Annotated in this window: 50 protein-coding genes, 1 tRNA gene and 1 other RNA gene (1 of these 52 cut by a window edge); 28 read left to right on the top strand and 24 right to left on the bottom strand. The window is 56.9% G+C overall.

The genetic code is table 11. From position 1 onward, the window contains the following. On the top strand, positions 1 to 201 hold the 3' portion of the coding sequence (locus U2949_RS03645; protein WP_321286228.1) for a UdgX family uracil-DNA binding protein. The gene continues 1320 nt to the left of window position 1, outside the view; 201 of the gene's 1521 nt are visible here — the last part of the coding sequence; the start codon falls outside the window, past its left edge; its stop codon occupies positions 199 to 201. On the opposite strand, the gene folK is transcribed toward U2949_RS03645, so the two are convergent. From folK to hda, 4 genes are read right to left on the bottom strand one after another with little or no spacing between them, the layout of a single operon-like run. Next, positions 185 to 637 carry a 2-amino-4-hydroxy-6-hydroxymethyldihydropteridine diphosphokinase gene (folK, locus tag U2949_RS03640; RefSeq protein ID WP_035275597.1) on the bottom strand — a complete coding sequence of 151 codons (453 nt, stop codon included), beginning with the start codon at positions 635 to 637 and terminating at the stop codon, positions 185 to 187. The genes U2949_RS03645 and folK overlap by 17 nt on opposite strands. 29 nt (positions 638 to 666) lie before the next feature. Continuing rightward, positions 667 to 2046 carry a polynucleotide adenylyltransferase PcnB gene (gene pcnB / locus U2949_RS03635; RefSeq protein WP_321286226.1) on the bottom strand — a complete coding sequence of 460 codons (1380 nt, stop codon included), beginning with the start codon at positions 2044 to 2046 and terminating at the stop codon, positions 667 to 669. 10 nt (positions 2047 to 2056) lie between these two features. Continuing rightward, complete coding sequence (locus U2949_RS03630; protein WP_009461280.1) at positions 2057 to 2758, bottom strand: HAD family hydrolase; 702 nt, start codon at positions 2756 to 2758, stop codon at positions 2057 to 2059. Between the two features lie 3 nt (positions 2759 to 2761). Next, positions 2762 to 3460 (bottom strand): DnaA regulatory inactivator Hda, encoded by a 699-nt coding sequence (gene hda, locus U2949_RS03625; protein ID WP_022983475.1) that lies wholly within the window; start codon positions 3458 to 3460, stop codon positions 2762 to 2764. A gap of 54 nt (positions 3461 to 3514) precedes the next feature. Here hda and purM point away from each other — a divergent pair, with 54 nt between their 5' ends. Both purM and U2949_RS03615 read left to right on the top strand, forming a co-directional pair. Next, entirely contained in the window at positions 3515 to 4564 is a 1050-nt protein-coding gene (gene purM, locus U2949_RS03620; RefSeq protein ID WP_022983476.1) for a phosphoribosylformylglycinamidine cyclo-ligase, read from the top strand. Positions 4565 to 4848: 284 nt separating this feature from the next. Continuing rightward, positions 4849 to 6309 carry an NCS1 family nucleobase:cation symporter-1 gene (locus U2949_RS03615; RefSeq protein ID WP_321286222.1) on the top strand — a complete coding sequence of 487 codons (1461 nt, stop codon included), beginning with the start codon at positions 4849 to 4851 and terminating at the stop codon, positions 6307 to 6309. 110 nt (positions 6310 to 6419) lie between these two features. Here the strand turns inward: U2949_RS03615 and miaA are convergent, their stop codons facing one another. Next, a complete protein-coding gene (gene miaA / locus U2949_RS03610) occupies positions 6420 to 7358 on the bottom strand; it encodes a tRNA (adenosine(37)-N6)-dimethylallyltransferase MiaA (RefSeq protein ID WP_321286220.1) in 939 nt (312 codons plus the stop codon). Next, on the bottom strand, positions 7355 to 9226 hold the full coding sequence (gene mutL / locus U2949_RS03605) for a DNA mismatch repair endonuclease MutL (protein WP_257723765.1): 1872 nt from the start codon (positions 9224 to 9226) through the stop codon (positions 7355 to 7357). The genes miaA and mutL overlap by 4 nt, the downstream gene beginning before the upstream one ends. Before the next feature lie 145 nt (positions 9227 to 9371). Here mutL and U2949_RS03600 point away from each other — a divergent pair, with 145 nt between their 5' ends. Continuing rightward, the gene (locus U2949_RS03600; RefSeq protein ID WP_042483676.1) at positions 9372 to 10022 is read left to right on the top strand and encodes a VTT domain-containing protein; all 651 of its coding nucleotides are present in this window, start codon (positions 9372 to 9374) and stop codon (positions 10020 to 10022) included. Positions 10023 to 10658: 636 nt separating this feature from the next. Here the strand turns inward: U2949_RS03600 and U2949_RS03595 are convergent. Genes U2949_RS03595 through U2949_RS03585 form a run of 3 tightly spaced genes read right to left on the bottom strand, consistent with a single transcriptional unit; the run spans position 10659 to position 13396 of the window. Further along, positions 10659 to 12026, bottom strand: a complete 1368-nt coding sequence (locus U2949_RS03595) for an N-acetylmuramoyl-L-alanine amidase (protein ID WP_009461284.1) — start codon at positions 12024 to 12026, stop codon at positions 10659 to 10661. Beyond that, complete coding sequence (locus U2949_RS03590) at positions 11990 to 12490, bottom strand: bifunctional alanine racemase/tRNA (adenosine(37)-N6)-threonylcarbamoyltransferase complex ATPase subunit type 1 TsaE (RefSeq protein WP_009461285.1); 501 nt, start codon at positions 12488 to 12490, stop codon at positions 11990 to 11992. Before U2949_RS03590 ends, U2949_RS03595 begins: the two co-directional genes overlap by 37 nt. Before the next feature lie 9 nt (positions 12491 to 12499). Next, positions 12500 to 13396: an AEC family transporter gene (locus U2949_RS03585; protein ID WP_321286216.1), complete on the bottom strand. Its 897-nt coding sequence runs from the start codon at positions 13394 to 13396 to the stop codon at positions 12500 to 12502. Positions 13397 to 13604: 208 nt separating this feature from the next. Here U2949_RS03585 and U2949_RS03580 point away from each other — a divergent pair, with 208 nt between their 5' ends. Beyond that, the gene (locus tag U2949_RS03580; RefSeq protein ID WP_022983479.1) at positions 13605 to 14543 is read left to right on the top strand and encodes a tripartite tricarboxylate transporter substrate binding protein BugE; all 939 of its coding nucleotides are present in this window, start codon (positions 13605 to 13607) and stop codon (positions 14541 to 14543) included. Positions 14544 to 14615: 72 nt separating this feature from the next. On the opposite strand, the gene U2949_RS03575 is transcribed toward U2949_RS03580, so the two are convergent. Beyond that, positions 14616 to 16904: an NADP-dependent malic enzyme gene (locus U2949_RS03575; RefSeq protein WP_257723762.1), complete on the bottom strand. Its 2289-nt coding sequence runs from the start codon at positions 16902 to 16904 to the stop codon at positions 14616 to 14618. A 148-nt stretch (positions 16905 to 17052) separates the two neighbouring features. On the opposite strand from U2949_RS03575, the gene U2949_RS03570 reads away from it, so the two are divergent. Beyond that, the gene (locus tag U2949_RS03570) at positions 17053 to 18048 is read left to right on the top strand and encodes a LysR substrate-binding domain-containing protein (protein ID WP_321286213.1); all 996 of its coding nucleotides are present in this window, start codon (positions 17053 to 17055) and stop codon (positions 18046 to 18048) included. A 221-nt stretch (positions 18049 to 18269) separates the two neighbouring features. Here the strand turns inward: U2949_RS03570 and U2949_RS03565 are convergent, their stop codons facing one another. The 6 genes from U2949_RS03565 to dctP are packed head-to-tail and all read right to left on the bottom strand — an operon-like array spanning position 18270 to position 24275. Continuing rightward, a complete protein-coding gene (locus U2949_RS03565; protein WP_321286211.1) occupies positions 18270 to 19754 on the bottom strand; it encodes an aldehyde dehydrogenase in 1485 nt (494 codons plus the stop codon). Then, complete coding sequence (gene dapA, locus U2949_RS03560; protein WP_035271009.1) at positions 19755 to 20642, bottom strand: 4-hydroxy-tetrahydrodipicolinate synthase; 888 nt, start codon at positions 20640 to 20642, stop codon at positions 19755 to 19757. A gap of 35 nt (positions 20643 to 20677) precedes the next feature. After that, positions 20678 to 21328, bottom strand: coding sequence for a GntR family transcriptional regulator (locus tag U2949_RS03555; protein ID WP_321286209.1), 651 nt, complete (start codon positions 21326 to 21328; stop codon positions 20678 to 20680). Between the two features lie 24 nt (positions 21329 to 21352). Further along, on the bottom strand, positions 21353 to 22672 hold the full coding sequence (locus tag U2949_RS03550) for a TRAP transporter large permease (RefSeq protein ID WP_026485219.1): 1320 nt from the start codon (positions 22670 to 22672) through the stop codon (positions 21353 to 21355). Further along, entirely contained in the window at positions 22669 to 23190 is a 522-nt protein-coding gene (locus U2949_RS03545) for a TRAP transporter small permease subunit (protein ID WP_321286206.1), read from the bottom strand. The genes U2949_RS03550 and U2949_RS03545 overlap by 4 nt, the downstream gene beginning before the upstream one ends. Positions 23191 to 23216: 26 nt before the next feature. After that, positions 23217 to 24275, bottom strand: coding sequence for a TRAP transporter substrate-binding protein DctP (gene dctP / locus U2949_RS03540; protein WP_257723757.1), 1059 nt, complete (start codon positions 24273 to 24275; stop codon positions 23217 to 23219). 553 nt (positions 24276 to 24828) lie between these two features. On the opposite strand from dctP, the gene U2949_RS03535 reads away from it, so the two are divergent. Both U2949_RS03535 and U2949_RS03530 read left to right on the top strand, forming a co-directional pair. Further along, positions 24829 to 24903: transfer RNA gene (locus tag U2949_RS03535), tRNA-Arg, on the top strand. 967 nt (positions 24904 to 25870) lie between these two features. Further along, positions 25871 to 26350 carry a low affinity iron permease family protein gene (locus U2949_RS03530; protein WP_321286204.1) on the top strand — a complete coding sequence of 160 codons (480 nt, stop codon included), beginning with the start codon at positions 25871 to 25873 and terminating at the stop codon, positions 26348 to 26350. A gap of 27 nt (positions 26351 to 26377) precedes the next feature. On the opposite strand, the gene U2949_RS03525 is transcribed toward U2949_RS03530, so the two are convergent. Together U2949_RS03525 and U2949_RS03520 are read right to left on the bottom strand one after the other, a co-directional pair. Then, positions 26378 to 26989, bottom strand: coding sequence for a hypothetical protein (locus U2949_RS03525; protein WP_321286202.1), 612 nt, complete (start codon positions 26987 to 26989; stop codon positions 26378 to 26380). A 201-nt stretch (positions 26990 to 27190) separates the two neighbouring features. Next, a complete protein-coding gene (locus U2949_RS03520; protein WP_257723517.1) occupies positions 27191 to 27316 on the bottom strand; it encodes a hypothetical protein in 126 nt (41 codons plus the stop codon). Between U2949_RS03520 and U2949_RS03515 the strand changes: the two genes are divergently transcribed. Continuing rightward, positions 27315 to 27740, top strand: coding sequence for a PACE efflux transporter (locus U2949_RS03515; RefSeq protein WP_009461311.1), 426 nt, complete (start codon positions 27315 to 27317; stop codon positions 27738 to 27740). The two genes, U2949_RS03520 and U2949_RS03515, sit on opposite strands and share 2 nt — an antisense overlap. A gap of 64 nt (positions 27741 to 27804) precedes the next feature. Here U2949_RS03515 and U2949_RS03510 read toward each other — a convergent pair whose 3' ends face one another. Then, positions 27805 to 28194 carry a winged helix-turn-helix transcriptional regulator gene (locus U2949_RS03510; protein WP_321286200.1) on the bottom strand — a complete coding sequence of 130 codons (390 nt, stop codon included), beginning with the start codon at positions 28192 to 28194 and terminating at the stop codon, positions 27805 to 27807. 151 nt (positions 28195 to 28345) lie between these two features. Here U2949_RS03510 and U2949_RS03505 point away from each other — a divergent pair, with 151 nt between their 5' ends. After that, positions 28346 to 28957, top strand: coding sequence for an NAD(P)-dependent oxidoreductase (locus U2949_RS03505; protein ID WP_321275224.1), 612 nt, complete (start codon positions 28346 to 28348; stop codon positions 28955 to 28957). A gap of 16 nt (positions 28958 to 28973) precedes the next feature. Beyond that, the gene (locus U2949_RS03500; protein WP_321286198.1) at positions 28974 to 29453 is read left to right on the top strand and encodes a nuclear transport factor 2 family protein; all 480 of its coding nucleotides are present in this window, start codon (positions 28974 to 28976) and stop codon (positions 29451 to 29453) included. Between the two features lie 173 nt (positions 29454 to 29626). Here U2949_RS03500 and U2949_RS03495 read toward each other — a convergent pair whose 3' ends face one another. The 3 genes from U2949_RS03495 to xerD all read right to left on the bottom strand — a co-directional run bounded on the left by U2949_RS03495 (position 29627) and on the right by xerD (position 32602). Next, on the bottom strand, positions 29627 to 30856 hold the full coding sequence (locus U2949_RS03495; protein WP_162089866.1) for an MFS transporter: 1230 nt from the start codon (positions 30854 to 30856) through the stop codon (positions 29627 to 29629). A 339-nt stretch (positions 30857 to 31195) separates the two neighbouring features. After that, entirely contained in the window at positions 31196 to 31690 is a 495-nt protein-coding gene (gene ybaK, locus U2949_RS03490) for a Cys-tRNA(Pro) deacylase (protein WP_009461319.1), read from the bottom strand. Between the two features lie 15 nt (positions 31691 to 31705). After that, entirely contained in the window at positions 31706 to 32602 is an 897-nt protein-coding gene (xerD, locus tag U2949_RS03485) for a site-specific tyrosine recombinase XerD (protein WP_026485227.1), read from the bottom strand. Positions 32603 to 32789: 187 nt separating this feature from the next. On the opposite strand from xerD, the gene modA reads away from it, so the two are divergent. From modA to U2949_RS03470, 3 genes are read left to right on the top strand one after another with little or no spacing between them, the layout of a single operon-like run. Then, positions 32790 to 33539, top strand: coding sequence for a molybdate ABC transporter substrate-binding protein (gene modA / locus U2949_RS03480; RefSeq protein ID WP_026485228.1), 750 nt, complete (start codon positions 32790 to 32792; stop codon positions 33537 to 33539). A gap of 18 nt (positions 33540 to 33557) precedes the next feature. Continuing rightward, positions 33558 to 34238: a molybdate ABC transporter permease subunit gene (gene modB, locus U2949_RS03475; RefSeq protein ID WP_042483729.1), complete on the top strand. Its 681-nt coding sequence runs from the start codon at positions 33558 to 33560 to the stop codon at positions 34236 to 34238. After that, positions 34235 to 34936, top strand: a complete 702-nt coding sequence (locus U2949_RS03470; protein ID WP_026485230.1) for a sulfate/molybdate ABC transporter ATP-binding protein — start codon at positions 34235 to 34237, stop codon at positions 34934 to 34936. Before modB ends, U2949_RS03470 begins: the two co-directional genes overlap by 4 nt. Here the strand turns inward: U2949_RS03470 and U2949_RS03465 are convergent. Next, the gene (locus U2949_RS03465; protein ID WP_026485231.1) at positions 34926 to 35738 is read right to left on the bottom strand and encodes a TOBE domain-containing protein; all 813 of its coding nucleotides are present in this window, start codon (positions 35736 to 35738) and stop codon (positions 34926 to 34928) included. The two genes, U2949_RS03470 and U2949_RS03465, sit on opposite strands and share 11 nt — an antisense overlap. A gap of 108 nt (positions 35739 to 35846) precedes the next feature. Here U2949_RS03465 and U2949_RS03460 point away from each other — a divergent pair, with 108 nt between their 5' ends. The 10 genes from U2949_RS03460 to U2949_RS03415 all read left to right on the top strand — a co-directional run bounded on the left by U2949_RS03460 (position 35847) and on the right by U2949_RS03415 (position 49213). Continuing rightward, entirely contained in the window at positions 35847 to 38495 is a 2649-nt protein-coding gene (locus tag U2949_RS03460; protein WP_026485232.1) for a PD-(D/E)XK nuclease family protein, read from the top strand. Next, on the top strand, positions 38495 to 41797 hold the full coding sequence (locus U2949_RS03455; RefSeq protein WP_321286193.1) for a UvrD-helicase domain-containing protein: 3303 nt from the start codon (positions 38495 to 38497) through the stop codon (positions 41795 to 41797). Before U2949_RS03460 ends, U2949_RS03455 begins: the two co-directional genes overlap by 1 nt. 16 nt (positions 41798 to 41813) lie before the next feature. Continuing rightward, an RNA gene (gene ffs, locus U2949_RS03450) (signal recognition particle sRNA small type) lies at positions 41814 to 41911 on the top strand. 115 nt (positions 41912 to 42026) lie between these two features. Next, on the top strand, positions 42027 to 44483 hold the full coding sequence (gene dnaX / locus U2949_RS03445) for a DNA polymerase III subunit gamma/tau (RefSeq protein ID WP_321286191.1): 2457 nt from the start codon (positions 42027 to 42029) through the stop codon (positions 44481 to 44483). Positions 44484 to 44524: 41 nt separating this feature from the next. Beyond that, positions 44525 to 44851, top strand: coding sequence for a YbaB/EbfC family nucleoid-associated protein (locus U2949_RS03440; protein ID WP_009463063.1), 327 nt, complete (start codon positions 44525 to 44527; stop codon positions 44849 to 44851). Then, positions 44851 to 45462 carry a recombination mediator RecR gene (gene recR / locus U2949_RS03435; RefSeq protein ID WP_003803396.1) on the top strand — a complete coding sequence of 204 codons (612 nt, stop codon included), beginning with the start codon at positions 44851 to 44853 and terminating at the stop codon, positions 45460 to 45462. Before U2949_RS03440 ends, recR begins: the two co-directional genes overlap by 1 nt. 105 nt (positions 45463 to 45567) lie before the next feature. Then, entirely contained in the window at positions 45568 to 46608 is a 1041-nt protein-coding gene (locus tag U2949_RS03430; protein ID WP_321286189.1) for an ABC transporter substrate-binding protein, read from the top strand. After that, positions 46601 to 47407, top strand: a complete 807-nt coding sequence (locus U2949_RS03425) for an ABC transporter ATP-binding protein (RefSeq protein WP_009463065.1) — start codon at positions 46601 to 46603, stop codon at positions 47405 to 47407. The genes U2949_RS03430 and U2949_RS03425 overlap by 8 nt, the downstream gene beginning before the upstream one ends. A 1-nt stretch (position 47408) precedes the next feature. Beyond that, the gene (locus U2949_RS03420; protein ID WP_026485237.1) at positions 47409 to 48203 is read left to right on the top strand and encodes an ABC transporter permease; all 795 of its coding nucleotides are present in this window, start codon (positions 47409 to 47411) and stop codon (positions 48201 to 48203) included. A gap of 272 nt (positions 48204 to 48475) precedes the next feature. Next, complete coding sequence (locus U2949_RS03415; protein ID WP_257723507.1) at positions 48476 to 49213, top strand: class I SAM-dependent methyltransferase; 738 nt, start codon at positions 48476 to 48478, stop codon at positions 49211 to 49213. 188 nt (positions 49214 to 49401) lie between these two features. On the opposite strand, the gene tal is transcribed toward U2949_RS03415, so the two are convergent. Beyond that, complete coding sequence (gene tal / locus U2949_RS03410; protein WP_321286187.1) at positions 49402 to 50364, bottom strand: transaldolase; 963 nt, start codon at positions 50362 to 50364, stop codon at positions 49402 to 49404. 169 nt (positions 50365 to 50533) lie between these two features. Between tal and carA the strand changes: the two genes are divergently transcribed. The 4 genes from carA to U2949_RS03390 all read left to right on the top strand — a co-directional run bounded on the left by carA (position 50534) and on the right by U2949_RS03390 (position 56770). Beyond that, positions 50534 to 51697, top strand: coding sequence for a glutamine-hydrolyzing carbamoyl-phosphate synthase small subunit (gene carA / locus U2949_RS03405; RefSeq protein WP_035275547.1), 1164 nt, complete (start codon positions 50534 to 50536; stop codon positions 51695 to 51697). Between the two features lie 8 nt (positions 51698 to 51705). Then, positions 51706 to 54948 carry a carbamoyl-phosphate synthase large subunit gene (gene carB, locus U2949_RS03400; protein WP_026485241.1) on the top strand — a complete coding sequence of 1081 codons (3243 nt, stop codon included), beginning with the start codon at positions 51706 to 51708 and terminating at the stop codon, positions 54946 to 54948. Between the two features lie 141 nt (positions 54949 to 55089). Next, a complete protein-coding gene (gene lpxO / locus U2949_RS03395; RefSeq protein ID WP_026485242.1) occupies positions 55090 to 55986 on the top strand; it encodes a lipid A hydroxylase LpxO in 897 nt (298 codons plus the stop codon). Positions 55987 to 55999: 13 nt separating this feature from the next. Then, the gene (locus tag U2949_RS03390; RefSeq protein WP_321286182.1) at positions 56000 to 56770 is read left to right on the top strand and encodes an SDR family oxidoreductase; all 771 of its coding nucleotides are present in this window, start codon (positions 56000 to 56002) and stop codon (positions 56768 to 56770) included. Positions 56771 to 56896: the final 126 nt, after the last annotated feature.

Raw genomic sequence — 56896 nt, 5'->3', positions numbered from 1 at the left:
TATTTGGCCAAGCCGTTTCTTTTAGGGCAGACGTGGGTAATTGCAGCTTGGCACCCTTCGTATGCGCTGCGTGTGGACTCTGCGGCCCGCCGCGAGGAAATTGTCAGCAGTATTACCCAGGTCTTGCAAATAGGATGGCGGCTGGCGACAGGCCCCGCCACGGACGAGGGCCTGGCAGCGGATATCAACTCAGCTGCTTGATTTCCTGATCTTGCACGTTGACCAGTAATTCACTGATGTGGCCTTGAGCCAGTTCAAGTTCAGGAGCCAGATCAGCCAGCGGTACCAGTACAAAAGCACGTTCGTGCATGCGGGGGTGGGGTACGATCAGCCGCTCCGTATTGATCTGCTCTTGCCCGTAAAGCAACAAGTCCAGATCCAGGGTACGGGGTGCGTTGCGGTACAGGCGTGTGCGACCGTGCTCTTGTTCGATAGCTTGCAGACGGTCCAGCAAAATCTCGGGAGGCAGGGTGCAGGTGAAGCGAACGACTGTATTGACGTAATCCGGGCCACTGGAATCGACGGGAGCCGTGCTGTAGAAATGGGCCAGCGTCAGATCCTGGATGCCAGCAGTAGCGGCCAGTTCAGCCGCTGCTGTTTCCAGGGTCTGTCGTGCTTCGCCCAGATTCGCGCCCATGGCGACGAAAACGGTGGTGCTGCCTGGAATCACGATTCGCTTCCACCTGTTGCGTTGCTGCGCTTGGCGTTGGAGCGACGGCGGCGGGTACGGCGCTGACCGCTGCGCGAGCCGGTAGAGGCGGTGCCAGCAGGTTTGCGCACGGCAATCATATTGCTGCGTTCTTCATCGCCAGCATCGGCCAGATCCATCCACCACTGTGCCTGCACGCTATCCACCTCTTTGGCTTCGGCGCGTAGTTGTAAAAAGTCCACAGCGGCACGGAAACGAGGTTGTTCCGTCATGCGCCAGATGGCGCGATTGGCGATGCGCTCAAAACGGGGCTGCATGAACCAGATTTCGCGCATATCCGACTGGAATCGCTTTTGAATCGGCATGATGCGGCTTTGTTTTTCCAGGATCAGGTCGGCGGCTTCCAGCAAGGCTTGCTGGGGATGCATGTCCTGAGCGCTGCGTCGGTCCCACTCCTGCTTGACCAGCTTCCAGAGCAGGCAGGCATAGATAAAGCTGGGGCTGACCGATTTGCCTGCGCGAACGCGGGTGTCGGTGCGGGCCAGGGCCATGTCCAGAAATTCAGAGCCACCAGGCAGACGTTGAACTGGCTCGACCATGGGCAAGAGCTTGCTGTGCAGACCCAGAGCCTGCAGGCGCTGGATGCAGTCCATGGCGTGGCCGCAGTTCAGCAGCTTGAGTGTTTCGTCAGCCAGACGGGATTCGGGCACGTTCTCGATCAGACGCGACAAGGAACGGATCGGCGCGTCCGTCGTGGGCTCGATGGTGGCGTCCAGCTTGGAGGCAAAGCGCACGGCACGCAGCATGCGCACCGGGTCTTCGCGATAGCGGGTTTCCGCATCACCAATAATGCGCACCTGACGGTCTTTCAGATCGGCTACGCCATTGTGGTAGTCGATAACGGTTTCGGTCAGAGGATCGTAGTACAGCGCATTTAGCGTGAAGTCGCGGCGTGCGGCATCGTCTTCGATGGTGCCGTACTCGTTGTCGCGCAGGATACGGCCATGTTCGTCGGTTTGCTTGCCGCTATCATCGGCCCGGAAGGTCGAGGTTTCGATGATTTCCTGACCAAACACCACGTGAACCAGGCGGAAGCGGCGACCAATGATGCGGGCACGACGGAACAGGGGGCGGATTTGCTCGGGCGTGGCGTTGGTCGCCACGTCAAAGTCCTTGGGCTCCAGGCCCACCAGCAAATCGCGCACTGCGCCGCCCACGACATAGGCTTGATAGCCTTCGTGGTTCAGGACCTCGCACACTTTGATGGCATGACGCGAGACCAGACGTCGGTCTATGACATGTTCTTCTCGTGTGTAGCGGCGCGGCCCTTTGGGACGCGCGCTTTTGGCTGGTTTGAGCAGCCGGTCGACAAATGTTTTTATTGTTCGCTTGAGCATGCGTCTGATTTTACGATTTGCTGTCCATCATGTCAGCGAACAAATCGATGACGACCCAATTGCGTTCGGTGGCCACGGCACGCAGCTTGTCGCTGGGGTTGGTTGCCACGGGGTCGGTCACCACTTCCATCAGGGGCAGATCGTTGGGCGAATCGCTGTAGAACCAGCTGCGCTCGAAGTCAGCCAAAGTTTTGCCCATGGTTTGCAGCCACTGCTCCACACGGGTGATCTTGCCAGCCTGGAAGCTGGGTACGCCGCTGATCTTGCCGGTGTAGCGGCCGTCTTTCATTTCAGGGGTGGTGGCGATCAGGTGGTCAACGCCCAATGCAGCAGCTATGGGGCGCGTCACGAATTCGTTGGTAGCGGTCACGATTGCCACCAGATGGCCCTGGTCCTGATGCTGGGCCAGCAATTCGCGTGCAGCGGGGCTGATCGAGGGCAGGATCACGGCCTGCATGAACTCGTCCTGCCAGGCCAGCAACTCTTCCTGGCTGGCATTGGTGAGCAGGCCCAACATGAATTCGGCCGATTCCTCGGCCGTCAGCAATCCCTGGTTATAGCGTTCCATCAGGTCTTCATTCAGACGAATGGCTTCAGCGGGGTCACCGACGCGGCCGGTACGGGCCAGGAAGTCAGCCCACTGGTAATCGCTATCTAAAGGAAGCAGGGTGTGGTCCAGATCAAACAGGGCAATAAAAGAAGAAGCAGTCATGACTCAACTAGAAGATTGGGTCTGGCTGTTGGCCAGAAGTTCTTTGAGCAGGGGTAAAGTGATGGGGCGTTTCTTTACCAGTGAATAATTGTCCAGCGCATCGATCAGTGCGCTCAAGCGGTTCATATCGCGATCGTAGTGAGTCAGTATCCAGCTGAGCACTTCTGCTTGCAGTTGCAGACCGCGGGCAGCGGCTCGCTGTTGCATGGCTTCGGCCCTATGGGCGTCCGACAGGTATTCCAGCCTGAATACCAGGTCCCAGCCCAGGCGTGTGCGCAAGTCCTCGCGCACGGACATGGTTTTGGGAGCCCGGTCGCCGGAGACCAGCAGCGTGAAGGCGTCTGGCCGGGTGGCCGACTCGCGCCAGCGATTGTACAGTGCAAATACGGCAGCCTGACCGTGCTCGTCAAAACGTTCGATATCGTCGATGGCCAAGAGGCTTGGAGGGGCTTTGTCATCGGTGGCGATGTCAAAGATGGGCTGGGAGGGTGTATCTGAACTAAAATAGCGGCTGTCGTCTTGACTGGCCATCGCCCGCAGCAGATGTGTTCGACCTGCGCCGGGCGGTCCCCACAGGTAAACCGCGCGTCCTGGACTGCACTGACGCAGAGCCTGCAACGCAGCCTGATTCGCTCCGGCAACAAAGTTGTCCAAAGAGGCAGGCGGTGCTGGAGATATATCCAGAATCAGTTGCTCGGTCATGTGTCGTACAATTTCGTCCAACTCGCAATTTTCACATATCCCACGGCTTTTCCCATGAAAAACACTACTTCTGTTTCCTTGACCTACCGCGATGCAGGCGTGGATATCGACGCGGGCGATGCCCTGGTCGATCGTATTAAACCACTGGCTGCCAAAACCATGCGTGCAGGCGTCATGGCTGGAATCGGAGGCTTTGGCGCTTTGTTTGAAGTGCCTACCCACCTTAAAGAGCCCGTTCTGGTGTCCGGCACCGACGGTGTTGGTACCAAACTACGCCTGGCATTTGATTGGCAGCGCCACGACACTGTGGGTATAGACCTGGTGGCCATGAGTGTCAACGACATTCTAGTCCAGGGCGCAGAACCCTTGTACTTTCTGGATTACTTTGCCTGCGGCAAGCTGTCGGTCGACACCGCTGCTCAAGTAGTTGGCGGCATTGCCAAGGGTTGTGAACTGTCCGCTTGTGCCCTGATCGGTGGTGAAACGGCAGAGATGCCCGGCATGTACCCCGAAGGCGAGTACGACCTGGCCGGTTTTGCAGTGGGTGCAGTAGAAAAATCGCGCATTATCGATGGCAAGTCCATTGTTCCCGGTGACGTGGTTCTGGGTCTGGCTTCCAGCGGTGCCCACTCCAACGGTTACTCCCTGATTCGCAAGATTCTCAAGCACGCCAACGCCAAGCCTACCGACGAGCTGGATGGCCGTCCTTTGGCTGACGTGGTCATGGAACCCACCCGCATCTACGTGAAATCCGTGCTGGCTGCCTTGGCTGCCCACGGTGCGGACATCAAGGGCCTGGCTCACATCACGGGCGGCGGCTTGCTGGAAAACGTGCCACGCATTCTGCAAAAGCACCTGACTGCCCGTCTGAAGCGTGATTCCTGGACCATGCCTGCCTTGTTCCAGTGGTTGCAAAGCAACGGTAACGTGGCCGACGAAGAAATGTACCGTGTGTTCAACTGCGGTATCGGCATGATCATCATTGTTCCTGCAGACAAGGCAGACGCCATTAGCGCCACCTTGTCCGAGCAAGGTGAGACCGTTTACCAATTGGGTGAAATCCTGGAGCGTCAGGAAGGTCAGGCGCAGACCGAAGTGGTTTAAAAACCTCTGATCTTTCCGTCAGTAAAAAAGCCAGCTCATCGAGCTGGCTTTTTTTATTCCTGCATCTTGCTTTGAATTGCCTTGTATTACCGCATCGAATCTGATGTATTTGATTTTCAAATAAATATTATATGGATTTGATTATGTCGTTTTTCGAGCTAATCCGAATTTAGGTATTACTCGTACATTCCATAATATTCCCCGATAAGCAAGGCTCCTACAGTAGCGGCAAGCACATAGAAATTTCAGCTGACATGTTAGAAGCAATTTCTTAGGGGGAGAAAATGGAGCACAGCGATTTATCTTTGAAAGATCCGCATCCTGCTTTGCACAACGAAGACTTGGCGCCTTTGCCACGACAAAAACGCTTGTGGGGCTGGTTCGAGATTTTCAACGTCTGGTCTAACGATATTCAAAGTCTATTTGGCTACACCTTGGCCGCCACCTTGTTTATTTCTTATGGTCTGAATGGTTGGGCCGTATTTGCTGGCATCTTGCTGGCCGGTTTTATTGTGATGGGGCTGGTGAATCTGAGCGGTAAACCCAGCGTGCTGTATGGCGTTCCCTATCCTGTGATTGCCCGTATCAGCATGGGGGTGAAGGGCGCCAAGTTCCCTGCCCTGGTGCGTGGGATTGTGGCTATCTTCTGGTACGGCGTGCAGACTTACTTTGCCTCCACGGCCTTGGCTCTGTTGTTCAATGCCTTGCTGGATCACCCCGGCGGAGCCTTGTTCCTGGGGCTGGATTGGGTGGGCTGGGTGTCTTATGTGGTGGTCTGCATTCTGCAGCTGGGCATTTTCCTGATGGGCATGAAGTGGATTACGCGCTTCCTGAACTGGGCGGGTCCGTTGGTGTATCTGGTGATGTTCGCCTTGCTGGCCGTGATCTGGTACAAGGCCGGCGGTGGTTTGCTCGATAAAGTGGGCGAGATCTTTGCCGGTAAAGGTTCTTACGAAGGCGGACCCTTGATGGCCTTTGGCGCGGTGGTGGGCACTATGGTGGCGTACTTTGCTGCCGTTGTGATCAACTACGGCGACTTCTCGCGCTTTGTGAAAGACGAGCGCAGCATGCGTATCGGTAACTTCATGGGCTTGCCTGTCAGCCTGGCCGTGTTCTCCTTCCTGGCCTTGTTCATTACCGCCGGTACGGCTGTGTTGTTTGGCGAAACCTTGACCAACCCCACTGATATTGTGGATCGCGTCGATAGCCTGGCTTTGACGGTGATCGCGGCTTTGACCTTCTTTGCCGCGACCGTGGGTATCAACCTGGTGGCGAACTTCATTCCACCGGCCTTTGACTTGGCCAACCTCAAGCCCGAGCTGATCTCTGCCAAGATGGGTGGCATTCTGACCGCTGTAATCGCGTTCTTTATCGGTGGCTTGTGGCTGCCCTTGATCAGCGCCATCGGGATTACCGGCTTCGTGGATACCTTGGGCGCCTTGCTGGCTCCCTTGTACGGCATCATGATTGTGGACTTTTACTTGATCCGCAAACAGCGTGTCGTGGTGTCGGATCTGTTCAGCCTTGCAGAAAGCGGTACCTACTACTTCCAGAACGGCTGGAACAAGCGTGCAATGGCCGCTTTCTTCCTGGCGGCGGTATTCTCGGTAGCGACCGTCTGGGTGCCTGCCCTGGCGAATATGGCCGGTTACGGCTGGCTGATTGGTGCCTTGCTGGGTGGTGTGTTCCAATACGTGGCCATGCGCACTCAAGTCTTGCTCAAGCTGAACGGGGCTTCGGTGTAAAAACCGTCTCGGGTAAAAAACGATCTTTTTGAACCGCCCCCCCGGCAGTTGGATACCATCCAGCTGCCAGGGGGGCGGTTCGCAAAAAAAGCGAGATGCTTATCTGAGCATCAGGCTGGCCAGATCTGGCGTGCCGCTTGCACAATCTGCTCGGCGGCTTGTGGGTTCTGGCAGTTGAATTGCTGACGCTCGGGTTCGGATCGCAGCCAGGTCAATTGGCGTTTGGCTAGCTGGCGAGTCGCGGCAATAGCCTGTTCAATGGCCAGGTCCAGGCTGACTTCGCCGTCCAGATACGACCATAGTTGCCGATAGCCCACACAACGAATAGAGGGCAGGCCGGGATGCAAGTCAGTACGCTGGTAAAGCTTCTCCACTTCTTGCAGCAGTCCTTGTTCGATCATGTCGTGATAGCGAGCCGCAATGCGCTTATGCAGCCAGGATCTATCTTCTGGCTCCAGGCTCATGGTGACGTACTGATGGCTCTCTTCTTGCGGCTGGGCTTTGTCCTTTAGCCAGTCGCTCATGGTCTTGCCGCTGATATGGAAAATCTCCAGGGCACGTTGAATACGCTGGCTATCGCGGGGGGCCAGCCTGGCAGCTGTCACCGGGTCGATGCGGGTCAGCTCTTCGTGCATGCCGGGCCAGCCAATCTCCTGGGCACGCTCATCCAGTTGCTGGCGAATGGCAGGGTCTGCCTGCGGCAAGTCGTTCAAGCCTTCGCGCAAGGCTTTGTAATACAGCATGGTGCCGCCACACAGCACGGGATAATGCCCGCGTCCCCGGATTTCTTGAATAAGACGGGTCGCGTCGGTGGCGAACTCTGCGGCTGAATAGCTTTCTACCGGGTCGCGTATATCCAGCAAGTGGTGGGGGATAGCGGCTTGTTCTTCGGCGCTGGGTTTGGCGGTGCCAATGTCCATGTCACGGTAAATCGTGGCCGAGTCCATCACAATCACTTCAATCGGCCAGTGTTGGGCCAGGATATGCGTGCTTGCGCTTTTGCCGCTGGCCGTCGGGCCAGCCAGGCACAGAATGGGTAAATCGTTCATTGTCCACGCATAAAAAGTTTGTCCAGCTCGCTGAGCTTCCATTGGAACCAGGTGGGGCGGCCGTGATTACACAGATCGGCCCGGTCAGTTTGTTCCATCTTGCGAAGCAGAGCGTTCATCTCGGGGATGCTCAGGCGACGATTGGCGCGTACCGCACCGTGGCAGGCCATGGTGGAAAGCAGTTCGTTGCGTTGTTCATCCAGGTGGCGTGACGACCCTACCTGTGCCAGGTCGCGCAGTACGGCACGGGCCAGGGATTCTATATCGCCTTGAGCCAGGAGGGCAGGGACGGCACGCACGGCCATGGTGGTGGGGCCGGCCGGGTTCATGTTCAGGCCCAGATCGGCCAGGGTTTCCTGATGCTCATCCAGCAAGGCGATATCACTTTCCGAGCAGCTGAATACTACCGGCACCAGCAGATCCTGACGGGGCAGTTCGCGGCCATCCAGAGCCTGCTTCAATTGTTCGTAGACCACGCGTTCATGTGCGGCGTGCATGTCCACCAGAATCATGCCCTGGCGTGTCTCGGACAGAATATAGATGCCGTGCAACTGCCCCAGGGCCATACCCAAGGGAAATTCGTCCGTCGTGCTGTCTGCCTCGCTTTGATAGCTGGTGACTGGCGTGTTGCTGGGAGCAGGTTCAATCGGGCGATACATGCTTTTCCAGTCGACACTGCCGCCACCAGATGGCTCGCGCAGGCTGAAACTGGATTGCCAGCCTTGGCGAGCTGGATGGCTGTACGGCATGGCGGGTTCGCTGCTGGTATAGGAGCTGCTGGGTGCGCCAGGAGTGGCCGAAGGGTAGGGTGTGCCCGTTATAGGAGGCTGGGTAGCGCCTTCAGGTAAAGGCATGGCGGCAACCGGCGTTTCCCCGGCCATGCTGCCTTGCGCCAAGGTTTGTCCGACAGACTGCAGCACAAAGCGGTACACAGCGCCGCTGTCACGGAAGCGGACTTCATGCTTGGCGGGGTGTACGTTCACATCCAGCGTGGAGGGGGCAATGTCCAGAAACAGGGCATAGGCAGGCTGGCGATCCCCATGCAGTACATCGGCATAAGCACTGCGTATGGCGTGCGAGACGGTGCGGTCGCGTACAAAACGGCCATTCACGAACAGGAACTGCTTGTCTGCACTGGGGCGAGCATGGGCGGGGTGAATCACCAAACCGCGCAAGCTGATCAGCCCCTGTTCCTGGGCAACGGGTAGGCTTTGTTCAATAAACTCCTTGCCCAAAATATCCAGCAGACGCTGTTCCAGCGTGCCGCTGCGCCAGTGGCGCTGGGGCTTGTCGTTGTGGAAAAGCCGGAAAGCGATCTGCGGCTGTGCCAGGGCAATGCGCTCCAGCGCGGTCACGCAATGGCCGTACTCCGTGCCTTCCGTACGCAGGAACTTGCGACGGGCAGGGATCTCGTCAAATAGCTGACGTACATCCACATGCGTGCCAATCTGCCCGGAGGCGGGCTGGGGTTCAGCGTGGCCCAGCGAGTACTCCCAGGCGTGCGGGTCGTCCTGGGTGCGCGAGTTGATCGTCAGACGGGCTACCGAGGCAATAGAGGGCAGGGCCTCACCCCGAAAGCCCATGGAGGACACGGACTCCAGTTCTTCCAGCGAGCGAATCTTGCTGGTGGCATGTTGCAGCAGCGCCAGGGGCAACTCTTCCTGGGTGATGCCGTGGCCATCGTCGCTGACCGAGATACGGCGTATGCCGCCGCCGTCCAGGCGAATCTCGATGGCGCTGGCTCCAGCGTCAATCGCGTTTTCCAGCAATTCTTTCAGGACAGATGCCGGGCGCTCGATAACTTCACCGGCCGCAATTTGGCTTACAAGCAGGTCCGGGAGTGGGATAATACGGCGTCTTGATGACATAGGGCGGCTGGCCTTGTGTGTATTCAGGGTTGAACAATACATGTTCAACGGGTTTCAAACGGTAGCGGCTTATTTTAACCGCTTGCTCTATGGTGTCGGTCTGGCCAGTATCGGACTGGCTGGATTGTTATTTTGGTGTGGAACTATGCCCGATTTACTCAGCATGATCCTTCATATTGACCAGTACCTGGGTGTGTGGGTCGAGCAGTATGGAGCCTGGATTTATCTTGTTCTGTTCTTGATTATATTTGGCGAGACCGGGCTTGTGGTTTTGCCCTTCCTGCCGGGCGATTCCTTGCTGTTTATTGCTGGAGCCTTTGGTGCTTCGGGCATGCTGGACCCGGTTATGCTGGGTGGCTTGTTGATCGTGGCAGCGGTGTTGGGTAATACCGTGAACTATCACGTGGGGCGGTATATAGGCCCGAAAGTCTTTACCCAGGAATCCCGATTCCTGGATCGTCGTGCGTTGGTCAAAACCCATGCTTTCTATGAAAAGCATGGTGGCAAGACTATCGTCATTTCCCGCTTCCTGCCCTTGTTCCGTACCTTCGCGCCCTTTGTGGCCGGGGTGGGTCATATGAATGCCATGCGCTTTCAGATGTACAACATTACCGGCGCGGTGCTGTGGATTTGCAGCTTGATTACCCTGGGCTACTTCTTTGGCAATGTGCCTTTCATCAAGGCGCATTTGAATACCATCGTGCTGATTGGTATTGCGGCTGCTGCGGTGCCTGTTGTGGCTGGGGCCTTGTGGAAGATCTTCAAGCGCAAGAGCAAGGGTGATGCGGCTTTGTAGGATTTGAGATCGGATTGCTTGCTTGTTAAAGATTAAGGAAAGGACGCCAGTAGGCGTCCTTTTTTATTTCGGAAACCTGTCAGATATCGCTGTTGTTGGCGAGGGGGTAAAAGCCGTCGCAAAATCTGGGTCCAAGCGTCCAAGCGTCCAAGCGTCCAAGCGTCCAAGTGTTCAAGTGTTCAAGTGGTCAAGTGGTCAAGGTAACTATTGGCACTCTCCGTGTTTTTGAAAAAGCAACCTCTGTTTCAGCCTTTAGCAAAGAATGCCTCAGTTTTCTTGAGGGGGAGCAGCTAGTCTGCAGGCGGGGCCCTGGCCCGTGCTGCGCACGGGTACCCTTGTCTCTTGAGCTATCCAGGCGCCCCGTGAACTCGCGCGATAGCTCGTCCCCCGGACGAGCTATAAGCGTCGCGCTCAAACAGCACGGGGCTTGTATCCTGGATAGCTCAAGAGCCTGCGGCCAGAACCCTGACTCGCCTGCAGACTAGCTGCTCCCCCTCAAGAAATGGCCACACCGATTCAGGTTCAAACAGGTCCTTAGCCAAAGACGCTCTCTTTTCCGAACAGCCTCAGACTCTACGGAAACAAAAAAAGCGCAGCATTTTTGCTGCGCTTTTTTTCATCGAACCAAGCGGATAGTTAGCTACGGCTGGCCAATGCCGGAAACTCGGCAAAATATCCCCGGATGCCGGTCAGAATGGCTTGGGCAATCTTGTCCTGATGCGAAGAACTACGCAGCAGACGCTCTTCCTCCGGATTACTGATAAACGCTGTTTCGATCAGAATCGACGGGATATCCGGTGCTTTCAGTACAGCAAAACCAGCGCGTTCAACATTGCGCTTATGCAGGCGGTTGATCTTGCCGATCTCGCCCAGCAGGCGCGAGCCTACTTTCACCGAATCGTTAATCTGTGCGGCCGTAGACAGGTCCAGCAGAATTTGCGCAACCTGACGGTTGTGGGAGCCCAGGTTCAGACCACCGATCAAGTCAGCATCGTTCTCTTTCTTGGCCAGCCACCGAGCAGCCGAGCTGGTGGCACCGTTTTGAGACAGGGCGTAGATAGACGAGCCACGCGCACTAGGCTTGATCCAGGCGTCAGCGTGAATACTGATGAACAGGTCAGCTTTTACCCGACGCGCTTTTTGTACACGCACTTGCAGCGGCACGAAGAAGTCCGAGTCGCGCGTCAAATAAGTACGCATATTGGGCTGCGCATCAATCAGACGCTTCAAGCGGCGGGCGATATTCAGCACCACATCTTTTTCACGGGTACCACCGGGGCCGATGGCACCGGGGTCCTCTCCACCGTGGCCGGGGTCCAGCGCAATCAGCAAGGGACGATTGGGAGTACCGGGCGTGGCTGCAGGCGAAGGGGAGCGCGGTGGAGTCGTGACAGGAGGCGGCGTACGAGCGACGGGCGGCAAGGTTTGCCCTTGTACCGTAGGCACAGGCGCATCAGGCGAGTTTTGAGCCAGGCTTTCCAGGACGGAAGCCAGGGGGTCGTTATCGTCCTGAATTTGCAAGGCCAGCAGCGGGTCTTGCGCCACACGCGGGTACAAGTCCAGCACCAGCCGGTACTTGTATTCGCCAACGGGCTTGAGCGTAAAGATCTGGGGGGCGACGGCCTGTTTTAGATCCAGCACCAGACGCACCACGTCGGGGCGGTTCTGGCCCACGCGCACGGAGCGAATGTAGGGGTCATTGGGGCGGACCTTGGAAACCAGCTCCTCGATGGTGCGGTTCATGGTCAGGCCCTGGATGTCCACCACCATGCGATGGGGGTTTTCCAGTGTGAAGTGCTCGGCCTTGAGCTCGCTATCCATTTCCAGGGTGACGCGGGTGTATTCGTCTGCCGGCCAGGTACGGACGGCCACGATGGTGCTGGCGTTCGCCAGCCGCGGTATGACGGGAAGCAGGAACAGGGTGGTGGCCGTGGCGACGAATCGGCGACGGGCCTTGCCGGCTGGGGCTACTTCTGCAGGCTGGGGGCGAGTGTCGTAATCCATAGCGTTCCTTTGGCGCTGCGTGCATCCAGGGTGGCCAAACGACCGTCACCGCAATAATCCAGGTGTAAATCCAGATCGGGCTCGGGCAATAAATCCCCTGCTTTTTCGGGCCATTCGATCAGCACAACAGCATTGTCTTGCAAAATATCGCGAAAACCTGCGTCGACCCATTCTCGTGGATCGCTAAATCTATAAAAATCAAGATGATAGAAGTATAAGCTAGAAACTTTATAACTTTCAAGCAAAGCGTAGCTAGGACTTTTGATACGACCGGTAACGCCACAAGCCCGTAACAGGGCCCGAACAAAGTGGGTTTTACCGGCACCCAGGTCACCATGAAGATGAATTCGGCCACCCACAGGCACACCGGGGACCTGACCGCTTAGCAGCGGGGCAAGGCGCTCGGCCAAGGCGGTGGTGGCGTCCTCATCAGGCAAGGACAGGGTTAAAGCTTGCGGATTCATAGGCTTGGATCAGGTAGCGAGGGATAACCACAATGGAATGGTCAAGCCCGCTAGTATAGTGCCGATCGACATGGTCAGCGCGACCAGACGGCTATCGGCTCCCATGCGGGCGGCCAGTACGTGGGCAGAAGAGGCGGTAGGCAGAGCGGCAAATACCAGTAACATCTGGCGCTCCAGTGTGCTCATATCCAACACCCAGGCAATTGCCAGGGCCGCCAAGGGTAAAGCCAGCAGCTTGATGGCCGTAATCCAGCCGATCAAGGCCCCCGCACGCCGCGAGCCTTGCAGGGACAAGGTGGCGCCTACACACAACAAACCAATCCCCAGGGCACAAGCCCCCAAGCGGCTAAAGGCCAATTGAACCGGGCCTGGTACGGACAAACCAGCCAGATTCCAGGCCAGTGCAGCAACAGTAGACAGAATAAGGGGATTTTTAAGCAGCTCGATGGCGATACGGCCTTGCTGCCCCCGCGCTAGCACGGTCACTGCCACCATATTGGCCATGGGAACAGAAAAGCCCACCAGCAAAGCCATGACAGCGACACCCGATGGCCCGGCAATCGCACTGGCCAGAGACATCCCCAAATAGGTATTGAAGCGAAAGGCGCATTGAGTCAGGGCTGCGTGCTGCAAGTGTTCGGGTTTCAGAATGGGCAGGGCCAGCCAGGCCAGTATCGTGCCTACGGCAATTAAAACAGCCGCAGCGACCAAGAGGGGCCAGGTATCACCCAGATTGAGCGGGATGCGGGTAATGGAATCAAACAGCAGGGCTGGAAACAGGACGTAATAGACCAGTTTTTCCGCACCCTGGAAAAAATCCCGGCTGAAATGAAAGCGATGCAGCAATAAAGCCCCCAGTGCTATTAGCAGGAAGTCGGGCAGAATCAGCGGGAATATTGTGGCCATGATGAGGGTAAATAGAAGCAGATATAGGTATATCCCCTGTAGGTATCTGCTTTCAGAATTAACAATTGATGGGGATTAGCTGCGCTATTATTAGTTAGTTCCCCTTACCCAGGGGATGGGTCTACAAAAAGATTAAAGAGGAGATGTTCCCATGATAGAGAAGTTTCCCAAGAAATTTGCGCTGCTATCCCTTTGTGCAAGTTTGTCCATGATTGGCACGGCTAATGTCGCTCATGCTCAAGCGGACTATCCTAATCAAGCGATTCGCGTCATTGTTCCTTTTGCGCCAGGCGGCTCCACCGATATTGTGGCGCGCATTGTGACCAAGGGCATGAGCGAAGTGCTGGGTCAGTCCATGGTGGTAGAAAACAAGGGTGGTGCCGGTGGCGCTATTGGAGCGGCAGAAGCTGCTCGCGCCAAACCTGACGGCTATACCTTGTCGATTGCCACCATCTCGACTCTGGCAGTGAATCCCGCTTGCCGCCCCAATGATTTGCCTTACGACCCCTTGAAAGACTTTGTGCCGGTCAGCAACTTTGCCAACCTGCCCAACGTGATTGAGGTCAACCCCAAATTCCCGGCACAGAACTTCAAGGAGTTCGTGCAGCAACTGAAAGACAATCCTGGTAAGTATTCCTACGGCAGCTCGGGTACGTGCTCGGTGCTGCACTTGTTTGGTGAAGCCTTCAAGCTGGAAACCGGCACCGACATCGTGCACGTTCCTTACCGTGGTGCCGGCCCGGCTGTAACGGATGCGGTCGGTGGCCAGATCAATGCCATGTTTGATAACCTGCCTTCGTCCATGGCCCAGATCCAGGCTGGCAACTTGCGCGCATTGGCTATTGCCTGGCCCGAGCGCCTGCCTGCTCTGAAAGATGTGCCGACCTTGGCCGAAGAAGGCTACCCGCAGCTGAACAGCCCGGCCTGGTATGGTCTGCTGGCTCCCAAGGGTACGCCGCCTGAAATCGTTGCCAAGCTGCATGCCGCTGCTGCGGAAGCCTTGAAGAAGCCTGAAATTATTTCAGCTCTGGAAAAGCAGGGTGCAACACCCTCGGGTAACTCGCCTGAAGAGTTCGCCAAGGAAATCAAGGAGCAATACGACTGGGCCCACGACGTGGTCAAGAAAGGCAATATCAAGCTGGAATAAGCCCTGGACTTTAAACGTCAGCCATAAAAAAACCGGCCTGCACAGGCCGGTTTTTGATTTCAGCCCTAAGGCCTAGCCACGATTGGCTTGCAGCACGGTCAAGGCCGTCATATTAATGATGCGGCGTACGGTCGAGCTGTAAGTCAGGATGTGTACAGGAGCATTGGCGCCCATCAGGAAAGGACCGATGGCCACGTTGCTGCCAGCAGCAGTCTTCAGCAGGTTGTAGCTGATATTGCCAGCGTCCACGTTCGGGCAGACCAGCAGGTTGGCCGAGCCTTTCAGCGAGGAGTTGGGCAAGGTGCGATTGCGCAAGCTTTCGTCCAGAGCGCAGTCGGCATGCATTTCACCGTCTACTTCCAGGTCAGGGGCTTGCTCCTGAATCAACCGCAGGGCTTCACGCATTTTGGGGCCGGAAGTGGCCGAGTCTGTACCAAAGTTGGAGCGCGACAGCAGGGCCACCTTGGGTTCCAGGCTCAGCGTGCTTAACATGCGAGCCGCTTCAATCGTGTATTCCGCAATTTCCTGTGCGTTCGGGTCGTCGTTGACGTGCGTATCGGTCAGGGCAACCGTACGCTCGCCCAGCAGCAGGATGTTCATGGCGGCGTAGACGCTGGAGCCGGGCTTGCGGCCAATCATCTCGTCGATGTAGCGCAGGTGGTTGTGGTAGGAACCGATTGTGCCGCAGATCATGCCGTCAGCATCGCCCAGGTGCACCATGGTCGAGCCAATCAGCGTCAGGCGGCGACGCATTTCCACGCGAGCCATTTCCTTGCTGATGCCGCGACGGCACATTTTTTCCCAGTAGGTGGTCCAGTACTGGTGGAAACGGTCGTCGGACTCGGGGTTGGTTACTTCCACATCCACGCCCAAACGCAGGCGCAGACCAAATTTCTTGATGCGGGACAGCAATACGGCAGGGCGGCCGACCAGAATTGGGTGGGCCAGCTTCTCGTCCACAATCACTTGCACGGCGCGCAGCACGCGTTCTTCTTCACCTTCGGTAAAGACGATGCGGGCCTTGCCGCCTTCGCGCACCAATTGCTTGGCTACGGCAAACACTGGCTTCATGAACGCGCCGGAGTGGTAGACAAACTGTTGCAGCTTGGCGATGTAGCCTTCCAGGTCAGCGATAGGGCGGGTTGCCACGCCTTCTTCCATGGCGGCTTGAGCCACGGCGGGGGCGATGCGCACGATCAGACGTGGGTCGAATGGCTTGGGGATCAGGTAGTCGGGGCCAAAGCTCAGGCCGTAACCACCGTAGGCAGCGGCCACGGCTTCGTCTTGCTCTTCTTCAGCCAGAGCCGCAATCGCGCGGGCAGCAGCTTTTTCCATGCCACGGGTAATCGTGGTGGCGCCCACATCCAGCGCACCGCGGAAGATGTAGGGGAAGCACAGCACGTTATTGACCTGATTCGGGAAGTCCGAACGGCCGGTTGCCATGATGACGTCATCGCGAGCGGCTTTGGCCACTTCAGGCAAAATTTCGGGGGTGGGGTTGGCCAGCGCCATCACGAAGGGACGGTCTGCCATTTTCTGCAGCATTTCAGCTTTCAGTACGCCACCGGCGGACAGGCCCACGAACACGTCAGCGTTTTCGATGACATCAGCCAGCTTGCGTGCTTCGGTTTCTTTGGCGAAACGAGCCAGTTCAGGAACCTGGTGACCAGGGCGGCCTTTGTAGACCACGCCGTCAATGTCGGTGACCCAGACATTTTCTTCGGGCAGGCCCATGTCCACCATCAAGTCCAGGCACGCCAAAGCGGCCGCACCGGCACCGGAGGTCACAACCTTGATCTTCTTGATATCTTTGCCGACCACTTTCAGGCCGTTCAGGAAAGCCGCCGTCACGCAAATGGCGGTACCGTGCTGGTCGTCGTGAAAGACGGGGATGTTCATGCGTTCGCGCAGCTTGCGCTCAACTTCAAAACACTCGGGTGCCTTGATGTCTTCCAGGTTGATGCCACCGAAGGTGGGCTCCAGACCGGCGATGATATCCACCAGCTTGTCGGGATCGGTTTCGTTGATCTCGATGTCAAACACGTCCAGGCCAGCAAATTTCTTGAACAGAACGGCCTTGCCTTCCATCACGGGCTTGGAGGCCAGGGCACCAATATTGCCCAGACCCAGCACAGCAGTCCCGTTGGAGATCACACCCACCAGATTGCCACGGCCGGTGTAGCGGAAGGCATTCTTTGGGTCGACCACGATTTCTTCGCAAGCGGCGGCCACACCGGGGGAATACGCCAGACCCAGATCGCGTTGGCTGACCAGCGGCTTGGTGGCGGCAATCGTCACTTTGCCGGGAATGGGGAACTCGTGATAATCCAGTGCAGCTTGTCGATCTACGGGTGAACTCATGGTTTCCTCTTGCTCAGGCGTCAAACAGGTGTTTGGTGGAATCGGGGGATGGCGTGGGAAGTAGGCACCAGCGCCGCTTTTCAACAAGTGTAGATAATTAAACAGGCTAGGGTATTAGGGCTTATTATTACCCCATTAGTAAATGCTTATGGTATGGGGTAAAGGCTTGGAAACAAACGATATCGCGCATCGCCTGGTGCAACGACTCAAGCTGCGTCACTTGGCCTTGCTGATCGAGATCGAACGCCTGGGTTCGCTGACCAAAGTGGCGGATTTAATGGCGATGACTCAGCCTGCGGTCACTCAAGCCTTGGCCGAGGTGGAGCAAGTCTTTGGCACACCGCTATTCCTGCGTTCATCGCGTGGTATGGAGGCAACAGCGCAAGGGCAGATTGTGATTTCACGTGCTCGGGCCATGGTGCAGGACATGGAGTTGCTGAGTCTGGACTTGCAGGCGCACAGCATGGGACGACAAGCACATTTGCGGCTGGGGGTGATTCCCCTGGTGTCCGGCAAGCTGGTTTCCACGGCTTTGCGGGCAACCCGCCCTCAAGGGCAGGTCGTGTCCGTCAGCATTACCGAGGGGCTAACGGAAACGTTGCTGGAACAACTGCGTGATCACGCTTTGGATGCAGTGGTGGCGCGCAGCTCTCCGGACTTGAATATGAAAGGGCTGCGCCATGAAGCCTTGTACGCGCAGCAACCACGCCTGATTGCCAGCCGGGAACTGGCGGGGCGATTGGGCCGACGCAAGCTGGATTGGGCGCAATTGCAGGATCTGGACTGGATTCTGGGACCGCGCAATACCCCGATGCGGCGGCAGGTGGCGAATCTGTTTTTGCGGGCAGGCTTGTTGGAGCCGGTGCCCAGTGTGGAAACCTCTTCACCCAAGCTGATCGGTGAACTGATCGTGAATCACTCCCGTGCTGTGTCTGTGGTCCCGACCGAAATTGCTGAAGAACTGGTGCGCGTGTCCGGCGTGGCGATTGTGCCGTACTCCTTTGAGTGGGGCTTGTCGCCTATCGCGCTTTTTACTCGGGTGGCCGGTCAGCAGCGTCCGGTGGACACGTTGTTCGCGCAGGAGCTGAAACGGGTGTGCACTGATAAGACAGTGCCTTTGGAGCGGGGGGCTTTTTTCTACTAATGTCGTTCTGTCTGCTGCGGGCTGATTGCTAGTGTTACACCGTGAGCGCCCTATGCCGAGCGGGCCGGGCAAGAGCTGGAAGCAGGATGTCATACCTGCTCAAAAAACCGGAGCAGCTCAGTGGTAAGAACCACCCCCCCGCTTGTATGCCCAGGAGTCTGGAAGGGGGGGGCGGTGTGCAGCGCCCGGTTGATTGATGCCGGGGCTATGCAAGCAGTGGCTTACTGGTTCACATACCAGATGGCCTTGGTTTGCTGGTACTGATCCAGGGCTTCCATTCCCTTGTCCTTGCCGCCAAAACCGGACAGTTTGAAGCCGCCAAAGGGCGCGGTGATATCACCTTCGGAAAAGCCATTTACCGAAACGGTGCCTGCCTTGATTTTGCGCGAGACACGCTGCGCCCGCCGTACATCAAGCGTGTAGAGGGAGGCGGCCAGGCCATATTGGGTATCGTTTGCCAAGGCGATGGCTTGCTCTTCTGTCTCGAAGGTCGTGATGGCCAGAACGGGGCCGAACACTTCCTCCTGGAACAGGCGGTCTTCCGGGGTGATGTGATCGAAGATGGTGGGCTCGATATACCAACCACTGCCCAGGTCACTGTGAATGCGCCCCCCATGAACCAGCTTGGCGTTTTTGCCGGGGTTCTGCAGAAAGCCGGCCACTTTTTCAAAGTGCGCTTGTTCTACCATCGGCCCGATAGACACATCCGGGTCTGTAGGCAGACCTACTTTCCAGGAGCTTAGCCCCTGTTTGAGTTTTTGCAGTAGCGTATCTTTCAGGCTGCTGTGTACGATCAGGCGGGAGCCGCAGCTGCAGTTTTCGCTCATGTTCCAGAATGCGGCCGCCAGGATGGACGGAACTGCTTCGTCCAGCAGGGCATCCTCAAAAACGACCTGGGGGCTTTTCCCGCCGCATTCCAGCACGACCTCTTTCAGATTGCTTTCCGCGGAATACTTCAGAAACAGGCGACCCACTTCGGTGGAGCCGGTAAACGACACAATGTCCACGTCCCCGTGGCGTCCCAAAGGCTCTCCGACTTCCTCGCCTGTGCCTGTGATCAGGATCAGGGCTCCTGCGGGAACGCCTGCCTGATGTGCCAGCTGTGTCATGCGGTAGGCGCTCAGGCTGGTTAGCTCGGACGGTTTCACAATGACCGAGTTGCCGCACACCAGCGCAGGGGCTACTTTCCAGGCGTACATTTGAGCCGGGAAATTCCAGGGCAGGACGGCCGCCACCACACCAATGGGCTCCTTGGTGATCAAGCCCAGTGCGTCGGAGCCGGTTGGGGAAATTCGACCAAAGCATTTATCGGCCGTCTCTGCATACCAGCTGAAGGTATCGATGGTGGCGGGCATGTCGGTGTTCAGGCATTCAGTAATGGGCTTGCCTGCGTCCACACAATCAAGTGCGGCTAGTTCCTCGGCATGTTGCTCCAGCAAGGCTACCCATTTGAGCATGATCTTTTTACGGTCTGCCGGAGACAGTTCAGACCACTCACCCGACTCAAAGCTTGCGCGTGCGGCAGCCACCGCCGCTTCTACATCCGAGGCTTGGCCAGCGGAGATCTTGCCAATCACGGCCAGGTCGATAGGGCTGACGTTATCGAGCAGGGCCGAAGCCGTGGTTTGATAGCCAGGAATCAAATGGGAAGCGTGCAGCTTTCCGGCGCGGGCCAACTCAAAGACAGTCTCTTGTTGCGTGGGCATTCAAGCCTCCTGTTCTACTTGATAAGCGTTGATCTGGGCCAGGAAGTCATCTCGTTCCTGCGCGTCGACTGGCAGCAGAGGCAAGCGTACCGAACCGACATCAATGCCGTGACGCACGCAGCCCAGTTTGGCTTTCTGGTTGTAGTTGCCCGACTCCATGGCGGCAATGGCGGGCAACATGGCAGCCATCATGCGACGTACCGTGTCCCAGTCTTCTTGCTCGGCGGCTTTCAGCATTTGGACCTGCTCGGCAGGAAACACATTGGCTCCGCCACTGATCCAGCTGCGCACGCCCCAGAACAGGAAATCGGCCGCCTGGTCATCGCAGCCGCAAACAACCTGGAAGTCGGGCAGATTGGCATTGACCATGGCAACCACCCGGCTGAAGTTGCCGCTGCTCTCCTTGATGCCCACAATGTTCTTGACCTTGGCAAGCTCGTAGACGGATTCCAGCTCGATTTGAATACCAATGCGTGCCGGGAAGTTGTACATGACGATGGGCAGTTCAGTGGCCGCGGCGACCTCCTTGAAATACGCCACCACTTCATTCTGGCCGGGCAGGCTGTAAGGGGTGGGAGAGAGCATCAGTGCCTCATACCCTAGCTCTTCCGCTTCACGGATTCGGCTGATGGCTTCGGCAGGCGACATGGAGTTCACGCCGGCAATCAGTGTTGTACGGCCACGGCCGGTTCTGGCAACAATCTCCAGCACGCGGCGGCGCTCCTGTGCACTGAGCGCGTAGTATTCGCCCGTGGTTCCACAAGCCACGATGCCGCCTACTCCGGCTTCAATAAAACACTCAACCAGACGCTCCAGCGCAGCTTCGTTTAACTGGTTGTTCGCATCAAACGGGGTAACGATGGGAACGAGAATGCCGTTCAGATTCATGATGTCTCCAGATTATTAATAGTTGATCTATCGGTTTATTCAATGACTTTGCGGGTGAAGGCGCTGAGGTAGGCCATCAGCGTCTCGGAGCCCTGCAAGGCCTGTTCGGGGTTTCCATCCTGGATGCCTTCGGCCAGGGTCAAATGAGCTTGGGCTCCGGCCTCCAGGTCCCCTTCATATTGATAGGCGTACCAGAACCGTCGGCACTGAACGATCATGGGAGTGACCGCTTGCACAGCAAAGGTGTTGCGACAGGCCTGGTGGATGACTTCGTCCAGATGCTGGTCGGCCAGCATGTAGGCGTCGATATCCTTGGCGTCAGCAGCATTCACCATGGCCTGGGCGTGACCGAGCAAGGCGCTGCGCTGGGCTGGAGTCGCCCAGCGGGCGGCTCCCTGCACAATCAGGCGTTCCAGAACCCGGCGCGTTTCAATCAGAGTCAGATGTTCAGCCACACGGATCTCGCTGACACGCAGACCACGGCGTGGTTGCTGCTCGATCAATCCCAGGGCCACCATGCGCATCAGGGCTTCGCGCAAGGGGGTGCGTCCCAAACCTGTCATTTCCACCAGATCACTTTCTACAATGGCCTGACCAGGCTCCAGTTTGAGAGTGGCAATTAACTGCTCAATCGCTTGATAGGCGGTTTCAGCGGCACGAGAAGAAGGGGTGGGGGCGCTACTCACGGAGACTCCAATATAAAAATTGCGTTAAAAGCCGGATACTTGCTGGGGCAGCCAGGTTGCAATCGCCGGAAACAGGGCGACGATCAGCAAGGTCAGCAATTGAGCAAGAATAAACGGCACTACACCTCGACAAACTTGTCCGTAGGTCATGTCTTTGGGGGCAATGGACAGCAGGTAAAAAATGGATGAGGCCAGAGGCGGTGTCAGATAGCTGGTCTGAATGACAACGATCACCATCACGCCAAACCATAAGGGGTCCAGCCCGCTTGCCACAATAAAGGGCAGGAAAAGTGGAACGCAAATCAGCACGTTCGCTGTCCAGTCCAGTACAAAGCCCAGCAGAAAGACGATGCCCAGGAACAGGATGATCGTACCTGTACTGCCCAGTCCCAAGTCGCTGGTCAGCATCTGTACCAGCTTGGCACCTCCATTGGCCGCGAAGGCGCCGGTAAACATGGTGCCTCCCGCCACGATCAGCATGATCATTGCCGTAATGCGTACCGTGATTCGCAAGGCTCCACTGAAAACTTCCCAGTTGAACTGACGGTAGAAGATGCACAGAACAGCGGCGGCAGCAGCGCCCAAGGCGGCGGCCTCGGTGGGTGATGCGATGCCTTTCATCAGGGAACCCAGAACAGCGATGATCAGCAGCATCATGGGAACCAGACCACGCATTGTGATACTGATTTTTTCCCCCAAAGGTCGGCGCATATCCTCGTCATCTGCCCGTGGGCCCAGCTCCGGCTTGAGCGTGGTGGCGATCAGGATGTAGGCCACAAAGAGCGTGGTCATCAACAGGCCCGGAAAGAGCATGGCAGCAAACAGCTCGCCAACCGGAACCTGTGCCAGGGAGGCATAGACGACCGCGACCACCGAGGGAGGAATCATGGTGCCCAGGGAACCCCCGGCGCAGATCGTGCCTGCGATCAGGGAGTTGTTGTAGCGAAAGCGCTTCATGGCCGGGATGGCCATCAGCCCCACCATGATTTCTACCGCGCCAACCACGCCTGCCGCAGCGGCAAAGGTCGCCGCCATGGCGATGGTGGCAATGGCCAGCCCGCCTGGCAGGCCGCCCAGCCATAACTGCATGGTGCGAAACAGGCGTGCCGCAATGCCCGAGCGCTCCAGCAGGGCTCCCATGAGCACAAACATGGGAATCGCTGACAGGATATGGTTAGTGGCCGCTCCATACAAAGCACCATACATCTGGTCAAAGATCATGGGGCCAAAGGCGTACCAACCGGCCAGAAAAGCGGGCAGGATCAGCGCAAAAGCCACGGGCATGCCCTGAAAAATCAGCAGGAACAGAGCAGGGAACATCAGTCCGGCGATCCATAAATTCATGGGCTCACCTCGACGTCAGCAGTGTTCTGTTCTTTGACTGCACAGCGCAAGCCATGGGCCAGCAGTTGCAAGGTAAAGGCGATCAGGCCAATGGCAATGCAGGCGTAGAAGGGCCACATCACCGGGGCCCAGGGGCTGACCATTTCAACTTCGTTCAGCTTCCAGGCCATCCAGGCTTTCTGTATCCCGACTTTGCTCAAGATGGCAAACAGCGGAAACAGCACCAGCAGGTACAGGAGCACGTCAGACATACGGGCCAGGAACTTGGGCAAGTGCTTGCGAACCACATCAATGCTGATGTGTTCGTTCTGACGCATCACCCAGGCCATGCCCAGCAGGAAAATAGCCCCATTCATCATGTACGCCACATCAAAGGCCCAGACGGTGGGGGCATGCAGAACATAACGGGCAAAGACTTCCCATACCATGGCGGTGACCAGGATTGCCGCCGCCATTTCTGCCAGCCGAGCGCTTGCAAGAGCGATAAAGTCGATCAGTTTTGAAATAGGCTGCAGCATGGCAGCTCTCCTTCAGAAAGTGGGACTTAGTCTCGGATCAGGTAATTGCTTTCGCTGCGCCAACGGTTCAGAAATCCGTCGTAATCAGTCAGCAAATTCTTCATGTAGTCGTTGCCCGATTGCGCTTGCGCTTCGGCTTTCTTGTGTACCCAGTCATTGCCGGCCTGCGCCAATTGCTCGATGAAGGCCGGGTCCAGAGTGATGACTTCATTGCGGCCCTGGCGGTACTTCTCCATGGCTTTGATGTCGGCGTTGTAGAAGTAGTCCAGGGATTGGTGGGTGGTCAGTTCGGCAGCGGCCTCGATCAGTTGTTGCAAATCGGCCGGCACTTTATCCCAGGTTTCCTGCTTCAGGACGACTTCCCACATAAAGGTGGGCTGATGCACGCCAGGGACCACAATGTACTTGGCGGCCTGATGAAAACCTTCGGGGGTATTGGAGGAGGGGGTAGCCCATTCCACCGCATCGACCCCTTTGCGCTGCAACAGGGTGTACGTGTCGCCGGGTGGCACCACGGTGGGAACGGCACCGAAATAGTCTTTCATTACGTCCGCCCAGGCACCGGAAGTGCGATATTTCAGGCCTTTCAAGTCCTCTGCATTTCGGATGGGCGTGTTGGAGTGGGCCAGCACTTCCGTCGAACCCAAACCGACAATCATGGTTTTGAGACCATTCTTGGAACGCAGCTCCTGCAGTTTCTCCTTGCCGCCGCCTTCATACAGCCAGACGCGATAAGCATCAGGTCCCATGCCACCGGGGTAGCCAGCAAAAATGGCATTGGCCGGGTCCTGGTTGACCAGGTAGCTGGAGGTGGAGTGCCCCGCCTCTACCACGCCGGTCTCTACCGCTTCAAAAACTTTAAGGGCGGGAACAATAACACCTGCTCCAAAGGGCTGAATCTCGACACGATCCCCCGTCATGAGTTTCACGTTCTTTGCAAAACGCTCCAGAAAATTCTGATAGAACGGGGAGCCTTCGGGTACGGAAGTTGGTACGCGCCAACTGATTTCGGCCGCTTGCGCCGAGGCCATGCTGCCCAGCAGAAACAGGCCAGCCAGGGTGGATGCAACAAGTTTGGATTTCATGTTTGTCTCCGGTGGTTTTTTTATAGTCCAGCTCCGTCGCAGGCTGGCGGCCAGCGTCAAAGCATGGGATGGATCTTAATATTTTCTAAATATATTAACAACATATTTAGATTGGGGTTTGTCCTAGAAAGCGCCGGAGCTGGCTTGCTGATTGGGTTTCGGTGTTCGTTTTGGATGGTGGAAGGACAGGGTAAGGGCGTTCCAGACCTGGTTTTGACGCGGATTTTCAGCGGTGAAATCATTCGTGATGCGGATTTTTTCATGCTTGTTTGAAGCACTGCGGGGCAGCCTTGTTGAGCTGTTTCAATCCTTTCGTCCCCGCGGTCTAGCTGGTACACTTTGCGACTGCTTTTTTAGAAGCGCACGGCGGCAGGACAGGGGCTTTGGACCGTTCTTTTGCTGTAGCACTTTCAGTAGCAGCAGGCAGGAAAACAGCGGGTTTTTTTACGAACAAGAGAGGGCGTCGAATCTACTCTTGTGTGTTGTAAAGCCTGGATTCCTGCGGTGCATGTGGCGTCTGGCCCGCCTGGGCCCACTGCGCAGACAAGCCACCGGGCCCATAGTTAAATGGATATAACTTTCCCCTCCTAAGGGAAGATTGCAGGTTCGATTCCTGCTGGGCCCGCCATTCTTATGCATGATGCCCGCCATGGCTTCATGGTCCTGAAGGCTCGTTCTGATAGGCCGAGCTTTGATATCCCACTTGATGATTAGCATCCTGTGCTTTTTGCGCAGGCCTGTTCGTGCCTGCTCGTTTTCTTTTTTCGAGCCAGCCCTGTCTTGAGCAACAAGGCTGGCTTGAGCACCTGACTAATCGCTCATGATGACAATTCAAGAGTCATGCGTGCTATGGAATGCAGGAGGCGCTAATGGAACGGTCGATTGTCAAAACCCGGAGATGAGCTTCTGGAGGTCTGTTGGTGGCCCCAGGCTTTGACGGGATTTCTTGTTGAGGACAGATAGTCATCCACACTCCCGGTCCAGAGCTTGAATCCCAGACAACTTTTCCATTTGTCTTGTTGATAAAGCCAGTGAGTTTGGCAAACGGAGCAGCGAAACAGGCTCTGTGCTCCCTGGTCTCCATAGTCCTCTGTTTTGGTGACGCGTTCCATATAAGCATGCTTAGGTGTATGCGCTTTGGAAAGCGGCAGAGTCTGGCACAAAATACACATGGTTTTATGGTCAATCTTGCCCACTTCTTGCTCCTTTTTAAATAAAGGCTATGGGAAATAGCGTGTTTAAAAAAAGACAGCAATGTACTTTCTACAAAAACTATCAAACTGAAAGCAAGATAGTCAGCCCGCATCTTACAAATCTTGTTGGGGCTTGGGTAGTGTCAGCTGTAAAAGGATATTTCGTTCGCAAATACCCGTAAAAAAAACAGAGGAGTTCTTGTCTATCCTTGCATCAGGCAAGGGGATAAGGCTTGGGCAAATCGTTTGGCTGGCTTGTCGTCGGTGTGACTCAAGTCGATGGCAGGAAAATCTGGTGTGTCCTTGATCGAGCTGTGTTTGAATTTTGCCCAGTTTCGTTCTTATTTGAAATATATGAGGCGTGCTCCCGACTAAACTGCTTTTATTTATAAGGAATTTGCCATGAAAAACGAAAAGCGTTCCTTGGAAAAAGACCAGTTTTCCTCCTCTGCGTGCAGACAGGAGGAGCCACCCGTGGTCAAACCTTGCAAGCCAGATTCTGTAGACAGTTTGTTTGACTGCTTTGCCAAGACCGTGACCCGCTTTGCCGGCTCGCCCATCATGTTTTCTGTTGCTGTTTTAGCCGTGCTGGTCTGGGCCTTGTCCGGGCCTTATTTTAATTATTCGGAGACCTGGCAGTTAATTATCAACACCGGAACCACGATTATTACTTTCTTGATGGTGTTTTTAATTCAGCAAAATCAGAATAAAGATAGCAAGGCACTGCATATAAAACTTGATGAGCTGATTATTTCACTGACAGATGCCAATGAGCGCTTGATTGATGTTGAGGAGCTGGATGAAAAGCAGCTCAAGAAGTTGGAGGCCTATTATTCCTCCATCGCGTTGAAAGCGCGCCGACGTCTGGACGGCGATACATAAAGATAAAAGGGCCTTGCGGCCCTTTTTTTACAGCATCTTGTTGCGTTGCTGCTCGGCCCGCGAGGCCCCGATCGGCGTTTCGACTTGCTTTTGCTCTTCTGGCGGGGGCAGTACGGCAGGAAATCCCAAGGATTGAATCCACAGCTCGCGAGACCAACCCTGTGTATGGTAGAGGTGATGGCCCTCATCGGGAGCGACGGCGTCATGAGCCTGCTTGAGCAATGTTGCCAGTTTCTTGTCTTTGCTCTGCTCGCCAACCAGGCCAATCAACTGCCAGTTCAGATGGTCTTTGGTTTCGGCCAGAATGACACATTCGGATGCGACCAGCTCAGCGGCTTTCGGGTCCCCAGCCTGTTTAGCCAGATCCATCGCCTTGACCAGTGCCGAGGCGATTTGTTTCAGCACTTGTCGGCCGGGTGTTTGTTTGGTGGGGTCCAGTGCCAGCTCCTCAAAGATACTTTTCAGCACCTGTTGATGTGTCAGCGTTTCTTCCAGGTAGCCTTCCCATTCTTTCTTCAGATCCGCGTTCCTGGCACAGGAAATGGCTGCTTTATAGACTTGCTCCCCGCCCAATTCGGTTTCCAGGGCTTGATACAAGAGTTCATGCAGCTGCTCGGTGTTCGCTTTATGTAATGTCATTGTTCGCTCCAGTCCAGAGGTTGAGGGTTGGAACTGACACCATAAATGTTGCGACGCGTACAGATTATGCGATTTGATGAGGAGTGATACGGGCTGTGAATGACGTAAGGCTTGGGTAACAATATCGCGCGATAGGGTTTGAAAAGGGTTATTGGAGCTGCCTTGCAAACCGTCCGCCTGCCTGTGGTAGGATTGTGCGCTTTATTGCAGCTTCGATGCGGGCTGACGGCCTGTGCATCGGATTTGCCACTCCATTTTTGAACGCATCGTCTCGTCCGGCTGAATCTCTTTCAGTGCCAGGCTGATGCACCGCAGCAGGGTAGTCATGACACTCCAGGGTTGGAAACGCCGCGTTTTTTACGTGGGTTTGTTCGAGTTTTTTGCCATTGTTTTTTCTTCTTTCTTGCTGGCGTACTTTGCCGGTGGGGAGGCTTCAGAGTCTGCGCCCATTGCTGTGGCGATCTCGGTGATTGCGATTGTCTGGAACTATGTGTTCAACACGGCGTTCGAGCATTGGGAATCCCGCCAAGCTGTCAAAGGCCGCAGTCTGTTGCGCCGCAGTGTACATGCCATCAGCTTTGAGGCTGGCCTGGTAATTGCTATCGTGCCTTTGTATATGTGGTGGTATCAGGTCGGCTTGCTGGAAGCCTTGCGTATGGAAGTGGCCATTCTGGTGTTCTTCCTGATTTATTCCTTTATCTTCAGCTGGACTTTTGACCGGGTGTTTGGTTTGCCCGCCAGCGCGGCCTGAACCCCATCGCCCCATAAAAAAGCCGCGTAACGCGGCTTTTTTTGTTGCTGCTGGATTGGTTCTATCACCCCCCCTGAGCTTCCCGACGGGCCTGACAGATACGGGCATGATGCACGTCTGCCCATTTCACCAGTTCTCGCATGGGCACCAGAAAAGATTGCCCCAATTCGGTCAGTGTGTATTCCACGCGTGGCGGTACTTCGGCGTACAAGGTCCGTTGTACAAACCCATCGGTTTCCAGCCGCTTGAGCGTACGCGAGAGCATTTGACGGGAAATATCACCGATTTCCCGACCCAGCTCATTAAAACGCAGGGTGCCCGGTGCCAGGGATTCCAGGATCAGCAGGCTCCATTGGTCGCCAATCCGATCCAGTACATCCCGGATGGGACAGGGTTGCTCAAATTCTTCCTGTATGGGGCTGGAAGCCAGTGTGGCTGCGCTTGTTGAGGACATGACGAGTCGCTTTCCTGTGTTCAATAGTCACTTCCGTGTGACCTGGTATGGCCTGCGTGACTTCTTGTGGACTGTGAAAAAACTGTCTAGCATCACGCTTAATGGTCTACTTTATAGACCAGGTCTTTATTTGAGCACACAAGGAGCTGTTATGTCTCGTATTGCATTGATAGGTGCTTCTGGCGAAGTCGGTTCGCGCCTTTTGAAAGAACTCTCGGATCGTGGTCATACGGTGACAGCGATTGCTCGCCATACTGAAAAAATTGTCAGCCTGCCCAATGTCACGGCGGTCCAGGGCGATGTCAATGATCTGGACGGTTTGATTGCGCTGTTGAAAGGGCATGATATTGCAATTAGTGCGGTGCGTTTCGCCTCGTCGGATCCTTCCAAGCTGATTACGGCAGTTCGTGCGGCTGGTGTGCAGCGTTATCTGGTGGTGGGCGGTGCAGCCAGTCTGGAAGTGGCCCCCGGTCAGCGATTGATTGATCAGCCCGCTTTCCCGGACGCCTACCGTACCGAGGCCTTGGGTGGCATTGCCTTTCTGGATCAGCTGCGTCAGGAAAAAGAACTGGATTGGACTTTCCTGTCGCCCTCGGCAGAGTTTGGTCCCGGCCAGCGCACGGGCAAATTCCGTATCGGCAAAGACAGCCTTTTGGTATCCGACCAAGGCAGCAAGATTTCTTATGAGGATTACGCCATCGCTTTGGTGGACGAGATTGAACGTCCTGCCCATTCGCGCCAGCGCTTCACCGTAGGTTATTGAATCAGGAGCGGGACTGATGAAAGGGTTAATCCGATGGGTATCTCCAGTGTTATTAGCGGGCTCTTTCTTGTTGAGCACAAATGCAGCGTTGGCTGCCAATACGCCGACTCGTGATGTGGCTCAGGAAGAGAGCAATCGCAAGCTAGTGGTCGATTTTTACGACAGCTTCTTTAACAAGCATCAGGTACAGGAAGCGGCGGCGGTCGTAGCTGAGGACTATATCCAGCACAACCCGGAGGTGCCGGACGGAAAAGCGCCTTTCGTGGCTTATTTTGATGGCTACTTCAAAGAGAACCCGCAGTCTCGCGCACGGATTGTGCGTAGTGCCGCAGACGGTGATCTGGTTTATCTGCATGTGCATTCGACCAATGGCAAGGCCGATCGCGGGCAGGCTGTGATTGATATTTTCCGGGTGCAAGACGGCAAGATTGTGGAGCACTGGGATGTGATTCAGGCCGTGCCGGAGCAGGCTGCCAATAGCAACACTATGTTCTAAGGACACTAGTTTGGGGTGGATGCTGAGCCCCGGTGCAAAGAGGATGTATGTGTACCAGAAATAAAAGACCCGCCATCACTGGCGGGTCTTTTTGTTGCTGGGGCAGTTAAACGGAATTCTTGTCGGGGCAACCGTTTTTGTTTTTGCTTTGCAGTGTGTCGATTTAGAGTCGTCTAAGCCGCTTGCATCTTGATCTTGGCTTCGCGAATCGGCAGGTTGACGATGGCCGCCAGTACGGCCAAGACAATATCAGCCCACCACATCCAGCTGTAGTCACCAAAGCGGGTCAAGGCAATACCCCCCAGCCATGCGCCCAGAAAGCCGCCGATCTGGTGCGAGAACAAGGCCAGACCAAACAGGGTTGCCAGATAGCGCGTGCCAAACAGCTTGGCGACGATATTGGCGGTAGGGGGCACGGTAGCCAGCCAGGTCAGCCCCAGGCCGATGGCAAAGATGTAAAACACCAGATCGGTTTTAGGCATCATCAAGTACCACAGGATCAGCACGGCGCGCGAGGCATACATCAGGGCCAGCACGTATTTGCTGCGCCAGCGGGCAATGCAGGAACCGGCGGCAATACTGCCAAAGATATTGGCCAGGCCGATCAAGGCCAGCGACCAGCTTGCTACCGAAGGCGGCAGCCCGCACAGGTCAATTTCCCCTGGTAAGTGGGTGACCAGAAAAGCAATGTGAAAACCGCAGGTGAAAAAGCCCAGGCTCAGCAGCAAGTAGCTGCGATCCTTCATGGCGCTTTTCAGTGTCTCGGCCAAGCCCGGACCGCTGGCAATCGGAGCAGGGTTGGGGGCTACTGCTGTTTTTTGAGCTTTGTTGCCTGGGCTCAGTTTGCGGATCAGGGGCAGGGTTAGCAGGGCGGTCAGGGCCAGGACCCAAAAGGTCGACATCCAGCCCACCCAGCCGATCAGCTTTTGCACTACGGGAGCAAAGACGAACTGGCCGAAGGAGCCGCCAGCATTGATCAGGCCCGAGGCCTGACCGCGAGCGTGATCGGGAATACGTTGGGCGGCCGCGCCAATCAGAGTGGAGAAGCTGGCTGCACCCGAGCCAATATTGGCCAGCAGGCCCAGCGTCAAGGTCAGGCCCAGCCCGGTGCCAATAAACGGTGTGACGGCACAGCCCAATGCCAGAATCAGAAGACCCGCGATCAGAACCCGGTCCGGGCCCCAGCGGTCAGAACAGGCACCGGCAATAGGCTGGATCGCACCCCAGGCCAGTTGGCCCACGGCCATGGCAAAGCTGATGGACATGATGCCCATGCCGGTTGCTTTATCGATGGGGCCGACGAACAGGCCAAAGGATTGGCGTATCCCCATGGTAACCATCAGGATGCCAGCAGCCGCCAAAGTCACCGTCATGACGGCGGGCTGGCGCAAGGATTGAAACATGGGGTCCCCTCTCATTATTCAGGTTTGAATTATCTGGCGAAATGCCAAAGCGGTGCAATCACCTGCTTTTGCGAAGAGCGATGGGGCGGACAGTGTTGTCGTGCGCTGCTATCCAGTGCTAGTTCTTGTTGCGGGAGGAGGAGGAGGAGGAGGAGGAGGAGGTGGTGGTGGTGGTGGTGGTGGTGGTGGTGGTGGTGGTGGTGGTGGCTTTGCGTGGAAGGAAGTGCAGGGAGCAGAACTAGGCCGTTTAGTGCGGCGTTTGATGGTTCAAGCAAGCGCGGGACATAAAAAAAGACGGGCTGACAGCGCCGTCTTTTTTATACCTGCCGCTAAGTAAGATCAGCCTTTTTCCAGACCGGCCTGCACTGGGCGCGCGCCCAGTTTGTCGATCAGAACCTGGGGATTGATACCCAGCAAATAGCCGCGTCGGCCACCATTGATGTAAATGGTGTCGAACTCCAGCAGTTCTTCTTCGAGCCATACAGGCATGGCCTTGCGGGTGGCAAAAGGCGAGGTGCCGCCAACCATATAGCCGGAATGACGCTGGGCCACCTCCGGCTTGCAGGGGGCGATCTTTTTCGCGCCGGTTTGGCGGGCCAGATTCTTGGTGGAGACTTCACGGTCGCCGTGCATCACGATGATCAGGGGCTTGGCGCTTTCATCTTCCATGATCAGGGTCTTGGCCACCCGGTGCAGATCCAGACCCAGCTGGGCTGCTGCTTCCATGGCTCCGCCATGATCGACATAGTTGTAGCTATGCTCGGTAAAGGAAATGCCATTTTTACGTAGCCACTGCGTGGCCGGTGTTTCGCTAACGTGTTTTTCTTTAGCCATATCTTGGTCGTGCGCTCAGGCGCGTGGATGATGGGCTGCGTGCAAGGCTTTCAAGCGCTCACGTGCCACATGAGTATAAATCTGGGTCGTGGAAATGTCGGCGTGTCCCAAGAGCATCTGCACCACGCGCAGGTCGGCCCCGTGATTGAGCAAATGGGTTGCGAAAGCATGGCGTAAAACGTGCGGGGACAAGGGGGCCAGAATTCCGGCCTGTACCGCGTATTTCTTGACGATCAGCCAAAAGGACTGGCGACTCATGCAGGTGCCGCGCCCGGTAATAAAGACAAAATCGCTGCGGCGCTGGCCCAGCAAGGCAGGGCGGGATTCCTGCATATAGCGTTCGATCCAGTGCAGCGCTTCCTGCCCCAAAGGAACCAGCCTGTCCTTGCCGCCCTTGCCCTGGTCGATGCGCAGTACGCCATCGCTCAGGCTCAGGTTTTGCAGGGGCAGTTCAGTCAGCTCCGTGACGCGCAAACCGCTGGCATACAAAGTTTCCAGCATGCAGCGGTCACGCAGGCCCAAGGGATTATGTATGTCTGGTGCGGCTAGCAGGCGCTCTACCTGCTCTTCAGACAAGGTATGCGGGACACGCGGGGCTTGTCGGGCGCTGCTCAGTTCCAGGCAGGGGTCGTCCTGCCGCATGCCTTCTTGCACTGTCCAGTTGTAAAAGCGACGTAAGGTGGCCAGCCTGCGATTGGCTGTGCTGGCCTTGCTCTGATCTGCCTGGCTGGCCATCCATTCCCGCAAATCCTTGGCTTCCAACTGTTCCAGCGCTTTGCCTTCGCGCTCTTGTTGAGCCCATTCCTCCAGGCGTTCCAGATCCTGCCGATACGCTTGTTGGGTGTTGGCAGACAGGCCGTCCTGCAACCAGAGCATGGTGATGAAATCGGAAATCAGACTGGCTTGCGTCATGGGGATGAGAAATTCGGAAAGCGTGGCTGTTGGCGTGCTTTTGGGAGCCGGGATGAGGCAGGAAAGCCATCATGCTATCACTCCGGGATGATGAGCTTCATTCAGCAGAGGGGTAGATTTACGCTATATACCTATATATATTTCCTGATTATACTAATTCGTTACACCCGTCCCGGAGGAGAAAACAATGTTCAAACGCGTCGTATCGGTAGCCGCCTTATCCCTGTTTCTGCAAGGCACTGCACAAGCCGATGAGTTGGTGGTAGCCGCCGCTGCCAGCCTGACCAATGCTTTCAAGGAACTGGCAGGCCAGTTTGAGGCAGAGCACCCCGGCACCAAGGTGCTGACCAGCTTCGCCGCATCGGATGTATTGCTGCAGCAGATCGTCAATGGCGCTCCGGTGGATGTGTTTGCCTCGGCCGACCAGAAAGCCATGAACAAGGCGGAAGAAGCCAAGGCTGTGGATCCTGCTACCCGCAAGAATTTTGTACAGAATCAGGTTGTGCTGATTGTGCCGACAGATAACCCCGCCAAAGTGAGCAACGCTGGCGATCTGGGCAAGGCAGAAGTCAAACGCGTGGCTTTGGGTAACCCGGCTGTTGTGCCTGTAGGCCGCTATACCCAGGCTGCTCTGGAAAAGGCCGGTCAGTGGGATGCAGTCAAACAACGCGAAATTCTGGGGCAGAACGTGCGCCAGGTGCTGGATTACGTTGCCCGCGGTGAAGTGGAAGCCGGTTTCGTGTTCGCTACCGACGCGGCCATCATGAAAGACAAGGTGGAAGTGCTGGAAGTGCTCAAGACCACGGAACCTGTCACTTACCCGATCGCCTTGGTGCAGCGCGAAGGCCGTAATGACAAGGCCCAGGCCTTCCAGGATTTCGTCATGTCCGAATCCGGGCAGCAAGTGCTGGCAAAATACGGTTTTGCCAAGCCTTGACAGGATTTTGATAGACGGATGACTTCACTTTGGATTCCCCTGTGGTTGTCGCTCAAGGTCGCCGGTTGGGCGACCTTGTTCGCCTGTGTGCTGGGTATAGGGGTGGCCTATGCCTTGTCACGCTGGCAGTCGCGCTGGTGTGACCTGCTTGACTCCATCCTGACCTTGCCCATGGTCTTGCCGCCTACCGTCATTGGCTATTACCTGCTGGTCTTGCTGGGTCGGCGCAGTACTTTTGGGCAATGGCTCTCCAGCATGGGGATTGAACTGGTCTTTACCTGGCAGGGCGCGGTGATTGCCGCAACTGTCGTCGCTTTTCCCATGATTTTGAAGGCCGCGCGTGCGGCTTTTGAGGATGTGGACCCCCGTCTGGAAAATGCCGCCAGCGTGCTGGGCCTGAAACCTTTGGCCATTTTCTTTCGTGTCAGCCTGCCTTTGGCTGCGCGTGGCATCATGGCCGGTGTTTTGCTGGCCTTTGCCCGCGCCCTGGGCGAGTTTGGCGCGACCTTGATGATTGCTGGCAGCATACCGGGGCGCACCCAGACCATGTCCATCGCCATTTACGAGGCGGTGCAGGCGGGCGAGGATCAGCAGGCTTTAGTGCTGGTCGCCATTATTTCGATTACTTGTGTGCTGGTCTTGTGGAGTACCAGTGCTTTGTCACCCCGTCACGTACGCCGCAAAAGAGGGATGCAATGAGCCTGAACGTACAGATTCAACGCACGGTGGTCAGCGAGGCCCGTCATTTCGACTTGAATATTCAGATTCAAACCGAAGCCCGTCATATTGCCTTGTACGGTCCTTCAGGCTCGGGCAAGTCCCTGACGGTGCAAAGTGTGGCGGGTTTGTTGCGGCCCGATCATGGTCGTATTCAGATTGGCGACCAGGTTTACTTTGATTCTGAAAAAGGCATCAACCTGAAGCCGCGCGAGCGTCGGGTGGCGTATCTGTTTCAGGACTACGGCCTGTTCCCGCATTTGACGGCGGCACAGAATATTTGCTTTGGCTTGAATACAGGCTTGTTCAACCGCTCCGTGCGAGACATGCCTGCGGCTGCCCAGCGTTGGGTAGAAGCGTTTCAGCTGGAGTCGGTATTGAGCAGCTATCCCGCCCAATTGTCGGGCGGGCAAAAGCAGCGTTGTGCCTTGGCGCGAGCCTTGGCTATTCAACCTCAGCTGCTCTTGCTGGATGAGCCATTGGCGGCCCTGGATCAGGACTTGCGGGCTCGTTTGCGGGCTGAACTGGCTCAGTTGCAAAGCCAGATCGATATTCCCACTATCCTGATCACGCACGATCCTGAGGATGCCAGGGCCTTGGCCCAAGAGGTCTATCGTATCCGCGATGGACGCATCATTGAATGCTGTACCAGCGCGGATCTGGAAGTCCTTACAGCGTAGCGATCATCACGCTGGATGCCTTGAACAGCGCATAGGCGGATTGGCCTGCCTCCAGGTGCAAACGCTGTGTGCTGTCCAGGGTGATGCTGGCGGTTACTGTCAGGCCCTGCGGCAGTTCCAGACGTACTTCTGCATTGACGGCACCGGTAATGACATCGGTAATCGTGCCGGGCAGTTGATTGCGTGCGGACAGGGAGTTACGGGTGTCGCCCGTGCCAATCATGATCGAGGACGCTTTCAGAAAGGCTAGAACCTTCTGCCCTTCACGCAGGCCCAGGTTTTCCGTGCTTTCTCGCGTGATGGATGCGACCACGATTTGGCCCTGGCCAATATCCACATGAATTTCGTCATTGACGGCGCCGGTCTTGATCGTGGTAACGATGCCGGGCAGTTGGTTGCGAGCCGAAGTTTGCATGATCATGGTTTGGAGTAACTCCATTTGAGTTGCCACGGAAGGCATTAAACGACCAATACGGCTCATGAAGCGTTGATGCAGTCGATCGTAGGTTTGGTACAGCTCCAGCAGTTCGACGGCCTTGGGCGTCAGGGTGGCACCGCCACCACGGTGACCGCCCGTACTGCGCAGCACCAGAGGTTCGCCTGCCATATTGTTCATGATGTCGATGGCGTCCCAGGCCGCTTTGTAGCTGATGCCAATATGACGGGCAGCGGCAGAGATTGAACCCTGCTCGGCAATCGCTGCCAACAAGGCCATACGCCGGGCGCTACCCCAGGTATGCTCGCCAGTACGGAGCGACAGGCTGCCGGTTAATTCGGTATTGGGGGTGTGTGAACTAGACATGGTGATAAGTGTAATGGCGGGAGCAAACTAGGGATAGAGCGCCGGTACAATGGCCGGATCAGCGCTGCTGGCCGTTCTGTTTTCTTGCAACCTTAACTGGTTTTTTCTATGTACGACACCCCTGCTGTTTCCATGGCTCAATTGCAGGAGCTCAATAGTGCCGAGACGGTTGTCTTGACCGTGAACAAGCGCTATGCGCGCCGCCTGCTGGGACATTTGTCGGCCCGTCTGGCTGGCGCTGGCGGGACGGTTGCCGTACCGGAAATTGTGCCTTTGGGTGCATGGCTGGCGCAGGCCAGTGATCAGCTCTGCTTTTCAGAACAGTGGCAACCGGCCGCGCACCAGATGGATCGCTTTGCCGCCTTGCAGCGTTGGGAACACAGCATCGAGCAATGCGAGGAAGAGGGCTATTTTCTGGATGTCGGTCAGGCGGCGCGCCTGGCTTGTGAAGCCGATACCTTGCTGGATGAATGGAATATCGAGCTGAAACCCGGCGAGGCCAGCGTGGATTTTGAACGCTTCATGCAATGGCGCTCTCACTACCGGCAAAGCCTGGAGCAGGCAGATCTGGATGATGCAAACCTGGCTGCGGAGCGTGTGCTCAAAGCGGTGCTGGCAGGTGCCTTGCACATGCGTCATCGCCATATGGTGCTGCATGGTTTTCATGAATATTCGCCACGCCTGCAAAGGCTGTTGAGTGGTTTGCAGGACATGGGGGTAGAGATTCTGCAGCTGCAGCATGAAGAGGCTCCCGCTACGGAAGTTTATCGGGTGCAGGCGCAGGATGCGGACACGGAATGGCGCCTGGCGGTGCAGTGGGCGCGCCGTCAATTGGACGAGGACCCAAATCGCACGGTAGCCATTGTGGCGGCACAGCTGGAAACGCAATTGCCGTTGGTGCATCGTCTTTTGCGACAGGCCATGCACACGGATCAAGGCGCTTTGCCCTATAACGTGGCAGCAGCTCGCTCCTTGGCGGAATGGCCAGTAGTCGAAGCAGCCCTGGCCTGGTTGAAAGCCTTGTTTACCTTGGCGACCAAGGGGCAGGCCGAGCCCGCCATGCTGGGCGAAGCCTTGCGTTTGGGAGCGTGTCAGGCAGAACAGTCCGAAGCAGGCGGCCGTGCTCGCATTGACAAGGCCTGGCGCGACAATCGCATCACACAAGTTAGCCGTAAAGACTTTGCCGACATGCTCAGCTTTCACACGCCCGAACTGGCTCTGGCCTGGGGCAAGGCGGTGGAGCGCTTCGAGTCCGTGTCGGCCGGCGCTCAAGGGGTGGATACCTGGGCGTCGGTCATGCGCCAATGTCTGGAGGCCTTGGGTTTTCCGGGCACTAACCGTCTGGATAGTGCCCAGTTTCAAACTCTGGAGGCTTTGGAAGCCTTGCTGCTGCAATTGGCGCAGCAAGCACCTGTCCTGGGTCGCATCAGTGCCTTGAAGGCGCAAAGCGCTTTGGCCCGCATGGCCCGTGAAAATTTGTTCCAGCCACAACGAGACCCACGTTCCCGGCTGGATGTGCTGGGTTTTCTGGAAGCTGAAGGTGGGCGTTGGGATGCGGTATGGGTGCTGGGCCTGACCGATGATATTTTGCCTGCTGCTGTCAAACCCAATCCTTTGATTCCCGCCCAGGTGCTGCGTCGAGTCTCGGCACCTCGCAGTACGCCAGAGCGGGAGCTGGAATGGGCGCGCTGGATGCTGAGCGCCTTGCTGCGCTGTGGCAATCAGGTTTTGCTAAGTGCGCCTTTGCATCAGGGCGAACAGGAGCTGAGACCCAGCCCCTTGATTGCCCACTGGCCCGTGCTGGAAATGCCTTGGGCGGCGCAGGCAGAGCAGGCTGTCGCACAGGAAGCCCTGCTGGACGAGCAAGGCCCCAGCTTGAAACAGGAAGAGCGCATACGCGGCGGGATCAGTGTGCTGGATACCCAGGCTCGCAATCCTTTGTGGGCGTTTGTGAAGTTTCGTCTACATGGTCAGGCCTTGCCCGATTACGCCCGTGTGGGCGATATGAATACACGCGGGATGTTCCTGCACCGTGCCGTCGAATTGTTCTGGCTGCGTGTGAAGGATCAGGACAGCCTGCATGAGCTGATTGGCGAGGATTCGCTGCTGGATGTGGTGCAAGCATGTATCGAACAGGCTGCTCAGGAAGAGCTGGCCGATTACGGTCCGGTGCTGCGCAGCCTGGAAATGGAGCGGGGTCTGGCGGTCTTGAACGAGTACGCCCATCAGGAAGCCCAGCGCCCACCGTTTGCTCTGGGGGCGACGGAACATGAATTGAGCTGGAACCGTGGCTTGTTGCGACTGAACCTGCGTCTGGACCGCTTGGATGATCTGGCTGCTGGCGAGCAATTACTGTTGGATTACAAAACCGGCATAGGCGAGCTGCGGCCTGATAAAGACTGGCTGCGGCCCAGACCCGTGAATCTGCAATTGCCGTTTTATGCTGCCGCCTTGCAGGATCAAGGCCGCACCGTCAGTGGTTTGGCCTTTGTGCGCTTGCATGCCCGTCAGGTCGGTTTAAGCGGTTTGGCCGCGCCCGGCATGGATATTGAGGGCCTGACCGAATTGGAAAGCGCCCAGCAGTGGACCGCGCAAATCGCGCAGTGGAAACAGGCGGTGGAAGGTCTGGCAGATGAGTTCCTGCAAGGGCAGGCCGCCAACCAGATCTGGAACCGCAATGATTTGCTGTACTGCGATGTTTTGCCCTTTTTACGTTTGTTCCAGGAAGACCTCCAAGACAATGGAGGAGAGGTGTAATGCTGACAGCCCCTAGCGATAGTCCCGCCCGTGCACGGGCACTGGACCCCGAGTCCTCCTTTCTGGTGCAAGCCCCAGCTGGCTCCGGCAAGACGGAGCTGCTGACTGACCGGATTCTGGCCTTGCTGGCTCGCGTGCAGCGGCCAGAAGAAATTGTGGCCATTACCTTCACCCGTAAAGCCGCGGCTGAAATGCATGCGCGTGTACTGGAGAAGTTGGCCGCTGCCAATCAGGAACGGCCTGCCGAGCCCTACCGGGTACGCAGTTGGGAGCTGGCGCGCGCGGCCATGCAGCGCAATCAGGAGCAGCAGTGGGATTTGCTGGCCTACCCGGCTCGTTTGAGTATCCGTACCATCGACTCCTTGTGTGCGCACCTGGTACGCGCCATGCCCTGGATTACGGGGCTGGGCGGGGTGCCGGCCATTACCGATAAGGCCCAGGAGCATTACGAAGCGGCGGCCTGGGCCACGCTGGAGATGGCGGAAAGCGTGCCCAGCGTGGCGCGCTTTCTGGAGCATATGGATGTGAACCTGCTGCAGGCGCAAGCTCTGTTGGCCGGTATGTTGGCCAGCCGCGATCAGTGGCTGCCAGCCGTGGGGCAGGGCGGTGATGTGGCGCTTTTGCAAGACAGCTTGCGCGAGGTGGTGGAGCAGCAGCTGCAGCAGCTAAGCGATTCACTGCCACCCGGTTGGGCGCGAACCTTGGCCCCCCTGGCCTGCTTTGCGGCCTCGAATCTGGAAAGCGGCGATGTGCTGGCCTTGGCGGATTGGCAAGGCGATAACCTGGCCCCGGTCATGGACGATTTGCCGCGCTGGCGTGGTCTGGCAGCCTTGTTGCTGACGGACAAAGGCGATCTGCGCAAAAGCCTGACGGTGCGTAATGGCTTTCCCCCGAAAACGGCACAAAAAGAAATTCTGACCGAGTGGTTGAGCAATTGTCTGGGCGCAGAGCCCTGGATTGCTCGCCTGGCCAGTGCACGCCTTTTGCCCGAGCAATACTCCCCCCAACAGCAAGAAGTCCTGTCCAATCTGATTCAGGTCTTGTGGCTGGCTGCGGCGCAATTGAAACTGCGCTTTGCCGAGAAAGCCGAGGTCGATTTCACCGAGATTGCCCAACGTGCCCTGCAAGCCCTGGGCGATGCGGACGAGCCGGGCGAGTTGCTCTTGCGTATGGACAGATCCATACGTCATTTGCTGGTGGACGAGTTCCAGGACACCAGCCAATCCCAGGTGCAATTGCTGGAGCGCCTGACCAGTGGCTGGGAACCGGGCGACGGACGCAGTCTGTTTCTGGTGGGCGACCCCATGCAGTCCATTTACCGTTTTCGCAAGGCGGAAGTGGGTTTGTTTCTGCAGGTCTGGCAAGCGCGACGCTTGGGCGAAGTGGAGCTGGAGCCGCTGAATCTCAGCAATAACTTCCGCTCGCACCCGCGTTTGGTGGAATGGGTGAACAAGGTGGGGGCGCAACTGTTTCCGGCTCGACCTGATCCGGATCTGGGCATGGTCACCTACGAACACTCGACCGCCTTCAAGCCCGATATTCCCGAGTGGGCGGTGCACTTTCACCCCTCCTGGCATTTCCGGGTGGCACGGGGAGAGGATGCCGTGCCGTCGCAACAAGCAGCCCAGGAGCGTGCGGTGCAAGAGGCGGTTCAGTGCGCAGCTCAAGCTCTGGAACGTTATCAGGACAGTGAGCATCCGGTGGCAATTCTGGTGCGAGCACGTTCGCACTTGCATGGTTTGGTGCGCAAGCTGGGCGAGCAGGGCATACCGTGCCGAGCCGTAGAGCTGGAACCCTTGCAACAGCGCCCTGTGGTGGCGGATCTGGTGCAATTGGTCCGTGCCTTGGCGCACCCGGCTGATCGATTGGCCTGGCTGTCCGTGTTGCGTTCGCCACTGATCGGCCTGCGTTTGGAGAGCCTGCATCGCCTGTGCGCCTTGCATCCTACACAGACCTTGGCCGAGCTTACACACAATCAGGATTTTGAAGACTGGGATGCCAACGAGCGTGCTCGTCTGCTCTTTGCTTGCCAGATCTTGCTGGACAAAGGCAATCGCAGTGGCTTGATGCCTTTTGCTGCCTGGGTGCAGGAATGCTGGACGCGCTTGGGCGGGCCGCAAGTCTATCCAAGTCTGGCAGATCAGGCGGATGCAGAGCAAGTCTTGCGTCTGCTGGAGGAGCTGTGCCCTTACGGACCGCCCGATCAGCAACAATTGCAGGCTCGCGTGGAGTCGCTGTATGCCACTCCGCAGGGCACGGGCAAGGCCGTGGAGGTGATGACGATTCACAAATCCAAGGGCTTGGAGTTTGAAACTGTCATTTTGTTTGGCTTGCACAAGCAATCGGCCGCCGACTCCGAACCCTTGATTCGTCTGGAGCACAGCGCCGAGCGCTTGATTCTGGGGCCGATCAGTCACAAGGGCAGCGAGCAGCGCGATCCGGTGTCGCAGTTTCTGGCGGCGCGGGAGCGCATCCGGGCCGAGCAGGAAAGCCACCGCTTGTTATATGTGGCCCTGACGCGTGCCCGTCAGGAGCTGCATCTGTTTGCGGAATTGAGCATCACCCAGGACAAGGGCCTGCGTGAACCGGATGGCCGCTCCTTGTTGAGCCGTGTCTGGCCAGTCCTGGATCAGCCACAGGCGCCTGTTTGGCAAGCCGAGCAGGGCGGACAGCAAGAGGAATCCGGGCAAGGTTCTGCGGTACTGTTGCAGCGTGTGGTGAGCTTGCCTGCTGCGCCGCCCGAGCAGTTGCAGGCCGACAGCCCGCAATATCAGAGCTGGCAGTGGTCCTTGGACACGACTCATGAAAAAGCCATTGGTACGGTTGCCCACGACTGGCTGGAAAAGCTGGGCCGTGAAGGGCTGGAACAATGGCCGGTAGAACGCTTGCAGCAAGGCCGCGCCGTGATGCGTCGTCAACTGCTGCGTGCTGGTGTGCCGGCGACCTATCTGGATGAAGCCGCCCAATCCCTGTTTGAGGCCATTGCTGCAACCGTACAGACGGAACGGGGCCGCTGGCTGCTGGGTGTTAGCCGAGCTTACCGGGAATGGTCCTTGTTGGACGTCAGTGGCCGGGTGTCGATTATTGACTTGGCCATTTCCCAGGAAGATCACTGGCTGGTGGTGGATTACAAGACCGGACGACCTGCCGAGCATGAAAGTCTGGACGATTTCAAGGCCCGGATGCTGGAGCGTTATGCTCCCCAATTGCAGCGTTATTGTGAGCAGGTGCAGGCTCTGGATGGACGGCCCGCGCAGGCTGCGCTTTATTTCCCAAGAGCCGATCTTTGGCTGCCGTATTAATGCTACACTATTGGTCGGCGGGCCCCTCCGCATGGTTCGGCGGTGAATCTGGTCAGGTCGGGAACGAAGCAGCCACAGCCGTGCAGAGTCAGTGCCGGAGTCAGGCTCGCCACTTCATTTGCTTATCGGGTTATGCGCGCCCGGTCTATCTGCTTCCCTTCAGCACCGAATCCGGTACACTTTTCCTTTCGCTTATTTGTATTGATGGTTCACGCCGTCCGGAATTCGCATGACCTATCTCGTTCTGGCCCGCAAGTGGCGCCCCCGTTCCTTTGACTCCTTGGTTGGTCAGGACCACGTGGTGCGCGCTCTGACGCACGCCCTGGATACCCAGCGCCTGCACCATGCCTGGCTGTTCACGGGCACACGCGGCGTGGGCAAGACCACCTTGTCGCGTATTCTGGCCAAGTCGCTGAACTGCGAAACCGGCATCACTTCCAAGCCCTGTGGCGTTTGCCGCGCTTGTACCGAGATTGATGCAGGCCGCTTTATTGATTATGTAGAGCTGGACGCCGCTTCCAACCGTGGTGTGGAAGAGATGACCCAGCTGCTGGAGCAGGCGGTCTACGCTCCCAGCTCGGGCCGTTACAAGGTCTACATGATTGACGAAGTTCACATGCTGACCGGGCACGCCTTTAACGCCATGCTCAAGACGCTGGAAGAGCCGCCAGCGCACGTCAAATTCATTCTGGCCACGACCGATCCGCAAAAGATTCCGGTCACGGTCTTGTCGCGCTGTCTGCAATTCAATTTGAAGCAGATGACAGTGCCCGCGATTGTGGGCCACCTGCAGGACATTCTGACCCAGGAAGAAATGCAGTTCGAGCTGCCCGCCTTGCGTTTGTTGGCGCAGGCAGCCGATGGCTCCATGCGGGATGCCTTGTCGCTTAGCGATCAGGCTATTGCTTATAGCGCTGGAGATCTTAGCGCTCAGGCTGTGCAAGCCATGCTGGGCACCATTGATCAACGCCACCTGGCGCAATTGCTGCAAGCGCTGGTCGCTTACGATGCGCAGGCCATTATGGGTGTGGCCGATGATCTGGCCTTGCGTGGCCTGTCTTATTCGGGCGCTCTGGCTGATCTGGCCACCTTGTTGTCCCGTATCGCCATCGAGCAGCGCATTCCCGGCACGATTTCTGATGATGATCCTTTGGCAGAAGCAGTGCGGCAATTGGCGCCCACGCTCTCGCCCGATCATGTGCAGTTGTTTTATTCGGTAGCGGTACATAGCCGTCAGGAGCTGTCTTTGGCTCCGGATGAGTACGCTGGTTTTGTAATGGCTTGCTTGCGCATGCTGGCCTTGTTGCCCGAGCCCGTCTCGGCGTATGTACCACCGCCAGCAGGGCCTTCGGGGTCTGATACTGCTGGTGCTGGTGCTGGTGCTGGTGCTGGTGCTGGTGCTGGTGCTGGTGCGGCTCAGGCTGCTCCCGCTCCTGCGACAGCCCCCGCTGCCTCAGAGCTTGCGTCGGCACCGGCTACCTCTACTGCCGCTGCCGCGCCTCTACAGCAAGCTGCGCAGGGTGCGCAAACAGAGCCGAGCGCCCAAACTGCACAAGCAGAGCAAACTACTCAGCCTGCGGTTAACCCACAGGCCGCGTCTCAGCAGGCACAGGCTTCTGCCCCCGCAATTGCCCCGGCCGCTGATGTGACTAGTGCTCATGCAGCTCAAACAGCCTCTGTTGCAGAATCCATCCCTGCTGACGACGATTTTGTCCCGGCCTGGGAAGATGCTCCCGAGCCTGCCGGTGCAGGGGCCAGCTATGACTCTTCAGAGTCTGCCCCAGCGGATGCAAACTTTGACGCCCGTTCCGCGACCAGTCAGCCTCAAGAAGCTGCGACTGCAGTTGCTGGCAGCAGCGCTGTTGAAGCCGTCCAAGCGGCATCGACTCCATCCGTTCCGTCCGTCCAGCCAGCCGCAGAGTCCACTTCCGCAGCCCAGGCAAACTCCTCTGCCGACCCTGTAGCAGAGTCCTCCAAAGCCCAGGGCAAGAGCAGTGCTCAGCCCCTGATGTCGTCTCAAGCCCAGGCCGCCGCCCGAGTAGACCCGGTGGCAGAAGAAGCGCCGCCAGTTGCCTCCACCCAGGACGGCCCGGAGGAGCCCGCCTGGTTGTCTGAGGGCATGGACGAAGAATTCGAGAATTACCAGCCTTTGGATATGGACGCAGCTCGTGCCGAAGAAGACGGCGATGTACCGTCTGTGTCCATGTCTGATCGCTTCATGCCCGACACCGAACTGGGCCTGCCCGTGCCGCAGAGCGGTTCGGACAGCCCGCGCACCGTGCGACTGGGCGGCATGAAACCGGAAACCTGGCCCGATGTGGCAACCAGCTTGCCCTTAAGCGGCTGGGCCGCCGAGCTGGCCCGCCAGAGCGAATGGTTGGGCGTGAAAGGCCAGGAAATCCACCTGCGTGCCAAAATCAAGGCCACTGAAGGCAGCCAGGGCAAAGCGCGCTTGCGCACCGTTTTGTCGGAATACTTTGCCCAGTCCATTCAGTTGGTGATTGAATATGGGGATACGGGCGATGCTACCGCGCATGCCGTGGAGCAGGCCAAGCTGGCCGAGCGCCAGCGTCAGGCCGAAGAGCAGGTTGCCCAGGATCCCTTTGTCTTGAGCCTGATCCAGGACTTTGACGGCAGCGTCAAAGCCGGATCGATCAAGGCCACTCCTTTGGTTCGGGCCGCCTGAATGGCCCCTTGTCAATTTATATCAATCAGGAAAACCAAACCATGATGAAAGGTCAGATTGCCGGCTTGATGCGCCAGGCGCAGCAAATGCAGGAAAACATGAAAAAGGCCCAGGAAGCCTTGGCCGATATCGAGGTCGAGGGCGTTTCCGGTGGTGGTCTGGTCAAGGTCATCATGAACTGCCGTCACGATGTGCGCCGTGTCTCTATCGACCCCAGCCTGCTGGAAGACGAAAAAGAGATGCTGGAAGATTTGATTGCTGCTGCCTTTAACGATGCACAGCGCAAAGCCGAGGCAACGTCGCAGGAAAAAATGGCGGGTGTTACCGCTGGCCTGCCACTGCCACCCGGTATGAAGTTCCCGTTCTAATGAACGAACCGCAGATCGCTGAGCCCGAACCGCTTCGGGCTCTGATCCAGGCTCTGCGTCGGCTACCCGGTGTGGGCGAGCGTAGCGCTCGCCGCATGGCCTACCACTTGTTGCAACACGATCTGGTAGGCGCCGACCAATTGAGCCGCGCTCTTGAACATGCCACGACGGCACTGCAGCACTGTCAGCGCTGCAATGGTTTCACTGTTCAACCTATCTGTGAAACCTGTGCCAATCCCCGCCGTGATCCGGCGTTGTTGTGTGTGGTGGAGACGCCTGCCGATCAAAACATGATCGAGGCTACGCATGGCTATCGAGGCCTTTACTATGTGCTGATGGGGCGTTTGACGCCGCTGGAAGGCATAGGCCCGGATGCCTTGCAATTTGACCGCTTGCTAGAGCGAGCCGGTGATGGCCAAGTGCAGGAAGTGATTCTAGCGACCAATTTCACCGCAGAGGGCGAAACCACCGCCCATCATCTGGCGGAAATGCTCACTAGCCAAGGTTTGAAAGTAACTCGACTGGCACGCGGTGTGCCAGCCGGGAGCGAGCTGGAGTACGTAGACCCCAGCACCATTGCCTGGGCCTTGATGGAGCGTCGCGCCACCTAATCGGGTTTGACCGCTTGGCGGACAAGGGGGGGACACCCCCCTTTGTTTTTTAGTATAAGTATCAGACCTAAATAATTAATGACCAACAACAAGAAGGGGATTGCCATGAAACTGACTCGTCGTCATGCACTCAAGCTGGTTGGAGCATCGGGATTGGCACTGTCGCTGCCAACATTGGCCCGTGCACAGGAAATCGAGAAAAAAAGCATCACGATTGCCGTCGGTGGCAAAGCGCTGATCTATTACCTGCCTTTGTCCATTGCCGAGATCAACGGCTATTTTGATGATGAAGGCCTCAAGGTCAAAGTGGCCGACTTTGCCGGTGGCTCCAAGGCCCTGCAAGCCGTCGTGGGCGGTAGCGCCGATGTGGTATCGGGTGCGTTTGAGCACACCATCAACTTGCAGGCCAAAGGGCAGATGTACCGCGCCTTTGTGCAGCAGGGGCGTGCACCCGCCATTGTTTTGGCTGTGTCCAACAAGACGATGGCTGACTATAAGTCGCCAGCCGATCTGAAAGGCAAGAAAATCGGTGTGACCGCACCGGGCTCCTCGACCAATATGATGGTCAACTTCTATCTGGAACAAAACGGTCTGAAACCCTCGGACGTGGCCTTTATCGGCGTAGGCGCTGGCGCGGGTGCGGTCACCGCCATGCGTACGGGTCAGATCGATGCCATGGCTAACCTGGACCCGGTTATCGGCACCTTGCTCAAGGAAAACGAAGTACGTGTCATTGCTGACACCCGTACCGTTGCCGACACCAAGACCATTTTTGGCGGCAATATGCCTTCGGCCTGCTTGTACGCCTCTGAAGACTTCATCACCAAGAATCCGAACACGGCTCAGGCTTTGGCCAACGCCATTGTGCGCGCTGACAAATGGATTCAGGCCAATGATGCCGAAACCATTGCCAAGACCGTACCCGCCACCTACCTGCTCGGTGATGTGGAGCTGTACAAGCAATGTCTGGACGCCAACAAAGAATCACTCTCGCCAAATGGCCTGGTAGATGCTGATGGCCCTGCTACCGCCTTGAATGCACTGGCCGCTTTTGTGCCGAATCTGGACGCATCCAAGATTGATATCAGCAAGATCTACACCAATGAATTTGCTGAAAATGCCAACAAGAAGTACCCCAATGTCTGAGGCAGCACTTTCTTTAGATAACATCAGCTGTGTTTTTGCCTCCCGGGATGGCAAAGGTACGTACACAGCGGTTCGTGACGCCAGCCTGAGCATTGCTCCAGGCGAATTTGTGTCGGTTGTAGGCCCAACGGGCTGCGGCAAGTCCACGCTCCTGAACGTAGGGGCGGGTTTGCTGAGCCCTTCGTCGGGCGAAGTGCGTGTGTTCGGCAAACCCCTGGAAGGGGTGAACGAGCGCGCTGGCTACATGTTCCAGGGCGAAGCACTGATGCCCTGGCGCAGTGCCGAATCCAACGTGATGGCCGGTCTGGAGTTTGCTGGTGTCCCGCAGGACGAGGCTCGCGCCCGTGCGCAGGAGTGGCTCAAGCGAGTCGGCCTGGGTGGTTTCGGGGATCGTTACCCGCATCAAATGTCTGGCGGTATGCGCAAACGCGTCATGCTGGCCCAGACCCTGATTCGTGATCCCGACATCATTCTGATGGATGAGCCTTTCTCGGCGTTGGACATTCAGACCCGTCAATTGATGGAAAACGAAGTGCTGGAGATATGGATGGCGCAGCGTAAAGCCGTGCTGTTCATCACGCACGATCTGGACGAAGCCATTGCCATGAGCGATCGAGTGGTGGTTCTGTCTGCCGGGCCGGGCACTCATCCCATCGGCGAATTTCATGTCGATCTTCCACGCCCTCGTGACGTGGCCGAAGTACGCAACGACCCCCGCTTTGTCGAATTGCATGCGGCAATCTGGGCCGTCCTGCGTGATGAAGTTCTGAAGGGTTATGCCCAGCAAAAGCGTGCCTGATATGTCTAAATCTATTACTCAATCCAAGCTGGCCCTGCGCGGCTGGCAAATCTCGCTGCTCGTCGTCATTCTGGCTGCCTGGCATTTCTTCACGCTGGATCCCAAAGTGGCTTTCTTCTTTGGGCAGCCATTGGAAGTGGTCAAGGTGATCTGGGCCTGGTTCGTCACCAACGGTGATATTTACCTGCACCTGGGCGTGACCTTGAGCGAAACCCTGCTGGCTTTTGCCATCGGTACGATTGCTGGTTTGGCTTGCGGTCTGTGGCTGGGGCTCTCGCCTCGTGCGGCGGCCTTGCTGGACCCGTACCTGACGGCAGCCAACTCCATGCCGCGCGTCATTCTGGCGCCTATCTTCGGCATGTGGTTTGGTCTGGGCATCTGGTCCAAAGTGGCTCTGGCCGTGACACTGGTGTTTTTCATCGTGTTCTTCAACGTGTACCAGGGTGTGCGTGAAGTCAGCTCCACCTTGCTGGACAACGCCCGCATGCTGGGTGCCAGCCGTCGCCAGTTACTGCGCCACGTCTACATTCCCTCGGCGACCAGCTGGGTGTTCTCCAGCCTGCACACCTCGGTCGGTCTGGCCTTTGTGGGTGCTGTGGTGGGTGAATATCTGGGTTCAGCCAGTGGAGTGGGGTACCTGATCCTGCAGGCCGAGGGCACATTGGATGTGAATACAGTGTTTGCCGGTATTGTGGTGCTTACGGTATTTGCGCTGATCCTGGATGGACTGGTCAGTGTGTTTGAAGACCGCTTGTTGGCCTGGCGGCCTCAAGGTGGTGGTACAGAAAAGCTCTGACCACTGTCTGGTCCAAGTGTTGAGAAAACCGGCTCCTGTTTCAGGAGTCGGTTTTTTTATGCCTGCTCGTTTTCAAGGGCGAGGAGGGGAGGGGCAGTTAGGCACTTAAATATATAGAGGAACACACATGACTGCATCGACATGTGGTTTTCACTCCTATTGCCAAGCCTCCAAAATGCTATAGATCAAGGCCGCACCGCGTGATCAGTGGGTGCCAGCAGTCTCAATACCTTGCAGTGTTTGTTGTCAAACCAACCAGGATGGAGATGCACATGGAAAAACAGCATGACTACAACGCAATCGGCACGATTTACGAAGAGTTCAACCGGACCTCGCCCGCTCGGCTGGCAGAGGTCGCTACTGTGGAGCAATTGCTGGGAGACGTGAACGGCAAGTCTGTGCTGGATCTGGCCTGTGGCTATGGCTTTTTCGGGCGCCGTGCCTACGAACAGGGGGCTGCCAAGGTCGTGGGTGTGGACATTTCGGAGAGCATGGTGAATCAGGCCAAAGACATTTCCAGGCAGCAGAAGGAGGATATTGAGTTCCGAGTGGGAGACGTACTGGAGATGGGGGTAATCGGGCAGTTCGACCGGGCAATTGCAGCCTTTCTATTCAATTACTCCCGGTCGGTGCAGGAGTTGGAACAGATGTTCCAGGCCGTGGCAGATAATCTGAAACCGGATGGTCGCTTGGTGGCCTATACCGTGAACCCGGACTTTCAATTGGGAAAGGAGGATGTGGCCAAGTACGGTTTGAAAGTGCTGACGGAGGAGCCGTACCAAGAGGGCTTTCGGCATACTGCACACTTTAATGTGGGGCCGCCGATTCGTTTTACCTATCACCGCTGGAGCAAAGAGCATTACGAAGCGGCCCTGGCAAAGGCGGGTTTTCGGTCCTTTCGCTGGCAGATGCCGTTATTGACTCAGCAGGCTTTGGATGCCTATCCGCCAGACTTTTGGGAGGACTACAAGAAGAATTGTCCGCAAATCAGCTTGCTTTGCGAACGTTGAAAGAAAGTGTGCTGGATCAGAAAAGTGTGGTGCGTATTGATCTGAGCAAGATCTGATTGCAGTCCAGATAGGGCTCAAAGCAAATCAGCCCGGCGCAATGCCGGGCTGATCCTTTTTGCTGATCAAGCAGCGGGTTTCTTTCCGGGCTTTGCAGGATGCAAAGCCTTTTTATATCGCAGTGCCAGTGATCAAGCCTGCTGACGCGCTTGCTGAATCAAGGAGTCCAGCTTGATGCCATCCGTGGTGAACTGACGGATGCCTTCGGCCAGCTTTTCAGTAGCCATCGCGTCCTGGTTCAAATCCGTGCGGAAGGTGATTTCATTGCTGGCACGCCATTCGGGGGCAACCGCCTTGGCGCGCGCCACATCCAGCATGGCAGGGACTTCACCTTGGGCTGCATCCAGTTGGCCCAGCAGATCCGGGCTGATGGTCAGCAGATCGCAACCGGCCAGCGCCTTGATCTGGCCGACATTGCGGAAGCTGGCACCCATGATCTCCGTGGGGATGTCATAGGTTTTGTAGTATTCGTAAATGCTGCGGACCGAGCGCACGCCGGGATCGTTCTCGCCATGGTTGGCGCTTTCGTCCCAGTCCTGGCCAGCGGTTTTCTTGAACCAGTCGTAGATGCGACCCACAAAGGGTGAAATCAGCGTGACTTTGGCCTGGGCGCAGGCGATGGCTTGCGGCAGGCAGAACAAAAGGGTCAGGTTGCAGTTGATGCCTTCGGCCTGCAGCGTACGGGCGGCCTGAATGCCTTCCCAGGTGCTGGCCAGCTTGATCAGTACCCGTTCGCGCGGCACACCGGCCTTTTCGTAATGCTGAATGATATGGCGAGCGCGCTCGACGCTGGCCAGGGTATCAAAGGACAGGCGAGCATCTACTTCGGTGGAGACGCGGCCGGGAACAATGTCCAGAATTTGTCGGCCAAAGGCAACCAGCAACAGGTCGCTGGTTTCTGCCAGGCTGGCGTGAGGGTGGTCGGCGATGACACGGTCCAGCAAGGGGCGATAGGCCGCCTGCTGTACAGCCTTCAGAATCAAGGAAGGATTGGTTGTTGCATCGGTAGGGCGATACGCGCGCATCGCTTCAAAATCGCCTGTGTCGGCCACTACGGTTGTGCACTGGCGCAGGGAGTCAAGCTGAGTAGTCATGTCTGTTACTAGTCCATCGCAAAGCCATCAAACCAATCAATTACTGTAGTCGATTTTCCAGGTTTTCGTGCCTGGTTTCGGTGTTACTACCGATAAACTACCGGAAAAACCCCGTTTGAGCATATAATTAGAAGGTTTAATATTAATTTCAGAATCCGGGGTTTTTAACGTGCTGCCGTCTTTATTTCCTGAGGAGTCCCGCACTATCACTAGTGCCGTCCTAGCCCTGGCGGATGGAACCCTATTCAAAGGGGTATCAATCGGTGCCGAGGGGCACTGTGTTGCTGAGATCGTTTTCAATACAGCCATGACGGGCTATCAGGAAATCCTGACAGACCCAAGCTACAGCGGTCAAATTGTTACGCTTACCTATCCGCACATCGGTAATACCGGTGTCAATCCAGAGGACTCCGAATCCACCAAAGCCCACGCTGCCGGGCTTGTCATTCGCGATTGTCCCGCCCGCCTGTCCAACTTCCGCTCCACCCAGTCTTTGCCCGACTACCTGAAAGCTCAGGGTGTTGTGGCCATCTCCGGTATCGACACCCGCAAGCTGACTCGCATTTTGCGCGAGAAAGGCTCCATGGGTGCCTGCATCCTGGTGGGTGATGATGCCGAACGTGCACTGGAACTGGCCCGCTCTTTCCCTGGCCTGAAAGGTCAGGACCTGGCCAAGGTGGTTTCCACCGACAAGTCCTACAACTGGACCGAAGGTTCGTGGGAACTGGGCCAAGGTTTCTCCAAGCCCGAAGGCGAGCGCTTTCACGTGGTGGCTTACGATTTTGGCGTCAAGGCCAACATCCTGCGCCTGATGGCAGACCGTGGCTGTAAGGTCACCGTCGTGCCTGCGCAAACTCCATTGGCTGATGTGCTGGCTTACGAACCTGATGGCGTGTTCCTGTCCAACGGCCCTGGCGATCCGGAGCCTTGCGATTACGCAATCGAAGCTTGCAAGGGCTTGCTGGAGCGCAAGTTGCCTGTGTTTGGTATTTGCCTGGGTCATCAGATCCTGGGTCTGGCCGTGGGTGCTCAGACCTTGAAGATGAAAAATGGCCACCACGGTGCCAACCACCCTGTGCAGGAACTGGCCAGCGGCCGCGTGTTCATCACCAGCCAGAATCACGGCTTTGCGGTGGATGCCACAACCTTGCCAGCCAATGCCAAGGTCACGCACATTTCTTTGTTCGACCAGAGCCTGCAAGGCTTCGAGTTGACAGATCGCCCCGCGTTTTGCTTCCAGGGTCACCCCGAAGCCACTCCCGGCCCGCGCGATATTGCCTCGCTGTTCGACAAATTCATCAGCCTGATGGCTGCCCACCAGGCCAATAAATAAATCGCACTATGCCAAAGCGTTCAGACTTAAAAAGCATTCTTATCATTGGCGCAGGCCCGATCATCATTGGTCAGGCTTGTGAATTCGACTACTCGGGAGCCCAGGCATGTAAGGCCCTGAAGGCCGAGGGTTACCGGACTGTGCTGGTCAACAGCAATCCGGCCACCATCATGACGGACCCGGATACGGCTGACGTCACTTACATCGAGCCCATCACCTGGCAAGCTGTCGAGAAAATCATTGAAAAAGAGCGTCCCGATGCGCTCTTGCCCACCATGGGCGGCCAAACCGCGCTGAACTGCGCCCTGGATCTGGCCAAGCATGGCGTGCTGGAAAAATTCGGTGTCGAGCTGATCGGTGCCAACGCCGCTGCTATCGAAAAAGCCGAAGACCGCCTGAAGTTCAAGGACGCCATGACCTCCATCGGTCTGGAGTCCGCCAAGTCCGGCGTGGCTCACAGCATGGACGAAGCCTGGGCGGTTCAAAAGCGTATTGCTGAAGAAATCGGTACCGCCGGTTTCCCCGTCGTGATTCGCCCCAGCTTCACGCTGGGCGGTACGGGCGGCGGTATTGCCTACAACCCTGAAGAATTCGAAACCATCTGCCGTCGTGGTCTGGAAGCATCGCCCACCAACGAACTGCTGATTGAAGAATCCCTGCTGGGCTGGAAAGAGTTTGAAATGGAAGTTGTGCGCGACCGCGCCGACAACTGCATTATTGTGTGCTCCATTGAAAACCTGGACCCCATGGGTGTGCACACCGGTGACTCCATCACCGTGGCTCCTGCTCAAACCCTGACCGACCGCGAATACCAGATCATGCGTAATGCATCGATCGCCGTATTGCGCGAAATCGGTGTGGATACCGGTGGTTCGAACGTACAGTTCGCGGTGAACCCCGATAACGGCCGCATGATCGTTATTGAAATGAACCCGCGCGTGTCCCGTTCCTCGGCTCTGGCTTCCAAAGCCACGGGCTTCCCTATCGCCAAGATCGCTGCGCGTCTGGCCGTGGGTTACACCCTGGACGAGCTGCTGAACGAAATCACCGGCGGTGCGACCCCCGCTTCGTTCGAGCCCACCATCGACTACGTGGTTACCAAAGTGCCACGTTTCGCCTTCGAAAAATTCCCTCAGGCCGACTCGCGCCTGACCACCCAGATGAAGTCCGTAGGTGAAGTGATGGCTATTGGCCGCACTTTCCAGGAATCCTTCCAGAAAGCCCTGCGTGGCCTGGAAGTGGGTGTGGATGGTCTGAACCAGAAAACCACCGACCGCGAGAAACTGCAGGTCGAGCTGGGCGAACCTGGTCCAGAGCGTATCTGGTACGTGGGCGATGCCTTCGCTCAAGGCCTGAGCCTGGACGAAGTACACAACCTGACCAAGATCGACCCCTGGTTCCTGGCCCAGATCAAAGAGATCGTGGACATCGAACTGGCTCTGGAACAAAAGACGCTGGCCGATCTGGACCGCGACACCTTGTTTGGTCTGAAGCGCCGTGGTTTCTCCGACCGCCGTCTGGCTTTCCTGCTGGATACCGTGGAATCGGAAGTGCGCAAACTGCGTCACCAGCTGAATGTGCGTCCTGTCTACAAGCGTGTGGACACCTGCGCGGCGGAATTCTCCACCGATACGGCCTATATGTACTCGACCTACGAGGAAGAGTGCGAATCCAATCCTACGGACAAGAAGAAGATCATTGTTCTGGGTGGTGGTCCTAACCGTATTGGTCAGGGTATCGAGTTTGACTACTGCTGCGTGCACGCTGCTCTGGCATTGCGCGAAGATGGTTACGAAACCATCATGGTCAACTGCAACCCCGAAACCGTTTCTACCGACTACGACACCTCCGACCGTCTGTATTTCGAGCCTCTGACTCTGGAAGACGTGCTGGAAATCGTCCACATCGAAAAACCAGTGGGCACCATCGTTCAGTACGGTGGCCAGACTCCGCTGAAATTGGCCCGTGCTCTGGAAGCCAATGGTGTACCTATCATCGGTACCAGCCCAGAATCCATTGACGTGGCCGAAGACCGTGAGCGCTTCCAGAAGCTACTGACCAAGCTGGGTCTGCGTCAGCCGCCAAACCGTACGGCTCGTACCGAAGGCGAAGCGATTGCTCTGGCTGCCGAGATCGGTTACCCATTGGTGGTACGCCCAAGCTACGTGCTGGGTGGCCGTGCCATGGAAATTGTGCACGAGCAGCAAGACCTGGAGCGCTACATGCGCGAAGCGGTCAAGGTCAGCAATGACTCGCCCGTGCTGCTGGATCACTTCCTGAACAACGCCACCGAAGTGGACGTGGACTGCCTGGCCGATGGCGAGCGCGTGTTTGTGGGCGGTGTGATGCAACACATCGAGCAGGCTGGTGTTCACTCCGGTGACTCCGCTTGCAGCTTGCCTCCTTACTCGCTCAGCGACGAAACCGTAGCTGAAATCAAGCGCCAGACGGCACTCATGGCCAAGGCCTTGAACGTGAAGGGCTTGATGAACGTGCAGTTCGCCATTCAGGATGGTGATGTGTACGTGCTGGAAGTGAACCCACGTGCTTCGCGTACCGTGCCGTTCGTGTCCAAGGCTACCGGTTTGCAGCTGGCCAAGATCGCCGCTCGCGCCATGGCTGGTCAGACTCTGTCCGAGCAAGGCATTACTGAAGAAGTCACGCCGTCTTACTACAGCGTGAAAGAAGCCGTGTTTCCCTTCGTGAAGTTCCCTGGCGTGGATACCATTCTGGGACCTGAAATGAAGTCCACCGGCGAAGTCATGGGCGTGGGCACCTCCTTTGCCGAAGCCTTCGTGAAGTCGCAAATGGCTGCCAGCGTGAACCTGCCCAAGGGCGGTCTGGCCTTCATCAGCGTGCGTGCTCAGGACAAACCACAAGCCGTTGAAGTGGCTCGTGGCCTGATCTCGCTGGGCTTCAAGGTTGTGGCTACCCGCGGTACCGCCAGCGCCATCGAACAGGCCGGTCTGGCTGTTCAGGTGGTGAACAAGGTTACCGAAGGTCGTCCGCACATTGTGGACATGATCAAGAACGGTGAAATTTCCTTGGTCATCAATACGGTTGAAGAGCGTCGCAACGCCATCGTTGATTCGCGTACAATCCGTACACATGCGCTGGCTGCCAACCTGGCCTACTACACCACCATTGCTGGTGCTGTAGCTGCGGTTCAAGGCTTGCAGTATCTGAGCCAAGGTGAAGGCTTGAAGGTTTACGCGGTTCAAGAGCTGCACGCTCTGCTCGCGAAACACTAAGTCTTACCCGGCTGGAAAGGCGCACCTTAGTGGTGCGCCTTTTTTTGTTCTTGCATCAGACAAGACCAAGCCGTCGTATTGGGGCAGCACGCAGGCCACCGCCTGCACAGTGCAGAAGTTTTCTTCTTTGGAGATCATGTCGTGAAATGGTTCATTCTTGCCTTGTTCATCGTGTGCACGATTGTTGTGCACTTCAGGGGTCGAGTCAGGCACCGGTTTTCGCGCCAGTTGCTGGACCATTCCACCTTCACGGCTCCTTTGAACGTCTTCATGTACGGCTTTTCGGCAGTACCGAACGAGCCGTATCTGGATTTGAAACACTTTCCCGAGCTGAACAAGCTGCTGGAACACTGCGACGAAATCCGTGCCGAGGCCGAGCAGCTATTTGGCGAAGGCCATATCAAGGCCTCGGACAAGTACAACGATGCGGGTTTCAACTCCTTCTTTAAAACCGGCTGGACGCGTTTTTACCTGAAGTGGTATGACGCGGATCATCCGTCAGCACGCGAACTGTGCCCGGTGACGACTAATCTGCTCAAGGATATTCCTTCGATCAAGGCGGCCATGTTCACCTCCTTGCCACCCGGTGCCCGTTTGCCGCGTCACCGCGACCCTTATGCGGGTTCGCTGCGCTTTCACATGGGGCTGATGACGCCTAATAGTCCGGATTGTTATATCGAAGTGGACGGCCAGCGTTATCACTGGCGTGATGGCGAGGCCGTGGTGTTTGATGAAACCTTTATTCACTACGCCGAGAACAAAACGGATCAGAACCGCATTATCTTGTTTGCGGACGTAGAGCGCCCCATGCGTTACCGCTGGGCACAGGCGATCAATCACGCAGTGGGTGGTTTCTTGCTGCGCGCTGCTGCCGCTCCTAACCAGGAAGGCGACCGCACGGGTGGTATCAACCGTATTTTCGGTACGGTTTATGCTGTGCGTCGTTTCGGCAAGGCGATCAAGAAAAAGAACGAAACCCTGTACTACATCCTCAAGTGGTTGCTGGTGCTGGGCATTGCTGCCCTGATCTTCCTGTAAAAAGCAGGCAAAGATGCAAACGGTCTTTATCACGGGTGCCAGCAGCGGTTTGGGCAAAGCGCTTGCTCAGGAATACGCAGCTCAAGGTGCTTGCCTGGGTTTGCTGGGCCGGCGTCAGGAAGAACTCCAGGCGCTGGCTGAGAGCTTGCCCGGTGTGCACCGTATCTATGTGGCGGATGTACGTGACAGAGACGCCTTGCATCAAGCGGCCCGGGACTTTTTGCAGTTCACAGGGCAAAAAATTGATGTGGTCATTGCCAGTGCGGGGATCAGCGCTGGCACCTTGACGGAAGAAACCGAAGACTTCGCCGTTTTCAAAGCCATTGTGGATACAAACCTTCTGGCCATGGTGGCGACTTTCGAGCCTTTTATCGGCACCATGAAAACGACGGGGAAGGGAACCTTGGTGGGTATTGCCAGCGTGGCGGGTATTCGTGGTCTGCCCGGTGCGGGGGCTTATAGCAGCTCCAAGGCCGCTGTCATTGCCTACTGCGAAAGCTTGCGACTGGAGCTGTCGCTGTACGGTGTCTCAGTCGTCACCATTACGCCCGGCTATATTCGCACGGCCATGACGGCGCAGAATCCTTACTCCATGCCATTTCTGATGCCTGCTGAGGACTTTGCCCGCAAAGCTCGCAAGACCATCGAGCAGGGCGCGTCCTATCGAGTCATTCCTTGGCAGATGGGGGTTGTTTCGCGCCTGATGCGTCTTTTGCCTAATTGGCTGTATGACCGTCTGGCTCGTCGGGCACCTCGCAAGCCGCGACTGAACAAGAAAAGCTGATCAGTGTCCTTGTCGCTGATTGTTGAGGCCCTTGTTGGCCTCATCGCGGTTTGAAGGGGCTATGCTTATGGCCGCAACCGCAACCGCAACCGCAACCGCAACCGCAACCGCAACCGCAACCGCAAC

This window comes from Alcaligenes phenolicus, assembly GCF_032063905.1.
Classification (GTDB): domain Bacteria; phylum Pseudomonadota; class Gammaproteobacteria; order Burkholderiales; family Burkholderiaceae_B; genus Alcaligenes; species Alcaligenes phenolicus.
Note: the sequence above shows the minus strand (reverse complement) of the source record. Positions and strands in the feature narration are given on the sequence as shown.

Bases quoted from the DNA above. Each gene is read 5' to 3' on its own strand.
- folK (WP_035275597.1), bottom strand. From the start codon at position 637: ATGGGCGCGAATCTGGGCGAAGCACGACAGACCCTGGAAACAGCAGCG.
- pcnB (WP_321286226.1), bottom strand. From the start codon at position 2,046: ATGCTCAAGCGAACAATAAAAACATTTGTCGACCGGCTGCTCAAACCA.
- U2949_RS03630 (WP_009461280.1), bottom strand. From the start codon at position 2,758: ATGACTGCTTCTTCTTTTATTGCCCTGTTTGATCTGGACCACACCCTG.
- hda (WP_022983475.1), bottom strand. From the start codon at position 3,460: ATGACCGAGCAACTGATTCTGGATATATCTCCAGCACCGCCTGCCTCT.
- purM (WP_022983476.1), top strand. From the start codon at position 3,515: ATGAAAAACACTACTTCTGTTTCCTTGACCTACCGCGATGCAGGCGTG.
- U2949_RS03615 (WP_321286222.1), top strand. From the start codon at position 4,849: ATGGAGCACAGCGATTTATCTTTGAAAGATCCGCATCCTGCTTTGCAC.
- miaA (WP_321286220.1), bottom strand. From the start codon at position 7,358: ATGAACGATTTACCCATTCTGTGCCTGGCTGGCCCGACGGCCAGCGGC.
- mutL (WP_257723765.1), bottom strand. From the start codon at position 9,226: ATGTCATCAAGACGCCGTATTATCCCACTCCCGGACCTGCTTGTAAGC.
- U2949_RS03600 (WP_042483676.1), top strand. From the start codon at position 9,372: ATGCCCGATTTACTCAGCATGATCCTTCATATTGACCAGTACCTGGGT.
- U2949_RS03595 (WP_009461284.1), bottom strand. From the start codon at position 12,026: ATGGATTACGACACTCGCCCCCAGCCTGCAGAAGTAGCCCCAGCCGGC.
- U2949_RS03590 (WP_009461285.1), bottom strand. From the start codon at position 12,490: ATGAATCCGCAAGCTTTAACCCTGTCCTTGCCTGATGAGGACGCCACC.
- U2949_RS03585 (WP_321286216.1), bottom strand. From the start codon at position 13,396: ATGGCCACAATATTCCCGCTGATTCTGCCCGACTTCCTGCTAATAGCA.
- U2949_RS03580 (WP_022983479.1), top strand. From the start codon at position 13,605: ATGATTGGCACGGCTAATGTCGCTCATGCTCAAGCGGACTATCCTAAT.
- U2949_RS03575 (WP_257723762.1), bottom strand. From the start codon at position 16,904: ATGAGTTCACCCGTAGATCGACAAGCTGCACTGGATTATCACGAGTTC.
- U2949_RS03570 (WP_321286213.1), top strand. From the start codon at position 17,053: ATGGTATGGGGTAAAGGCTTGGAAACAAACGATATCGCGCATCGCCTG.
- U2949_RS03565 (WP_321286211.1), bottom strand. From the start codon at position 19,754: ATGCCCACGCAACAAGAGACTGTCTTTGAGTTGGCCCGCGCCGGAAAG.
- dapA (WP_035271009.1), bottom strand. From the start codon at position 20,642: ATGAATCTGAACGGCATTCTCGTTCCCATCGTTACCCCGTTTGATGCG.
- U2949_RS03550 (WP_026485219.1), bottom strand. From the start codon at position 22,672: ATGAATTTATGGATCGCCGGACTGATGTTCCCTGCTCTGTTCCTGCTG.
- U2949_RS03545 (WP_321286206.1), bottom strand. From the start codon at position 23,190: ATGCTGCAGCCTATTTCAAAACTGATCGACTTTATCGCTCTTGCAAGC.
- dctP (WP_257723757.1), bottom strand. From the start codon at position 24,275: ATGAAATCCAAACTTGTTGCATCCACCCTGGCTGGCCTGTTTCTGCTG.
- U2949_RS03530 (WP_321286204.1), top strand. From the start codon at position 25,871: ATGAAAAACGAAAAGCGTTCCTTGGAAAAAGACCAGTTTTCCTCCTCT.
- U2949_RS03525 (WP_321286202.1), bottom strand. From the start codon at position 26,989: ATGACATTACATAAAGCGAACACCGAGCAGCTGCATGAACTCTTGTAT.
- U2949_RS03515 (WP_009461311.1), top strand. From the start codon at position 27,315: ATGACACTCCAGGGTTGGAAACGCCGCGTTTTTTACGTGGGTTTGTTC.
- U2949_RS03520 (WP_257723517.1), bottom strand. From the start codon at position 27,316: ATGACTACCCTGCTGCGGTGCATCAGCCTGGCACTGAAAGAGATTCAG.
- U2949_RS03510 (WP_321286200.1), bottom strand. From the start codon at position 28,194: ATGTCCTCAACAAGCGCAGCCACACTGGCTTCCAGCCCCATACAGGAA.
- U2949_RS03505 (WP_321275224.1), top strand. From the start codon at position 28,346: ATGTCTCGTATTGCATTGATAGGTGCTTCTGGCGAAGTCGGTTCGCGC.
- U2949_RS03500 (WP_321286198.1), top strand. From the start codon at position 28,974: ATGAAAGGGTTAATCCGATGGGTATCTCCAGTGTTATTAGCGGGCTCT.
- U2949_RS03495 (WP_162089866.1), bottom strand. From the start codon at position 30,856: ATGTTTCAATCCTTGCGCCAGCCCGCCGTCATGACGGTGACTTTGGCG.
- ybaK (WP_009461319.1), bottom strand. From the start codon at position 31,690: ATGGCTAAAGAAAAACACGTTAGCGAAACACCGGCCACGCAGTGGCTA.
- xerD (WP_026485227.1), bottom strand. From the start codon at position 32,602: ATGACGCAAGCCAGTCTGATTTCCGATTTCATCACCATGCTCTGGTTG.
- modA (WP_026485228.1), top strand. From the start codon at position 32,790: ATGTTCAAACGCGTCGTATCGGTAGCCGCCTTATCCCTGTTTCTGCAA.
- modB (WP_042483729.1), top strand. From the start codon at position 33,558: ATGACTTCACTTTGGATTCCCCTGTGGTTGTCGCTCAAGGTCGCCGGT.
- U2949_RS03470 (WP_026485230.1), top strand. From the start codon at position 34,235: ATGAGCCTGAACGTACAGATTCAACGCACGGTGGTCAGCGAGGCCCGT.
- U2949_RS03465 (WP_026485231.1), bottom strand. From the start codon at position 35,738: ATGTCTAGTTCACACACCCCCAATACCGAATTAACCGGCAGCCTGTCG.
- U2949_RS03460 (WP_026485232.1), top strand. From the start codon at position 35,847: ATGTACGACACCCCTGCTGTTTCCATGGCTCAATTGCAGGAGCTCAAT.
- U2949_RS03455 (WP_321286193.1), top strand. From the start codon at position 38,495: ATGCTGACAGCCCCTAGCGATAGTCCCGCCCGTGCACGGGCACTGGAC.
- dnaX (WP_321286191.1), top strand. From the start codon at position 42,027: ATGACCTATCTCGTTCTGGCCCGCAAGTGGCGCCCCCGTTCCTTTGAC.
- U2949_RS03440 (WP_009463063.1), top strand. From the start codon at position 44,525: ATGATGAAAGGTCAGATTGCCGGCTTGATGCGCCAGGCGCAGCAAATG.
- recR (WP_003803396.1), top strand. From the start codon at position 44,851: ATGAACGAACCGCAGATCGCTGAGCCCGAACCGCTTCGGGCTCTGATC.
- U2949_RS03430 (WP_321286189.1), top strand. From the start codon at position 45,568: ATGAAACTGACTCGTCGTCATGCACTCAAGCTGGTTGGAGCATCGGGA.
- U2949_RS03425 (WP_009463065.1), top strand. From the start codon at position 46,601: ATGTCTGAGGCAGCACTTTCTTTAGATAACATCAGCTGTGTTTTTGCC.
- U2949_RS03420 (WP_026485237.1), top strand. From the start codon at position 47,409: ATGTCTAAATCTATTACTCAATCCAAGCTGGCCCTGCGCGGCTGGCAA.
- U2949_RS03415 (WP_257723507.1), top strand. From the start codon at position 48,476: ATGGAAAAACAGCATGACTACAACGCAATCGGCACGATTTACGAAGAG.
- tal (WP_321286187.1), bottom strand. From the start codon at position 50,364: ATGACTACTCAGCTTGACTCCCTGCGCCAGTGCACAACCGTAGTGGCC.
- carB (WP_026485241.1), top strand. From the start codon at position 51,706: ATGCCAAAGCGTTCAGACTTAAAAAGCATTCTTATCATTGGCGCAGGC.
- U2949_RS03390 (WP_321286182.1), top strand. From the start codon at position 56,000: ATGCAAACGGTCTTTATCACGGGTGCCAGCAGCGGTTTGGGCAAAGCG.